This is a genomic window from Actinomadura graeca (genome assembly GCF_019175365.1).
GTDB lineage: Bacteria > Actinomycetota > Actinomycetes > Streptosporangiales > Streptosporangiaceae > Spirillospora > Spirillospora graeca.
In genome coordinates this window covers 8,886,584-8,942,440 of sequence record NZ_CP059572.1, presented here as the reverse complement: position 1 = coordinate 8,942,440, position 55,857 = coordinate 8,886,584, and the positions used below count along the sequence as shown (strand labels likewise).

Annotated in this window: 52 protein-coding genes (2 of these 52 only partly in view); 33 read left to right on the top strand and 19 right to left on the bottom strand. The window is 74.4% G+C overall.

The features are described 5' to 3' along the window. The 3 genes from AGRA3207_RS39475 to AGRA3207_RS39465 all read left to right on the top strand — a co-directional run. Nucleotides 1-336, top strand: the end of a protein-coding gene (locus AGRA3207_RS39475; protein ID WP_231332462.1) for an SDR family NAD(P)-dependent oxidoreductase. It extends 513 nt beyond the left edge of the window; 336 of the gene's 849 nt are visible here — the last part of the coding sequence; its start codon lies off the left edge, out of view; its stop codon occupies nt 334-336. A gap of 66 nt (nt 337-402) precedes the next feature. Then, nucleotides 403-1,164: an ATP-binding cassette domain-containing protein gene (locus AGRA3207_RS39470; RefSeq protein WP_231332461.1), complete on the top strand. Its 762-nt coding sequence runs from the start codon at nt 403-405 to the stop codon at nt 1,162-1,164. Nucleotides 1,165-1,324: 160 nt separating this feature from the next. Continuing rightward, nucleotides 1,325-1,912 carry a TetR/AcrR family transcriptional regulator gene (locus AGRA3207_RS39465; protein WP_231332460.1) on the top strand — a complete coding sequence of 196 codons (588 nt, stop codon included), beginning with the start codon at nt 1,325-1,327 and terminating at the stop codon, nt 1,910-1,912. Nucleotides 1,913-1,922: 10 nt separating this feature from the next. Here the strand turns inward: AGRA3207_RS39465 and AGRA3207_RS39460 are convergent, their stop codons facing one another. Continuing rightward, nucleotides 1,923-3,350, bottom strand: a complete 1,428-nt coding sequence (locus tag AGRA3207_RS39460) for an aldehyde dehydrogenase family protein (protein ID WP_231332459.1) — start codon at nt 3,348-3,350, stop codon at nt 1,923-1,925. A gap of 194 nt (nt 3,351-3,544) precedes the next feature. Here AGRA3207_RS39460 and AGRA3207_RS39455 point away from each other — a divergent pair, with 194 nt between their 5' ends. Then, a complete protein-coding gene (locus tag AGRA3207_RS39455; RefSeq protein WP_231332458.1) occupies nt 3,545-4,957 on the top strand; it encodes an MFS transporter in 1,413 nt (470 codons plus the stop codon). Here the strand turns inward: AGRA3207_RS39455 and AGRA3207_RS39450 are convergent. The 3 genes from AGRA3207_RS39450 to AGRA3207_RS39440 are packed head-to-tail and all read right to left on the bottom strand — an operon-like array spanning nt 4,890 to nt 7,394. Further along, complete coding sequence (locus tag AGRA3207_RS39450; protein WP_231332457.1) at nt 4,890-5,684, bottom strand: enoyl-CoA hydratase/isomerase family protein; 795 nt, start codon at nt 5,682-5,684, stop codon at nt 4,890-4,892. The two genes, AGRA3207_RS39455 and AGRA3207_RS39450, sit on opposite strands and share 68 nt — an antisense overlap. Further along, nucleotides 5,681-6,643: an alpha/beta hydrolase gene (locus AGRA3207_RS39445; RefSeq protein ID WP_231332456.1), complete on the bottom strand. Its 963-nt coding sequence runs from the start codon at nt 6,641-6,643 to the stop codon at nt 5,681-5,683. The genes AGRA3207_RS39450 and AGRA3207_RS39445 overlap by 4 nt, the downstream gene beginning before the upstream one ends. Nucleotide 6,644: 1 nt before the next feature. After that, nucleotides 6,645-7,394, bottom strand: a complete 750-nt coding sequence (locus AGRA3207_RS39440; protein WP_231332455.1) for a gamma-glutamyl-gamma-aminobutyrate hydrolase family protein — start codon at nt 7,392-7,394, stop codon at nt 6,645-6,647. 532 nt (nt 7,395-7,926) lie between these two features. Here AGRA3207_RS39440 and AGRA3207_RS39435 point away from each other — a divergent pair. Further along, nucleotides 7,927-9,183, top strand: a complete 1,257-nt coding sequence (locus tag AGRA3207_RS39435; RefSeq protein ID WP_231332454.1) for a globin domain-containing protein — start codon at nt 7,927-7,929, stop codon at nt 9,181-9,183. Here the strand turns inward: AGRA3207_RS39435 and AGRA3207_RS39430 are convergent. From AGRA3207_RS39430 to AGRA3207_RS39420, 3 genes are all read right to left on the bottom strand, one after another. Then, a complete protein-coding gene (locus AGRA3207_RS39430) occupies nt 9,156-9,950 on the bottom strand; it encodes an MmyB family transcriptional regulator (RefSeq protein ID WP_338028308.1) in 795 nt (264 codons plus the stop codon). The two genes, AGRA3207_RS39435 and AGRA3207_RS39430, sit on opposite strands and share 28 nt — an antisense overlap. A gap of 142 nt (nt 9,951-10,092) precedes the next feature. After that, a complete protein-coding gene (thyX, locus tag AGRA3207_RS39425; RefSeq protein WP_231332452.1) occupies nt 10,093-10,890 on the bottom strand; it encodes an FAD-dependent thymidylate synthase in 798 nt (265 codons plus the stop codon). Nucleotides 10,891-11,058: 168 nt separating this feature from the next. After that, nucleotides 11,059-11,523, bottom strand: coding sequence for a hypothetical protein (locus AGRA3207_RS39420; RefSeq protein WP_231332451.1), 465 nt, complete (start codon nt 11,521-11,523; stop codon nt 11,059-11,061). A gap of 123 nt (nt 11,524-11,646) precedes the next feature. On the opposite strand from AGRA3207_RS39420, the gene AGRA3207_RS39415 reads away from it, so the two are divergent. The 5 genes from AGRA3207_RS39415 to AGRA3207_RS39395 all read left to right on the top strand — a co-directional run bounded on the left by AGRA3207_RS39415 (nt 11,647) and on the right by AGRA3207_RS39395 (nt 16,766). After that, the gene (locus tag AGRA3207_RS39415; RefSeq protein ID WP_231332450.1) at nt 11,647-12,906 is read left to right on the top strand and encodes a vanadium-dependent haloperoxidase; all 1,260 of its coding nucleotides are present in this window, start codon (nt 11,647-11,649) and stop codon (nt 12,904-12,906) included. A gap of 50 nt (nt 12,907-12,956) precedes the next feature. After that, a complete protein-coding gene (locus AGRA3207_RS39410; RefSeq protein WP_231332449.1) occupies nt 12,957-13,550 on the top strand; it encodes an RNA polymerase sigma factor in 594 nt (197 codons plus the stop codon). A 10-nt stretch (nt 13,551-13,560) separates the two neighbouring features. Further along, entirely contained in the window at nt 13,561-14,208 is a 648-nt protein-coding gene (locus tag AGRA3207_RS39405) for a Rieske (2Fe-2S) protein (protein ID WP_231336529.1), read from the top strand. 178 nt (nt 14,209-14,386) lie between these two features. Continuing rightward, complete coding sequence (locus tag AGRA3207_RS39400; RefSeq protein WP_231332448.1) at nt 14,387-15,448, top strand: hypothetical protein; 1,062 nt, start codon at nt 14,387-14,389, stop codon at nt 15,446-15,448. 85 nt (nt 15,449-15,533) lie between these two features. Continuing rightward, nucleotides 15,534-16,766: a DUF1266 domain-containing protein gene (locus AGRA3207_RS39395; RefSeq protein ID WP_231332447.1), complete on the top strand. Its 1,233-nt coding sequence runs from the start codon at nt 15,534-15,536 to the stop codon at nt 16,764-16,766. Here the strand turns inward: AGRA3207_RS39395 and add are convergent. Next, on the bottom strand, nt 16,763-17,800 hold the full coding sequence (gene add, locus AGRA3207_RS39390; protein ID WP_231332446.1) for an adenosine deaminase: 1,038 nt from the start codon (nt 17,798-17,800) through the stop codon (nt 16,763-16,765). The two genes, AGRA3207_RS39395 and add, sit on opposite strands and share 4 nt — an antisense overlap. Nucleotides 17,801-17,910: 110 nt before the next feature. Between add and AGRA3207_RS39385 the strand changes: the two genes are divergently transcribed. The 3 genes from AGRA3207_RS39385 (at nt 17,911) to AGRA3207_RS39375 (ending at nt 21,158) form a co-directional block, all read left to right on the top strand. Then, complete coding sequence (locus AGRA3207_RS39385; protein ID WP_231332445.1) at nt 17,911-18,873, top strand: helix-turn-helix transcriptional regulator; 963 nt, start codon at nt 17,911-17,913, stop codon at nt 18,871-18,873. Nucleotides 18,874-19,081: 208 nt separating this feature from the next. Continuing rightward, nucleotides 19,082-19,936: a geranyl diphosphate 2-C-methyltransferase gene (locus AGRA3207_RS39380; RefSeq protein ID WP_231332444.1), complete on the top strand. Its 855-nt coding sequence runs from the start codon at nt 19,082-19,084 to the stop codon at nt 19,934-19,936. 52 nt (nt 19,937-19,988) lie between these two features. Then, a complete protein-coding gene (locus AGRA3207_RS39375) occupies nt 19,989-21,158 on the top strand; it encodes a family 2 encapsulin nanocompartment cargo protein terpene cyclase (protein ID WP_231332443.1) in 1,170 nt (389 codons plus the stop codon). A 30-nt stretch (nt 21,159-21,188) separates the two neighbouring features. Here the strand turns inward: AGRA3207_RS39375 and AGRA3207_RS39370 are convergent, their stop codons facing one another. The 3 genes from AGRA3207_RS39370 to AGRA3207_RS39360 form a co-directional block, all read right to left on the bottom strand. Further along, on the bottom strand, nt 21,189-22,106 hold the full coding sequence (locus AGRA3207_RS39370; RefSeq protein WP_231332442.1) for an SDR family oxidoreductase: 918 nt from the start codon (nt 22,104-22,106) through the stop codon (nt 21,189-21,191). A gap of 60 nt (nt 22,107-22,166) precedes the next feature. Further along, the gene (locus tag AGRA3207_RS39365) at nt 22,167-22,313 is read right to left on the bottom strand and encodes a GPGG-motif small membrane protein (protein WP_165978571.1); all 147 of its coding nucleotides are present in this window, start codon (nt 22,311-22,313) and stop codon (nt 22,167-22,169) included. Nucleotides 22,314-22,579: 266 nt separating this feature from the next. Then, nucleotides 22,580-24,736 carry an anthranilate synthase component I gene (locus tag AGRA3207_RS39360; protein ID WP_231332441.1) on the bottom strand — a complete coding sequence of 719 codons (2,157 nt, stop codon included), beginning with the start codon at nt 24,734-24,736 and terminating at the stop codon, nt 22,580-22,582. Between the two features lie 273 nt (nt 24,737-25,009). Here AGRA3207_RS39360 and AGRA3207_RS39355 point away from each other — a divergent pair, with 273 nt between their 5' ends. The 8 genes from AGRA3207_RS39355 to AGRA3207_RS39320 all read left to right on the top strand — a co-directional run bounded on the left by AGRA3207_RS39355 (nt 25,010) and on the right by AGRA3207_RS39320 (nt 34,186). Next, entirely contained in the window at nt 25,010-25,207 is a 198-nt protein-coding gene (locus tag AGRA3207_RS39355; protein ID WP_231332440.1) for a VOC family protein, read from the top strand. A 174-nt stretch (nt 25,208-25,381) separates the two neighbouring features. Continuing rightward, nucleotides 25,382-25,621 carry a DUF3311 domain-containing protein gene (locus AGRA3207_RS39350; protein WP_231332439.1) on the top strand — a complete coding sequence of 80 codons (240 nt, stop codon included), beginning with the start codon at nt 25,382-25,384 and terminating at the stop codon, nt 25,619-25,621. Nucleotides 25,622-25,625: 4 nt separating this feature from the next. Beyond that, complete coding sequence (gene mctP / locus AGRA3207_RS39345) at nt 25,626-27,236, top strand: monocarboxylate uptake permease MctP (RefSeq protein ID WP_231332438.1); 1,611 nt, start codon at nt 25,626-25,628, stop codon at nt 27,234-27,236. A gap of 179 nt (nt 27,237-27,415) precedes the next feature. Then, nucleotides 27,416-30,217: a family 20 glycosylhydrolase gene (locus AGRA3207_RS39340; RefSeq protein WP_231332437.1), complete on the top strand. Its 2,802-nt coding sequence runs from the start codon at nt 27,416-27,418 to the stop codon at nt 30,215-30,217. 153 nt (nt 30,218-30,370) lie between these two features. Then, nucleotides 30,371-31,090, top strand: a complete 720-nt coding sequence (locus AGRA3207_RS39335; protein ID WP_231332436.1) for a dolichyl-phosphate beta-glucosyltransferase — start codon at nt 30,371-30,373, stop codon at nt 31,088-31,090. Continuing rightward, on the top strand, nt 31,087-32,898 hold the full coding sequence (locus AGRA3207_RS39330; RefSeq protein WP_231332435.1) for a glycosyl transferase: 1,812 nt from the start codon (nt 31,087-31,089) through the stop codon (nt 32,896-32,898). Before AGRA3207_RS39335 ends, AGRA3207_RS39330 begins: the two co-directional genes overlap by 4 nt. A gap of 6 nt (nt 32,899-32,904) precedes the next feature. Further along, complete coding sequence (locus AGRA3207_RS39325; protein WP_231332434.1) at nt 32,905-33,540, top strand: SigE family RNA polymerase sigma factor; 636 nt, start codon at nt 32,905-32,907, stop codon at nt 33,538-33,540. A 4-nt stretch (nt 33,541-33,544) separates the two neighbouring features. After that, nucleotides 33,545-34,186, top strand: a complete 642-nt coding sequence (locus AGRA3207_RS39320) for a hypothetical protein (protein WP_231332433.1) — start codon at nt 33,545-33,547, stop codon at nt 34,184-34,186. 64 nt (nt 34,187-34,250) lie between these two features. On the opposite strand, the gene AGRA3207_RS39315 is transcribed toward AGRA3207_RS39320, so the two are convergent. The 3 genes from AGRA3207_RS39315 to AGRA3207_RS39305 form a co-directional block, all read right to left on the bottom strand. Next, a complete protein-coding gene (locus tag AGRA3207_RS39315; RefSeq protein WP_231332432.1) occupies nt 34,251-35,480 on the bottom strand; it encodes an acyl-CoA dehydrogenase family protein in 1,230 nt (409 codons plus the stop codon). Between the two features lie 67 nt (nt 35,481-35,547). Beyond that, entirely contained in the window at nt 35,548-36,531 is a 984-nt protein-coding gene (locus AGRA3207_RS39310) for a glucosyl-3-phosphoglycerate synthase (protein WP_231332431.1), read from the bottom strand. A gap of 151 nt (nt 36,532-36,682) precedes the next feature. Then, entirely contained in the window at nt 36,683-38,119 is a 1,437-nt protein-coding gene (locus AGRA3207_RS39305) for a helix-turn-helix domain-containing protein (protein WP_231332430.1), read from the bottom strand. Nucleotides 38,120-38,268: 149 nt separating this feature from the next. Here AGRA3207_RS39305 and aceA point away from each other — a divergent pair, with 149 nt between their 5' ends. The 5 genes from aceA (at nt 38,269) to AGRA3207_RS39280 (ending at nt 43,996) form a co-directional block, all read left to right on the top strand. Beyond that, entirely contained in the window at nt 38,269-39,552 is a 1,284-nt protein-coding gene (gene aceA, locus AGRA3207_RS39300) for an isocitrate lyase (protein WP_231332429.1), read from the top strand. 231 nt (nt 39,553-39,783) lie between these two features. Then, a complete protein-coding gene (locus AGRA3207_RS39295) occupies nt 39,784-41,289 on the top strand; it encodes a M1 family metallopeptidase (RefSeq protein ID WP_231332428.1) in 1,506 nt (501 codons plus the stop codon). Between the two features lie 92 nt (nt 41,290-41,381). Beyond that, complete coding sequence (locus AGRA3207_RS39290) at nt 41,382-42,170, top strand: ABC transporter permease (RefSeq protein WP_231332427.1); 789 nt, start codon at nt 41,382-41,384, stop codon at nt 42,168-42,170. After that, nucleotides 42,163-42,990 carry an ABC transporter permease gene (locus AGRA3207_RS39285; protein WP_231332426.1) on the top strand — a complete coding sequence of 276 codons (828 nt, stop codon included), beginning with the start codon at nt 42,163-42,165 and terminating at the stop codon, nt 42,988-42,990. Before AGRA3207_RS39290 ends, AGRA3207_RS39285 begins: the two co-directional genes overlap by 8 nt. Before the next feature lie 10 nt (nt 42,991-43,000). After that, entirely contained in the window at nt 43,001-43,996 is a 996-nt protein-coding gene (locus AGRA3207_RS39280; protein ID WP_231336528.1) for an ABC transporter ATP-binding protein, read from the top strand. A 25-nt stretch (nt 43,997-44,021) separates the two neighbouring features. Here the strand turns inward: AGRA3207_RS39280 and AGRA3207_RS39275 are convergent, their stop codons facing one another. After that, the gene (locus tag AGRA3207_RS39275) at nt 44,022-44,489 is read right to left on the bottom strand and encodes a hypothetical protein (protein ID WP_231332425.1); all 468 of its coding nucleotides are present in this window, start codon (nt 44,487-44,489) and stop codon (nt 44,022-44,024) included. A gap of 322 nt (nt 44,490-44,811) precedes the next feature. On the opposite strand from AGRA3207_RS39275, the gene AGRA3207_RS39270 reads away from it, so the two are divergent. The 3 genes from AGRA3207_RS39270 (at nt 44,812) to AGRA3207_RS39260 (ending at nt 48,157) form a co-directional block, all read left to right on the top strand. After that, the gene (locus tag AGRA3207_RS39270; protein ID WP_231332424.1) at nt 44,812-46,869 is read left to right on the top strand and encodes a DUF6077 domain-containing protein; all 2,058 of its coding nucleotides are present in this window, start codon (nt 44,812-44,814) and stop codon (nt 46,867-46,869) included. A gap of 67 nt (nt 46,870-46,936) precedes the next feature. Beyond that, nucleotides 46,937-47,521 carry a hypothetical protein gene (locus AGRA3207_RS39265; RefSeq protein WP_231332423.1) on the top strand — a complete coding sequence of 195 codons (585 nt, stop codon included), beginning with the start codon at nt 46,937-46,939 and terminating at the stop codon, nt 47,519-47,521. 3 nt (nt 47,522-47,524) lie between these two features. Then, nucleotides 47,525-48,157: a hypothetical protein gene (locus AGRA3207_RS39260; RefSeq protein WP_231336543.1), complete on the top strand. Its 633-nt coding sequence runs from the start codon at nt 47,525-47,527 to the stop codon at nt 48,155-48,157. Here the strand turns inward: AGRA3207_RS39260 and AGRA3207_RS39255 are convergent. Continuing rightward, nucleotides 48,147-49,577 carry an alpha/beta fold hydrolase gene (locus tag AGRA3207_RS39255; RefSeq protein ID WP_231332422.1) on the bottom strand — a complete coding sequence of 477 codons (1,431 nt, stop codon included), beginning with the start codon at nt 49,575-49,577 and terminating at the stop codon, nt 48,147-48,149. The genes AGRA3207_RS39260 and AGRA3207_RS39255 overlap by 11 nt on opposite strands. A 139-nt stretch (nt 49,578-49,716) precedes the next feature. On the opposite strand from AGRA3207_RS39255, the gene AGRA3207_RS39250 reads away from it, so the two are divergent. From AGRA3207_RS39250 to AGRA3207_RS39240, 3 genes are all read left to right on the top strand, one after another. Next, entirely contained in the window at nt 49,717-51,126 is a 1,410-nt protein-coding gene (locus tag AGRA3207_RS39250) for an aldehyde dehydrogenase family protein (RefSeq protein WP_231332421.1), read from the top strand. 203 nt (nt 51,127-51,329) lie between these two features. Next, the gene (locus AGRA3207_RS39245) at nt 51,330-52,079 is read left to right on the top strand and encodes a hypothetical protein (RefSeq protein WP_231332420.1); all 750 of its coding nucleotides are present in this window, start codon (nt 51,330-51,332) and stop codon (nt 52,077-52,079) included. 34 nt (nt 52,080-52,113) lie between these two features. Continuing rightward, entirely contained in the window at nt 52,114-52,974 is an 861-nt protein-coding gene (locus AGRA3207_RS39240; RefSeq protein WP_231332419.1) for a helix-turn-helix domain-containing protein, read from the top strand. Between the two features lie 40 nt (nt 52,975-53,014). On the opposite strand, the gene AGRA3207_RS39235 is transcribed toward AGRA3207_RS39240, so the two are convergent. From AGRA3207_RS39235 to AGRA3207_RS39225, 3 genes are all read right to left on the bottom strand, one after another. Next, entirely contained in the window at nt 53,015-53,344 is a 330-nt protein-coding gene (locus tag AGRA3207_RS39235) for a DMT family transporter (RefSeq protein ID WP_231332418.1), read from the bottom strand. Nucleotides 53,345-53,353: 9 nt separating this feature from the next. Next, a complete protein-coding gene (locus AGRA3207_RS39230; RefSeq protein ID WP_231332417.1) occupies nt 53,354-54,220 on the bottom strand; it encodes an LLM class flavin-dependent oxidoreductase in 867 nt (288 codons plus the stop codon). Between the two features lie 78 nt (nt 54,221-54,298). Continuing rightward, nucleotides 54,299-55,447: an RsbRD N-terminal domain-containing protein gene (locus AGRA3207_RS39225; protein WP_231332416.1), complete on the bottom strand. Its 1,149-nt coding sequence runs from the start codon at nt 55,445-55,447 to the stop codon at nt 54,299-54,301. A 142-nt stretch (nt 55,448-55,589) separates the two neighbouring features. On the opposite strand from AGRA3207_RS39225, the gene AGRA3207_RS39220 reads away from it, so the two are divergent. Continuing rightward, nucleotides 55,590-55,857 carry the 5' end (the start) of a class II aldolase/adducin family protein gene (locus AGRA3207_RS39220; RefSeq protein ID WP_231332415.1) on the top strand. It continues 527 nt past the right edge of the window, so the window shows 268 of its 795 coding nt (coding positions 1-268); it begins with the start codon at nt 55,590-55,592; the stop codon falls past the right edge of the window.

The window sequence follows — 55,857 nt, the reverse complement described above, 5'->3', positions numbered from 1 at the left end:
GACCTGGACGGGACGGGCGTGCGGGTCCACGTCGTGCAGCCCGCGCTGATCGACACCGGCCTGTTCTCGGTGCCGGGCGAGGAGCCGCCGCTCAGCGACCTCGCGGACGCCCTGCCGCCGGCGGAGGCCGCCGCGGCGGTGCTGGAGGTGATCGGCACGGGGCGGTTCGAGCGCTACGTCCCGGAGTGGTTCGCCGAGATGGCCTCGGGCAAGGCCGCCGACGTGGAGGCGTTCGTCGCGGGCGTCAAGGAATGGACCCGCGGGCGGCTGCGGGAGCGACCCGAGGACGGGGGCGGGGGCCCGGATTGCCCGGCCCGGGAACCGCGGATAGGGTGATGGCCCGGCAGTGACCCACGTCACACATGGTGGCGGCGCGCCGGCCGAGACCCGCCGGAGGTGCCCATGCCCGCTCCCGAGGGCCTGCGGGTGGCGGACGTGACGGTGCGCTTCGGCAGCGTGATGGCCGTGGACGGCGCCGGGCTCACCGCGCATCCCGGGACCGTCACCGGCCTGGTCGGGCGTGACGGCGCCGGCAAGACCACCCTGTGCGACGTGATCGCGGGCCTGCGCCGCCCGGCGGCGGGCACCGTCCACCTCGACGGCCGGGACCTCACGGGCAGCGCCGCTCGCGTCCGGGCCCGGCACGGCATCGTCCGGGCGTTCCAGCGGCCCGCCGCAAGGCCCGCGAGCCCGTTCGGCGCTCCGACGGTCCGGGAGAGCGTCCAGGCGGCCGTGCGGAGGAGCGACCCGGGACCCGCCCGGTGGGGACGCCGCCGCGGCACCGGCCGGGACTCCGCCCGCCGCGCCGAGGAACTCCTCGCCCGCGTCGGCATCGCCGAGTACGCCGACCGGTGCGCCCGGGACGCGCCGCCCGCCGTCGCCGTCCTGACGCAGCTGGCCCGGGCCCTCGCCGCCGATCCGGCCGTCCTGCTGCTGGACGAGGCGTGGACGGGCCTGCCGGTGCGGCGGTCGCGCGCCCTGGAGGTGCTGCTGCGCGACCTGGCCGCCGAGGGCGTCGCGGTGCTGGTGGCCTGCGGCGCGCTGGAGCCGGTGATGGGCGTCTGCGACGTCCTGCACGTCCTGGACGCCGGGAGGGTGATCGCGGCCGGCCCTCCGGCGGAGGTCCGCGCGGACCGGCGCGTCAGGGACGCCTGCCCCGCCTGACCGGCCCGGTCTCTTGTGGGGGGACGACCCCCCACACCCCCCGGAACAGACCCGTCTCTTGTGGGGGGACGACCCCCCACACCCCCCGGAACGGCCCGGTCAGGGGTGATAATGGCGTGAGGAGGTCCCGCCTCCTGATCAGCACCGGAGGAACGAACCCATGGGCACCGCAGGCCGCTCCGTCCGCGACTCCCTGCTCGACGCCGCCGCCGTCCTCCTCGTCGAGCGCGGCTACCGGGCCGTGCGCATGCGGGACGTCGCCGCCGCGGCGGGGGTGAGCCGGCAGACCGTCTACAACGAGTTCGGCGACAAGTGGGGCCTCGCGCAGGCCGTGGTCATCCGCGACAACGACCGTTACCTCGACGGCATCGACCGGGTGCTGTCCGAGCACGCCGACCTGTACTCGGCCGTCACCGCGGCGGTCCTGTTCACGCTGGAGACGTCGGCGGACGACCAGCTGAAGAAGGCCGTGCTGACCGGCGCGGGAGGCGACGAGCTGCTGCCGCTGCTGACCACCCAGGCCGAGCCCCTGCTGTTCACCGCCAGCGCCCGGATCGCCGAGCACGCGGCGCGGCACTGGCCCGAGATGGACCGCGCGGCGCTCACCGAGATCACCGACGCCGCGGTCCGGCTGACCTCCAGCCACATCATGCTGCCGTCCGCCCCGCCGGAGAAGATCGCCCATCTCATCGCCCGGATGGTGACCCGCTACCTCGCCGCCCAGCCGGCCATGGCCGACCCCGCCTGACCCGCCGCCGTCAGCCCGGGTCGGCCAGCAGGTGGACGACCTTGACCGCCGTCATCTCGTCCAGCAGCTCGGGGCCGAACCCGAAACCCGCGCCGCTGGCGCCTCGCGGCTCGGCGGCGCCGCCGGGAGCGCCTCCGAACACCGCGTTGACCTTCACGGTGCCGACCGGCAGGGCACGCCAGGCCCGGTGCGCGCGGGCGAGGTCACCGGTCAGGACGGTCGCGGCGAGGCCGTAGCGGGACCGGCGCGCCGCCTCCAGGGCCTCGTCGAAGGAGGCGACGGCGCGGACGGGAGCGACGGGCCCGAAGGTCTCCTCCGCCATGACGGCCATGTCGTCGGCGCATCCGGCCAGCACCGTCGCGGGATAGAAGCTGCCCGGTCCGCCGGGGATCGTGCCGCCGGCGAGGACGCGCGCGCCGTCCGCGACCGCCTTCTCGACCTGCTCGTGGACCCGTGCCCGGTGCCGCTCGTCCACGAGCGGCCCGAGCTCGGTGGACGGGTCCGAACCCGGGCCCATCCGCAGGCCGCGCGCCCGCGCGGCCAGCGCGTCGAGGAAGGGACCGGCCACGGCCTCATGCACGTAGACGCGCTCGACCGAAGTGCAGATCTGCCCCGCGTTGGCGAAGCAGCCCGTGGCCGCCTGCGCGGCGGCCCAGGAGGGGTCGACGCCCTCGTCCACGATCAGCGGGTCGGCGCCGCCGTTCTCCAGCAGCGCCTTCGCGCCGGTGCGGGCGGCCGACACCGCGACGCGGCGGCCCGCGCGGGTGGAGCCGACGTGGGCGACGACGTCCACGCCGGGGTGCCCGGCGAGCGCCTCACCGGTGGCGCCGTCGCCGCTGACCAGGTTGAGGACGCCGTCGGGCAGGGCGCCGGCGAGCAGCTCGGCGAGCAGGGCGCCGGTGTGCGGCGTCCGCTCGGACGGCTTGTGCACGACGGTGTTGCCGGTGACGGCGGCGGCGCCGACGAGGCCGCAGGCGATCGCGACGGGGTCGTTCCACGGCGTGATCACCACGACGACGCCGCGCGGCTCGCGGACCATGAAGTCGGCGGCGGCCCGTCCGCCCTGCAGGGTGCGGCCGCCGTGCAGCGGGCCCAGCTCGGCGTACTGGCGCAGCGTGCCGGCACCCGCCTCGACGCCGCCGCGCGCGTCGGCGGCGGGCTTGCCCATCTCGGCGGTCACCAGCGCGGCCAGCTCGTCCGCGCGCTCCTCGACGGCCCGCGCGGCGGCGTGCAGCGCCGCACCGCGGTCGGCGGCGGCGGTGGCGGCCCAGCCGGGCGCGGCCCGCGCGGCGGCGGCGACCGCCGCCTCCACGTCACCGGGGGCGCAGACCGGCACCTCGCCGACCGGGTCGCCGGTCGCCGGGTCGCGGACGGTGAACGTCGTGCCCCCCGTGCCGCCGCTCCACCGGCCGCCCGCCAGCATCCATCTGTCCCGCATGCCCGCCCCCTGTCGTGTCCGCTCGTCCGGTGTCGCCCCTCCGCCTACCCGGCGCGGCGCCGTTCAATGACCCGCCCGCCCCACGGGAAGGGCACGCCGTGTTAACGGCACGTTAGATATGCGGCGCCCCCCTGTACGCGGCCCGGCGGGCGGGCGAGGCTGCCCCTGCAGCCCACCCGCCGCAGGAGGTCCCCATGACGGCTCCCCCCGACCCCGTGCCCGCCGGCCGCGTCCCGTGGAGGGCGGTGATCGGCGGATCGGTCGGCAACCTGGTCGAGTGGTACGACTGGTTCGTCTACGCCAGCTTCGCCACCTACTTCGCCTCGGCGTTCTTCCCCGCAGGCGACGACACCGCCCAGCTGCTCAACACCGCCGGCATCTTCGCCGTCGGGTTCTTCATGCGGCCGGTCGGCGGCTGGCTGCTGGGCCGCTACGCCGACCGGCGGGGCCGCAAGGCGGCGCTCACGCTCACCGTCACGCTGATGTCCGGCAGCGCGCTGCTGATCGCGGCCGCGCCGACGTACGGGTCGGTGGGCTACTTCGGCGCGTTCGTCCTGCTGGCCGCGCGGATGCTCCAGGGCCTGTCGGTGGGGGGCGAGTACGCGGCCAGCGCCACCTACCTGACCGAGGCGACGCCGCCGGGCCGGAGGGGCTTCGCCTCCAGCTTCCAGTACGTGTCGATGACGGCGGGGCAGCTGATCGGGCTGGGCCTCCAGATCGTCCTGCAGCGGACGATGTCGGAGGAGGCGCTGAAGTCCTACGGGTGGCGCGTGCCGTTCATCGTCGGCGCGGCCGCCGCCGCCGTGGTGTTCTACCTGCGGCGCAGCCTCCTGGAGACCGAGGCGTACGACGGGCAGGACGACCAGGTGGCCGGGGCCGGGCGGGGGACGGTCCGCGAACTGCTCGCGCACCGGCGGGAGGCGGTGCTGGTCGTCGCGCTGACGATGGGCGGGACCCTCGCCTACTACACCTACACCACGTACCTGACGAAGTACCTGTCCAACACCGCCGGGCTGCCCAAGAGCACCGCGTCGCTGGTGGGCTTCTGCGCGCTGTTCGCGTTCATGTGCCTCCAGCCGCCCGCCGGGGCCCTGTCGGACCGGATCGGGCGGCGGCCGCTGCTGATCGCGTTCGGGATCGGCGGGACGCTCGGCACCGTCCCGCTGATGACCGCCCTGTCGGGCGCGCGGGGGTTCGGCGGCGCGCTGGCGCTGTCGCTGGCGGGGCTGGCCGTCGTCACCGGCTACACCTCGATCAACGCGGTGGTGAAGGCGGAGCTGTTCCCCACGCACGTCCGGGCGCTCGGCGTGGCGCTGCCGTACGCCATCGCGAACGCGCTGTTCGGCGGCACCGCCGAGTACGTGGCGCTGTGGTTCAAGAAGGCCGGCGCCGAGTCGGGCTTCTACTGGTACGTGGCGGGCTGCGCGGCGGTGTCGCTGGTGGTGTACGTGTGCATGCGCGAGACGCGGGACGCCGCGCTGACCCCCCGCGAGGGCACGCCGTCCGGGGACGTGCCGGTGCCCTCGCGCGGCACGGCCGTCAGCGGAAGCGGGGCGGCCGTTTCTCGCGGAGCGCCGCCACCCCCTCGCGCACGTCCGGGCCGGTGAACCCGAAGAACTCCATCGCCAGGGACGCGTCGAACGTCGGTCCCGCGAGCCGCAGCCAGTTGTTCAGCGCGTGCTTGGTGAACGACAGCGCCTCCGCGGGCCCGGCGGCGAGCCGCCCGGCGATCTCCAGCGCGCGCCCGTGCACCTCGGCGTCGTCCACGCACAGCGAGACCAGCCCGATCCGCTCCGCCTCCTCGCCGGTCAGGACGTCGTTGAGCAGCAGGTAGTACTTGGCCTTCGCCAGCCCGCACAGCAGCGGCCACACGATCGCGGCGTGGTCGCCCGCCGCCACGCCCAGCCGCGTGTGCCCATCGATGATCTTCGCGGTGCGGCCGGCGACGGAGATGTCGGCCAGCAGCGCCACCGCCAGCCCCGCGCCCACCGCGGGTCCCTGGACGGCGCTGACCACCGGCTTGGAGCAGTTCAGCACGTTCATGACGATGTCGCGGGCCTCGCGCAGGATCCGCCGCCGCGCGGCGTGGTCCTCCATCATCTCCTCGATCATGGCCAGGTCCCCGCCCGCGGAGAACGCGGTGCCCTCGCCGCGTACGACCACCGCGCGCACGCGGTCGTCGGCGTCGGCGTCCCGCCAGATCTCCGCGAGTTCCCGGTGCCCCACGGCGTCGACGGCGTTCAGCCTGCCGGGGGTGCTGATCGTCACCCTCAGCACCCCGTCCGCCGCCCAGTCGATGCCGAGCCGTTCGTATGCCTCGTACCCGCCGCTCATGGCGCCGTCCCCTCCCGATGGCGTCCGCCGAATGCCGCGCGCAATCGTCGCACAGCGAACGCCATGGCCTCGGCGCCCGCGTCGAAGACCTCCGGGAGGAGGAAGAAGGAGTGGACGACGCCGTCGTAGCGGCGCATTTCCACCGGCACGCCCGCCGCCTCCAGCCGCCGCGCGTACGCCTCGCCCTCGTCGCGCAGGATGTCGTACTCGGCGGTGATCACCGTGGCGGGCGCCGTGCCGCCGGGGACGGGCGCGCGGAGCGGGGCGAGGCGCGGGTCGGCGGGGTCGGCGCCGCCCCGGTAGAGCCGCAGGAAGCGGGCGAGGGTGGCGGCGTCCAGCCCGTACCCCCGGCCGTACTCCGCCCAGCTCGGGGTGTCCATCGCCGTGTCCGTCACCGGGTAGACGAGCAGCTGGTGCGCCAGGCGGACGCCGCGCTCGCCGGCCAGCAGCGCGACGACCGCGGCCAGGTTGCCGCCGGCGCTGTCCCCGGCCACCGCGACGGCGCCGGGCAGGACGCCGTGACGGCGCGGGTCGCGGGCCACCGAGGCGACGGCCGCCCACGCGTCGTCCACGGCCGCGGGGAAAGGGTGCTCCGGGGCCAGCCGGTAGCCGACGCTGAACACCGCGCAGCCCGCTCCCGCGGCCAGCTCGCGGCACGCCGCGTCCACCTCGTCGACCCCGCCCAGCACCCATCCGCCGCCGTGCAGGTACACCACCGCCGGAAGCGGGCCCGCGGCGGCGGGCAGGGGACGGTACACGCGCACCGGCACAGGGCCGCCGGGTCCGGGCACCGACACGTCCGCGACGTGCGGCAGCTCCCGGCGCCGGGCGGGGAACGCCGCGCCGATCCCGCGCCGCATGTCCTCGATCGGCGGCTCGCCGCCGGAGGCGGCCTCCTCCGCGGCCGTCCAGGAGGCCAGCAGGGCCAGGAAGTCCTCGGCCTGCGGGTGCAGGGGCATGTCAGCGCCCGGCGGCCTCGGCCACCAGCGCCTCGAACAGGCGCCTGTCGCCGCCCTCCTCGGGATGCCACTGGACGCCGAGCCCGAACCGGTGGCCCTGCAGCTCGACGGCCTCCACGACCTGGTCCTGCGCCCACGCGACGGCCGACAGCCCCTTGCCGAGCCGGCCCACCGCCTGCCGGTGGTAGGTGGGCACGTCCGAGGCGTCCCCGAGGATCTTGCCGACGGTGCTGGTCGCGCTGATCCGCACGCGGTGCGAGCCGACGATGCCGGTCTGCGGCGCGTGCCCCTCGTGCCCGACCGCCTCCGGCAGGTGCTGGACGAGGGCCCCGCCGCGCGCCACGTTCAGCACCTGCATGCCCCGGCAGATCGCCAGGAACGGCAGGTCGGCGTCCACCGCCGCGCGGATCAGCGCCAGCTCGAACCGGTCGCGCTGCGGCTGGGGCGGCCCGGTCTCGGCGTGCCGGACGGCGCCGTACAGCTCGGGATCGAGGTCGCCGCCGCCCGCGAGGACGAGCCCGTCCAGCCGGGAGACCAGGGCCTCCAGCCCGCGCAGGCTCGCGGTCGGCGGCAGCATGACCGGGACGCCGCCCGCGCGCTCGACCGAGCGGGGGTAGGTCGCCGGCAGGAGCGCGGCCTCGCGCACCCAGACCCCCCAGCGGGCCGGCTCCTGGTAGGCGGTGACGCCGATCAGCGGCGGGCCGCCGCGCGCGGAACCGGGGCCGGGGGCCCCGCGGATCGCCTCAGACATGCCTGGTTCCCCTCTGCAGTGCTCTGGCCGCGGCCCGGTCACGATATGTGGTGGTCACCCGGTTTTGCCAGGTCACTGTGGCCACCACGGCTCCCCTCGGCCCGTCCCGCCCCCCGGCCTCCCTGCCGGTCAGCTTGCACCAACCCCCCGGTCGGCGCAGTCCGTATCGTTCCACCGGAGAGGAGATCCGTCCTCCGCCCGGGGGGCCGGTTCCGGCCGATTCCGGGCATCCGCCGCCGCTCGGCAGAAGCACGGAGAACCCGGCGGCACGAGCAACTCCTCCATTCTCACCACCCCTTCAGACGATCTATCACACTCTTTCGATACTGATCAGTATTTATCCACTTTTGCCGGAATTGCTGCTGTCACAGTTAATTATGCGATGATTACTCTTCGTCACCAGACGTGGATATTGCGATGAACCGGTTGAGCACCTGCGGATTCTGGTGAGAGAATCTCACGGAGTCGGGCACCCGCCGCCGTCCCCGCGGCGGGCCCCGGCCCTCACGGCCCGAGGGGGCGAACCTGACAAATGTCACCGGAACCCCGAATACTCAAAGAGACATTCACGCGGCTGGAATCCGAGCCCGACAAGTCGGCGGACTATTTCTACGGCCGCCTTTTCGCCGAGAACCCGCGCCTCCGGCCCCTCTTCCCGCCCGCGATGGGCCCCCAGCGCGACCGCCTCTTCCACGCGCTCACCAGGATCGTCTGGAGCCAGGACAGCCCCGCCGAGCTGTCGGCCTACCTCGCCGGCCTCGGCCGGGGCCACCGCAGGTTCGGGGTGCGCCCCGAGCACTACCCCGCGGTCGGCGCGGCGCTCATCGCGACCCTGCGCCGGTTCGCGGCCGACGTCTGGACCCCGGAGGCCGAGGCCGCCTGGGCGGCCGCCTACGACGCCGCGTCCACCGCCATGATCGAGGCCGCCGCGCGGGACGCCGAGACCGCCCCGCCCTGGTGGGTCGCCGAGGTCGTCGCGCACGACCGGCGCGCCGCCGACCTCGCGGTCCTCACCCTGCGGCCCGGCCGACCGCTGCCCTACAGCCCCGGCCAGTACGTGACGGTCCAGACCTCCCGCTGGCCCCGCGTCTGGCGGCCCTACTCCGTCGCCAACGCCCCGCGCGCGGACGGGCTGCTGCGCCTGCACGTCCGTGCCCTGCCCGGCGGCTGGGTGAGCGGCGCCCTCGTGCGGCACACCCGGCCCGGCGACACCGTCCTCCTCGGTCCCGCCGCGGGCGCGATGACGCTCGACCCGGGCTCCGGGCGCGACCTCCTGCTGGTCGCCGGGGGCACCGGCCTCGCGCCGGCGAAGGCCATCGTCGAGCAGCTGGCGCTCTCGGGCGAAGCGCGCGGAGTCCGCCTGCTGGTCGGCGCGCGCACCCGAAGCGACCTCTACGACCTCGCCGACCTGCGCGCCCTGGAGGCCGCGCACCCGTGGCTGACGGTCACGGCCGTGCTGTCGGACGACCCGCGCCCGCCCTGTGACCCGCGCCCGCCCTGCGACCCGCTCCCACCGGACGCCCCGGGGCCCGGCGGCGTGCGCGGCCCCCTTCCCGACGTCCTGGACCGCCTCGGCGGCTGGGACGACCACGAGGTCTACGTCGCCGGGCCCGTCCCCATGATCCGCCGGACCGTGACCGCGCTCCAGCGGCTCGGGGTGCCGCTGACCCGCGTCCACCACGACCTGCTCCACACCGGGGACGGCCCGGACGGCGCCCTGGCGGGCACGCCCGGCCCTCCCGGGGCGCCCGGCGCGCCCGGTCAGCCGCCCGCGCGCTCGCGCAGGTAGGCGCCCGTCCGCTCGTCCGCCGGGTAGAACGACTCGATCGCCAGCTCCGCCACGGTGATGTCGACCGGGGTGCCGAACGTCGCGATCGTGCTGAAGAACGACAGGTCCAGCCCGTCCGCCCGCATCCGCAGCGGGAAGACGACCTCGCCGCCCGCCGGCGGCGCCGTCGCCTCCCCCACGTCACCCGGGAAGCTCCGCAGCTCCCGGTACAGCCGCTCCAGTGACGCGTCGGCCGTCAGCGCCACGTGCCGCCGCACCCGGTCGATCATGTGGGCCCGCCATTCGGCCAGGTTGAGGATGTTCTTCGCCATCCCGTCGGGGTGCATGCTGAGCCGCAGGACGTTCAGCGGCGGCTCCAGCAGCCACTCGGGCGCGCCCTCCATGAACAGCCCCGCCGCGTCGTTGGCGTCGACCAGGTTCCAGAAACGGTCCACGACCACCGCCGGGTACGGCTCGTGCCCGCGCAGCACCTGCCGGAGCGCCGCGCGGACCGCGTCCATCCTCGGCTCCTCGATCGGCGTCTCCGCGAACACCGGCGCGTACCCGGCCGCGACCAGCAGCAGGTTCCGGTCGCGCAGCGGCACGTCCAGGTGCTCGGCGAGCCGCAGCACCATCTCCCGGCTCGGCGCCGACCGTCCCGTCTCCACGAAGCTCAGATGCCGCGTCGACACCCCCGCCCCCGACGCCAGCTCCAGCTGGCTCAGCCGGCGGTGCCGCCGCCACGCCCGCAGCCGGTCCCCGACCGGCCGCGCGTCACCCAAGGTCATCGTCGTCACGGGCCCGACGCTATCGCCCGGAGGTCATCGCGCCGATGACCTCCGAGGTCATGGACCCGCAGGGTCGGCGAGCGCGCAACCGCTCGCCTTTACGTTGTAGATCATGTTCGGGGGCGCGGCCCGCCGGACGCCCTCAGACCTTGCGCCACCGCGGGACCCAGGAGCCGTCCTCGACCACGTAGTCACCGAACAGGTCGGGGGCCTCCGCGCGCATCACCTCGCCGATCTTGCCGAAGAGCAGGCGGATCTCCTCCTCCGCGCCGGGGGCGGTGCGGTTCTCCAGGGTGTGGCGCAGCGTGCGGACGTTGGCCGTCCAGACCAGGCCGGTGCCGACGCCCTCGGGGGCGAAGCGGCGCATGAACGAGGTCTTGTGCTTCTTCTCCTTGAACGGCACGCCCTCGTCGTCCAGCCCGAAGTGCCCGGCCATCCAGCCCTGGAACTCCTCCATCTGCTCCAGCATCGCCGTGGCGCGCTTCATGAGCTCGGGGTCCTCGCGGGCCCATTCGGGGAACCAGAACGGGATGTCCTGGAGGCGGACGAACCGCAGCGACTCCTGCGAGATGGCCACGCCCGGGCGGTGCCGGACCAGCTCGTGGGTCAGCACCCGGCTGACGTTGTGCAGGACGAAACTGAAGCTGACGTGCTCCAGGACGGACCCGTGCAGGCTCCGGAGGATGTTCTCCAGGTACTGCCCCTGGTCGGTGCGGACCTTGACCACGTTGGGGTTGAGGCCCGGCTCCCACGAGCGGTAGCACAGCCGCCCGGCGAACTCCGCGAGGTTCTGCGGGTCGTTGAGCTCCGCGTCGAGGTCCCCGCGGTCGAGCCGCTCCAGCCAGCCCTCCCCGCCCACATCCCGCAGGTACCGGGCCACCTCATCGTAGTCCAGTTCGGGCCGCGCTACGAGGAACACCTCTGGCTCGACGCTCTTCACTCTCGTCCCCCCACCGGGTCGTGTCCGTTCGCACCATAGGAAACCACCCCGGTACGACCGCCGCGACCTCGGCGTCCCGGCGCGCCGTCCCACCTCACCGCACGGCGGCGCACGGCGCGGGCGGCGCCCGGCCGGGTGGGGCCGGCCGGGCGCCGTCCGCCCGGGGGATCAGCCGCAGCGGGGCGGCGGCGCGGGCAGGTCGACGGCGCCGTCGATGACCTCGATCACATTGCCGCCGGCGTCGTGGCGCACCGCGTGCACGGCCATGTGGTTCGTGTTCCCCCTGCCGACCGGGTTCGGGTGGACCTCCCTGATCCCGGTCGCGGTCGAGACGTCGTCGTCGTTGCGGAAGAACTCCGTGCCGTTGTCGGTGAAGACGACCGACCAGTGCTGGCCGGCCACCCCGGTGTCGATCTCGAACTCCTCCCCGGCGACGAGCCGGTTCGGCGGCACGCCGTCGTCGTCGTACTGCGACTTGAGGGTCCAGGGGGTGCCCTGCGTCCCCACCCCGCTGGTCTCGACCGGGCGCCCGCACGGACGCTCCTTCGCTTGGGCGGCGCCGCCCGTGGCCACGGCGGTCGCCAGGGCCAGCGCCGCGGCGGCCAGCAGCCCTGCCATCGGTCGCGTTCGCATCCGGTCTCTCCTTTTCGGTCGGGTGTCACTCCTTCGGTTGATAGGCGAGGGGGTTACGCTCCCGCCGCGTGTAACCCGGCCGCCTATTCCTCGGCGACACGCCGGCGGAGAAGGGACGGGGAGATGGGGAGAGCGATGGCCGTCATGGCCGTGGGGGCCGCGTTGTCGGCGGGTGTGGCGCTCGGGTCGCGGATCGGGCCCGCGGGGGCCGGCACACCTCCGGCGACGCGGGACGCGGCGGGCCGGGACCTGGTGGCCGCCTGGAACCGGACCCTGCTCGGGATCGTCCGGACGCCCGGGGCGCAGCCGGCGGCCGTGCATCCCACGCGCAACTTCGCGATCATGCACACGGCCATCGCCGACGCCGTCGCCGACGCGGGGAAGGGCTCCGCGTACGCGGCGGCGGCACAGGCCGGGCACGACACCCTGGCGGCGCTGTACCCGGCGCGGGCGGCCGAGCTGGACCGGCAGCTCGCCGGCGAGCTCGCGGACGTGCCGGACGGGCCCTCCGAGGACGCGGGCGTCCGCGCCGGGCGCGCCGCCGCCGGGGCCGTGCTCGCCGACCGGGCGCACGACGGGTCGGAGGTCACCCCGCCGCCGTTCGTGCCGTCCGGCGGGCCGGGCGGCTACCGGCCCACGCCACCGGCGTTCGCCGCGCCCGTGTTCACCCACTGGGCCGCGGTGCGGCCGTTCGCGCTGGGGCGCGGTGACCGGTTCCGGCCGCCGCCGTACCCGCGGCTGGGCGGCAAGGAGTACGCCGGGGCGCTCGGCGAGGTACAGGCCCTGGGCCGCGACACCAGCACCGAGCGGACGGCGGACCAGACGACGCAGGCGCGGTTCTGGGCCGCGCCGATCTGGAACCACTGGAACGAGATCGCCCAGGACGCCGCCCGCCGGCACGGGACCGGCCTCGCCGCGACCGCCCGGATGTTCGCGGTGCTCGACCGGACGCTCGCCGACTCGGTGATCGCGCTCTATGACGGCAAGTACCACCACGCGATCTGGCGGCCCGTCACCGCGATCCGCGCCGCCGGCACCGACGGCAACCCCGCGACCCGCGCCGATCCGGACTGGCAGCCGCTCGCGGTGACGCCGCCCGACCCGTCCTACCCGGGCGCGCACAGCGTCGTGGGCGAGGCCGGGGCGACCGTGCTGGCCGCCTTCTTCGGTCCCGCGGACCGCTTCACCGTGGGCTCGGAGGCGCTGCCGGGCGTCACCCGCTCGTTCGAGCGCTACCAGGACGCGGCGGACGAGGCCGGGCTCAGCCGCATCTACGCGGGCGTCCACACCCGTCTCGATCACACCGCCGGGCAGGTCCTCGGGCGGCGGATCGCCCGGTACGAGCTCGGCCGGGCACTCCGCCCGTCCCGGACGGGCGGGTGAGCCTCCGGGCCCGGAGGGACGTGCTCCAGGAAACGGCGGAAAGGACCGTCATGCGCCGCTGGAACCCAGCCCGACGCAAACCCGCCGAACCGGCGGGACGGGAGTCGCGGCCTCGCGCGCCGCTGCACCTCGTCCAGGGCGACACGTATGCGAACTGGGAGGCCATCTACCTGCACAACGTCGACCGGATCTACCGGCTGATGTACGCCAGAGTCGGCAACCGGCCCGACGCCGAGGATCTGACCGCCGAGGTGTTCCTGACCGCGCTGCGGCCGCTGCGGGTGTCGGCGACGGTCGGCGAGGTCCGCGCCTACCTGCTCGCCACCGCCCGCACCGTGCTGGCCGCGCACTGGCGGCGCACGCTCGGACGCGAGATCACCGCCATCGACCTGGAACAGGTCGCCGCCGACGACGGCCCCCCGCCCCCCGGGTCCGCCGGCTCCACGGGGCGGGCCGAGCGGCTGCTGGCCGCGCTGCCCGAGCGCTACCGTCGGGTCCTGGAGCTGCGGTTCCTGCAGGCCTGCTCGATCCGGCAGACCGCGGCCGAGCTCGGGACCAGCGTCGGCAACGTCAAGGTCCTCCAGCATCGCGCGTTACGGCTCGCGGCCGAGCTGGCCCGTGACGACCCGCACCTCCAGGGATGAGCAGGTGACCATGAAGGGACTGTCCCGCTTCGTCGAAGCGCTGCTGTCGGGCAGGCGGCCCCGGCCGTTCCCGGCCGACGACGCCGACGCGGAAGCGCTGCGCGTGGCCATCGAGCTGCGTGCGGCCCGCCCCGGCTCGAACGCGCCCCGCGAGGAGTTCATCACCGGGCTGCAACGGCGCCTGGCCCGCGACCAGGGCGAGCCCCCGCGGGCGCCGGTGCGCCGGTTTCTGCTCGCCGGGGGCGCCGTGGGCGCGGCGGGAGCCGCCGCCGGAGTGATCGCCGAGCACGCGAGGATCGGCGCCCGGCCCGGCCCTGGCGGCGGCCCGCTCACCCCCGACCTCGGCGTCTGGCATCCGGTCGCGGCCGCCGCCGCCCTCCCCGAGGGCGCCGTCCACGGGTTCGCGGCCGGCGGCGTCGACGGCTTCGTGACCCGCTCCGGCGGCCGGCTGCGCGCCGTGTCCGGCGTGTGCACCCACCAGGGCTGCCGCCTGACCGTGCACGCCGGCACGCGGCTGCGCTGCCCCTGCCACGGCGCGCTGTTCGCCCTCGACGGCGCCGTGCTGCAGCACCGCCTCAAGGCGCCGATCCCCGCGCTGCCGCGCCTGGCCGTCCGCCAGGTCAACGGGATGGTCGAGGTCTATCTCCCACGGGGGTGAACCGGCACGGCGCACAACACCCTGGCCGAACCGCTTGTTTTTCCCTCCCGGGCGGCCGTCCCCGGCCCGGCGCGGCCATCATGGTGCGTGACGGTCCATGAACCCGCGGTGACGATCTCACCGCACCGGTGGCCGCCGCCGGTCCGCCGGAGCGGCGGCGGCGCGCGGAAGGAGCCCCGTGGTCAACTCGGTCGCCCTGGAGAAGTTCGACGGCGCCAATGACGACGAGCGGCTGACCGCCGCCCTGTCGTACGCCGCGGCCCAGACCTACAAGCCCGTCATCCTGCTCGCCCAGCACCGGCAGTACTCCTTCGGCAAGCGGCGGACGATGTTCAACGGGTTCGCCCTCGCCGGGCCGCAGGTCTCCGGCAGCGAGTTCCGCTACAACGGCAAGGTCAAGGTGAACGTGCCCGGCTCGGGCTGGCTGGACATGACCGGCGGCCAGCTCAAAGGCATCTCGATCAAGAATCTGTCGTTCGAGGGCAACGCCGAGACGAGCTTCTTCGTCGACAAGACCCACACCCAGACGGTGCTGTGGGCGTCCCATCTGGAGAACCTCGGGTTCTCGCTGTTCAAGCACGTCATCTGGGGGCCCCACACAGCCGTGACCCTGTCCGGGTACTGGGACGTCAACAACTGCTACGACACCGAGTTCAAGCTCTGGGGATCCGACAACAACTACTGGCCGGACGGGATGCTCCTGGACTCCCCCAACCACCCCAAGGGGCAGCGGTACCACATCTGGCTGCCGAACGTGAGCAAGAGCAATGTCGGGCCGGTGTTCGTCACCGGGCAGGAGAACGTCACCCCGATGCGGATCGACGGAGGGCGGGGCCTGATCGTGTCCGGGGCGCGGCTGGAGGCCCAGCAGGGCAACCCCACGTGGGGCAGCCAGCTGATCATCACCGGCGGCACGTTCCTGCGGATCCGGGACGTGTTCTTCTTCAACGGCATGGCCCGCCCCGGCGACACCGGCCACCCGGACCGCGAGCACCACCGGGGCATCGTCACCATGACCGGCGGCTCCGACGTCGTGTTCGACGGCTGCATGTTCTCCGACGGCGACGGGGGCCAGAGGACCTCCACCCCCAAGGGCACGCCGGACCTGTACGTGGCCAAGGGCTCGAACATCCGGGTGCGCGACCACCAGGCATCCGGCACCCCGCTGATCGTCCGCGCGCGCTCGGTGCCCGCGAAGGAGTTCTTCGTCGACTCCGACCTGACCGTGACGGCCGGCTGACCCGTCCGGCGGGAGGCCGGGGCGGCGCTCCGAAGGCCGAGCGGCAAGATCGCCTGGAACGGTACGGTTCCTCCCGGAGGGAACCATGACGTTGCAGGCCATGCTCGACCGGGCCAGGAAGTTCGAGCGGCAGGGGCGGCCCGGGCAGGCCGCCGCCGTCTACGCCGACGCCGCCGCGCGGATGGAGGCGCACGGCGACTGGCCGTCCGCGGTCGCGGTGCGCGCCCGGCACGCCCGCGCGCTCGCCGACGCCGGGGACACCGGCGCGGCGCAGCGCGTCCTCGACACCGCCGAGCGGGCCGCCGCGTCGATGCCCGGCGAGGTCCGCGCGGGGCTGGACGCCCAGGCCGCCCACGTGCTGGCCGCCGCGGGACGGACCGGTGAGGCGGCCCGCCGCGCCTGGGCCGCGATGACCGGGTACGGCTCGCTGCACGACCACCGGCGCGCCGAGACCGCGGGCGTCCACGCGGCCCGTCTCATCGTCGAGGACGCGGGGCCGCGCGGGGCGCTGCGGCCGCTGCGCGAGCTGCTGGCGCAGATGCCGCAGGGCGGCGACGGGTTCCGGCGGGTTTCGGAGATGCTCGCCGACGCCGAGCGGCGCCCCGACCGCGACCACGACATCCTCGTCACCGACCCCGGCGGCGCCCCGTGGGGGCGCCTCGCGGCGGCGCTCGCGGTCGGCGCGCACCTGGCCGTCGGGAACAGCGTCGCCTGGAACACCCTCGCCCACGACGGCGACGACCGGACCCTCCTCGAACGCGACTGGGGCATCACCGACCCCGCGAGCTGGCGCGAGGCGATGGACCGGCTGCTGGAGGCCCGCAACTGCGATCCCGCCATCCAGATGGTCCTCGACCGGCGCGGCCGCGGCACAGGTCCCCGCGTCTGGCGCGAGGCGATCGCCGGGTGGTGCCGCGAGCGCGACGTCTCCGAGGAGACCGTCCGCGAGGTCACCGCGCTGTCGGAGACCATCCTGCGGTACGAGTCGCGGTTCCGCGCCGACGGCCTGCTCCCCCCGGACGGCGTGGTCAAGAGCGTCTACGGCTACGACTTCGGGCGCGCGGTGAACATGGCCCGCTGGGGCCTGAACGCCGGCCACTGCGACGCGGAGGAGGCCGAGAAGTGCGTGCTGACGGCCGGTCACCGCGCCCACCAGGTCTATCCCTCGTGGGAGTCGTTCTCCGCCGGGTACGTCCTCGGCCGGATGCTCCGCTTCGACGACGGCGAGTTCGGCGAGTGGTACGAGCGCTCCCTCACCGGCCACCGGATCCTCGCCGGCGACCCGTCCAGCCCTTGGCGCCGCATGACCTGGGGCTAGGCGGCCGCGGCCGCCACGGCGTCGATCTCCTCGATGATCGCCCGACGGTCCGGGCCGTCCAGGGACGAGGCCGTCACCGCGTTGCGGGCGAGGGCGGCGAGCGCGGCGCGATCGAGTCCGAAGACCTCGGCGGCCACGCGGTACTCGCCGGTGAGCGTCGTGTCGAACATGGGCGGGTCGTCGCTGTTGAGGGTGACGAAGAGCCCCTCCTCCAGCATCCGCGGCAGCGGGTGCGCGGACAGCCCGGCGACCTGGCCGGTGCACACGTTGGACGTGGGGCACACCTCCAGCGGGATCTGGGTCTCGCGCAGGTGGGCGACGAGGCGCGGGTCGTCCAGGCAGCTGATGCCGTGCCCGATCCGCTCGGCGCCGAGCCCCTCGACGACCTCCCAGATCGTCTCGGGGCCGGTCATCTCGCCGCCGTGCGGGAGGCTGCGCAGCCCGGCGGCGCGCGCCGCGGCGAACGCGTCGCGGAACACGTCGCGGTGCGGCGGGCGGCACTGCTCGATGCCCGCGAGCCCGAACCCGACCAGCGCCTCCGGCGGATGCGCGAGGGCGTGGTCGAGGGTCCCGCGGGCGCCCTCGGCGCCGAACTCCGCCGGGATGTCGAAGATGTAGGCGACACGGACGCCGTGCCGCGCCCGCGCCTCCCGGACGGCCAGGTCGAGCGCCTCGGTGATCGCCGGCATCGGCATCCCGGCCCGCCGGTGGGTGTAGGGGGTGACGGTCAGCTCGACGTAGCGGACGTTCTGCGCGGCGAGGTCACGCGCGGTGCCCAGCACGAGGGTCGCCACGTCCTCGGGGGTCCGGACGAGCGCGGACACCGACTCGTAGACCTCGGCGAAGTGCGGGAAGTCACGGAACCCGTAGAAGGCGCGCAGCTCGCGCTCGTCCACGGGGACGGGGCCGCCGGGGTGGCGGCGGGCGAGCTCCAGGACGGTCGGGACGGACGCCGAGCCCACGAGGTGGACGTGCAGCTCGGCTTTCGGCAGGGCGTCGATGAACGCCTCGATGGAGGGGGTCTCGGTCGGCACGCCGCGAACGTAACAGCCCCCGTGACAGGACCGACAGGAGAAACCGGGGAACCTCACACGAAGCTGTCAGGAACGGCCTCGAACCCGGCCGCCAATGTGAAAATGGGACAGTGAGGGCTTCTCGGTTGATTTCATTGCTCCTGCTGCTGCAGTCCCGGGAGACGATGACGGCGGGCGAGCTGGCACGGGAACTGGAGGTCTCGCCGCGCACCGTCTACCGCGACGTGGAGGCGCTGTCGGCGGCCGGGGTGCCGGTGTACGCCGACCAGGGGCGCAACGGCGGTTACCGGCTGCTCGGCGGATACCGGACGCGGCTGACGGGGCTCACCCGCGAGGAGGCCGAGGCGCTGTTCCTGTCGGGGCTGCCGGGCCCGGCCGGGGACATGGGCCTCGCCGACGCGGTCGCCGCCGCCGAGCTGAAGGTGCTCGCGGCGCTGCCGACGTCGCTGCGGGACGCTCCCGCGCGGGCGGGCCAGCGGTTCCACCTGGACGCGCCGGGCTGGTTCGGCGACGCCGAGCCGCCTCCGCTGCTGCGCGAGCTGGCCAGGGCCGTCTGGGAGGACGAGGTCGTCGAGCTGCGCTACCGCAAGGACACGGAGGTGACCCGCACCGCCGAGCCGTACGGGCTCGTCCTGAAGAACGGGACCTGGTACCTGGTCGCGCGGGTGGACGGGACGCCGCGGACCTACCGGGTGGGGCGTGTGGTGTCGGTGCGGCCCGCCGGGACGGCGTTCGACCGGGACCAGGCGTTCGACCTCGCCGGGTACTGGCGGGAGCAGGCCGCGGCGTTCCTGCGCTCGATGCTGCGGGAGGAGGTCGTCGTCCGGCTCAGTCCCGCCGGGATGCGGGCGCTGCGCTGGGCCGTCGAGCCGTACGCGGCCGAGCGTGCGGCCGAGGCCGCCGCGCCGCCGGACGGGCGGGGATGGGCGGTGACCACCCTGCCCGTCGAATCGGAGAACGTCGCCTATTCGCAGCTGCTGCGGCTCGGCCCGGAGGCCGAGGTGCTGGAGCCGGCGGGCCTGCGCGACCGCATGAAGGACGCCGCCGTCCGCCTCGCCGGCCTCTATCAGTAAGCGGCGTCCCTCGCAGGCCGTTGGGGTCAGACTGTCCCCGCAGTCACATTGTGCTCAACCGTGCGTGCAGCTTCTGTGTTCGATGCTCCCCTTCACGCCACAGGAACCTGACCGCTAGTGTCCGCTTCGTGACGCAACGCAGCGAGACGTGGACGGGTGCCGCGATCCCGCCGCCGCGCGACCCCCTGTTATCCCGAAGGGACGAGCCATGACCATCGCCAGCGACTACCGGCACGCCAGCGACTACCAGCACGACGTCGCCAGCTACTGGAACGCCGAACGCAATCCGGTCAACCTGCGGTTGGGCGACGTGTCAGGGATCTACCACCACCACTACGGCATCGGCGAGGTCGACCGGTCCGCCATCGATGCCGCCGGCGAGGCGGGGCGCGAGGAGGCGGTCATCGCCGAGCTGCACCGGCTGGAGAACGCGCAGGCCCGGCTGCTGCTCGACAACCTCGGCGACCTCGGCGCCGGCGACCGGGTGCTGGACGCCGGGTCGGGACGGGGCGGGACGAGCTTCATGGCGAACACCGCCTTCGGCTGCCGTGTCGACGGGGTCTCCATCTCAAGGGCGCAGGTCGACTTCGCCAACGGCCAGGCCGCCGAGCGCGGCGTCGCCGGGGAGGTCCGCTTCCACCTCAAGAACATGCTCGACACCGGCTTCGAGGCGGGCGCCTTCCAGGCCGTCTGGAACAACGAGTCGACGATGTACGTCGTCCTGGACGACCTGTTCGCGGCGCACTCCCGGCTGCTCGCGCGCGGCGGGAGGTACGTCACCATCACCGGCTGCTACAACGACGTGTACGGGCTGCCCTCCAAGGCCGTCTCCAGCATCAACGCCCACTACGTGTGCGACATCCATCCGCGCAGCGGCTACTTCCGCGCCATGGCCGCCAACCGGCTGGTGCCCGTCTCCGTCATCGACCTCACCGCCGCCACGATCCCGTACTGGGAGCTGCGCCGGACGTCGTCGGTCGCCACCGGCATCGAGGACGCGTTCCTGGAGGCCTACCACGACGGCAGCTTCCAGTACCTGCTCATCGCCGCCGACCGCGTCTGAACCGGCATCACCCCGACGACGGCGACCGCGTACCCGAGGACAGGTGAAGACGATGCGCGCGAGACACCACCAGCCGTGCGGACCCGCGGACGGTCGCCGGGCGCCCTCCCCGCCCGCGGCCGCATGGCGGGGGCTGCCCTCCGGGCCGGGGACGGCGGCGGCGTGGCTGCCGGCGCTGCTGGCCTCCGCCCGCCCCAGCCGCGAGGCCGGACCGCACGCCGGGCTCCCGCCGGGGGGCCCGGCCTACATCGAGAGACCGTGGGGGGACGGCTCGCACTCGCCGCTGTACTGCCCGGTCCCCGAGCGGATCGACGACGCCCTCGCCGAGGAGGTGGAGGCGCGGCTGGCCGGCTGGGCACGGGACTGCGGGTCCAGCGAGGACGAGGTCGAGGCGCTGGGACAGGCCGCGTTCGGGCGGCTGGTCACCCTCGCCCACCCCGACACCGACGATCCCGACGCCCTCCTGGTCGCCGCGCAGATGAACACCGGATGGTGGGCGGCCGACGACTACTACGCCGACGACACCGCCCTCGGCGCCGTGCTCGCGCGGCTCCCCGAGCGCCTCTCACTGGCGATGGCGGCCATGGACCCGGTCCCCGCCACGGGGGACCTCACCCCTCCGCTGCGGGAGGCGCTGGGCGACGACCTGGTGCTCCGGATGCTGGACACGGCCGTCGCCCACCTGACCCGGCACGCCACCCCGGCCCAGGTCCAGCGGATCAACTACTCGACCTTCGCGATGTTCGTGAGCTGGACCGCCTACGCGGGGTGGCGCAGTTCCGGCCACTACCCGCCCGCCTGGAAGTACCTGGCGGCGCGCCAGCACGACAGCTTCTACACGTCCATGACCCTCATCGACGTCGTCGGCGGCTACGAGGTGCCGGCCAACCTCTACTACGAGCCGCGCGTGCGCCGCGCCGCGTTCCAGGCGGGCACCGCCAGCGTGATCGTCAACGACCTGCACTCGGTGACCAAGGACGCCGCCGACGAGAACCCGGTCTGCAACCTGGTCCTGCTGATCGCCGAGGACCGGGACTGCTCCGTCGAGGAGGCGGCGGAGATCACCGTCGGCCTGCACAACGACCTGGTGCGCGCCTTCGAGGAAGGACACAGGGAGCTCACCGGGATCCCGTCCCCCGAACTCCAGCGGTTCCTGCGCGGCCTGCGGGCGTGGATGGGCGGCGGCGTCGAATGGCACGCCACCAACCCCCGCTACGGGTAGCGGCCGACCGGCGGTCCCCGCCGGCGCCCCCTACCGGTAACCGGTGACGTCGGCGGGGAGACCCGCGCCCTCGACCTCGACGATGTAGCGCCAGGCGTCGGGACGGCTCCCGTCGGCGTCGGTGAAGCCGTACACCTGGGCCAGGCCGCCGCTGGACAGCGACGCCCCGTTCCAGCGCGCCCGGTCCGGGTCGGCGGCGAGGGCGGCGACCGCGCGCCCGACGAACACCGGCGACTCGGAGATCGCGAAATGCGGGGCCTTCCGCGTGGCGTCCCGCCAGTTCTCCTCGGTGACGCCGTAGTTGTCGAGCATCGCCTCCGAGCGCAGCCAGCCCGGGGTCAGCGCCAGGGCCGTCGCCCCGTAGGGCGCGATCTCCTCGGACTGGGCGAGCGCCATCCGGATGACGGCGCTCTTGCACAGGTCGTAGAAGAAGCCCACGTCCTTGCGGTACGCCGCGTTGTACTCGGCGGTACCGTCGGTCATCTCAACGACCAGGCCGCCCTGCTCGCGGATCAGCAGCGGCAGGGCGTAGTGGCTGGTGATGGCGTGGGTGTCGATGCCCAGCCTGAGCATGCGCAGGCCGTCCTCCAGCGACTGCTCCCACAGCGTCCTGCCGAACTCGAAGAGGCGGTCGCCGCCCCAGATGTCGTTGACCAGGACGTCCAGCCGCCCCTGTTCGTCGTCGACGCGCCGGACGAGCGCCTCGACCTGGAGGGGGTCGAGGTGGTCGGCCGGGACGGCGATCCCCTCGCCGCCCGCGGCCGACACCAGCTCCGCCGTCTCCTCGATGGTCTCGGGGCGGTCCATCTCCGATCGTCGCGACCGGGTGGACCGCCCCGTGCAGTACACGGTCGCGCCCTCGGCGCCCAGCGCCACGGCGATGCCGCGGCCCGCGCCCCGTGTGGCCCCCGCGACCAATGCGATCTTTCCTGTCAGTGCACGGCTCATGGACACGATGCTGGCACCGAAACCTGACAGGGCACGTCAGCGTTCCGGCGGTTTTCCGGTCTAGGTGAAGATGCTCACGCCGCCGGGGCCCACGAGGAGGCCGACGACGATGAGGACGATGCCCCAGATGAGGTCGCGCCGGGCGAGGATCACGTAGATACCGGCGATGACCAGGATCACCGCGATGAGCCAGAGGATTGTCATCATGGCAGGCGGGATCCCCACGACAATCCAGTCAAAACACCCAACGCTCTACGGATGTCCGAAAATAGGGTTTCGGATGCGGAGGGGGGACGCCTCCCCCCTCCGCCGGGATAACCGCGGCCGAACACGTGTCACGGAAACGTGGCATTCGTGCCGTCACCGAGTCTCCCGCCCCCGCGGCCTCCGCGACAGGGACCTCAGGACCATTTGGGAGCCTCCGCAATCATGCTCCAGGAGTAGACGGCCGCCCCCTCCGCGGGGCTCCGGCGTCACCGGCAGAGGCGCAGCACGTTCGCCACGATCCGGTGCCCGGCCTCGCCCGCCGCCGTCAGGATCGACTCGGGGTGGAACTGGACGGCCCACCGCCTGCGCCGCGGATCCTCGATCGCCATGACCACGTCGCCGGTGAGGGCCGTCACCTGGAAGCCCTCCACACGGTCGGGCGTGGCGTGCAGGGAGTGGTAGCGGGCCGCGGTGAACTCGTCCGGGAGCCCCTCGAACAGGCCGCCGCCGGTCACCTTGACCTGCCCGGGCTTGCCGTGCGAGGGCTCGGGCAGCAGCGCGAGCCCGCCGCCCGCGTGCTCCACCATCGCCTGCAGCCCGAGGCAGACCCCGAAGACCGGCAGGTCCCGCTCGTCCAGGGCGTCCAGCAGGGCGCCGGTGTCGAAGTCCTCGGGGCGGCCCGGGCCGGGCGACAGGACGACCAGGTCGGGGGCGTGCTCGTCCAGCATCCGGGTGGGGAACCCGTGCCGGAGCGTGACGACCTCGGCGCCCTGCTGCCGGAAGTAGTCGGCGAGGGTGTTGACGAAGGAGTCCTCGTGGTCGACCAGCACGACCTTCAGGCCGTCACCGGGTCCCGCGGGCCGCGCCGCCGTGCCCCCGTCCGCGGGGGCGGCCTGCTCCTGGGACGCGGCGAGCGCCTCCAGCAGGGCGCTGGCCTTCAGGTGCGTCTCGCGCTCCTCCTCCTCGGGGTCGGAGTCGTACAGCAGCGTCGCCCCGGCGCGGACGGTCGCGACGCCGTCGCGGATCTGGGCGGTGCGCAGCGTCAGCCCCGTGTTCATGGACCCGTCGAAGCCGACGAAGCCGACCGCGCCGCCGTACCAGCGCCGCGGGGAGTCCTCGTGGTCCTCGATGAACTGCATCGCCCACGTCTTCGGCGCGCCGGTGACGGTGACCGCCCACATGTGGGTGAGGAACGCGTCGAGCGCGTCGAAGCCCGGCCGCAGCCGCCCCTCGATGTGGTCGACGGTGTGGATCAGCCGCGAGTACAGCTCGATCTGCCGGCGGCCGAGGACCCGCACGCTGCCCGGCACGCAGATCCGCGACTTGTCGTTGCGGTCCACGTCGGTGCACATGGTCAGCTCCGACTCGTCCTTCGCGGACGAGAGGATCGTGCGGATCTGCTCGGCGTCCTCCAGGGCGTCCGCGCCGCGCCGGATGGTGCCCGCGATCGGGCACGTCTCGACCCGGTCGCCCGCCACCCGGACGAACATCTCCGGCGAGGCGCCCACGAGGTACTCGCCGTCTCCCAGGTTGAACATGAACTCGTACGGCGCCGGGTTGGTCTCGCGGAGCCGCTCGAAGAAGACCGCGGGCGCGTCGCACCGCCCGTACATGGCGTGCCCGGGCGTCACCTCGAACAGGTCGCCCCGGACGAACCTCTCCTTGGCGTCGCGCACCATCTGCGCGTACACGCCCGGGACGGGCTGCGCGGGCAGGTCGGCGGCCACGACGGCGGGGGTCGGCGCGGTCGCGCGCGGCAGCCCGGCGGTGCTCGCCCCGCCGACCTCGAACTCGTAGGACATGCGGTGCGAGGTCTCGCGCTTGCGGTCCACGACGATCATCTCGTCGGCGAGGTGCAGGACGAGGTCGCGCTGGTCGGCCGGGCGTTCCAGGCCGGTCCGCAGCGGCTCGAACTGGAGCGACAGGTCGTACCCGAACGCCCCGTACAGGCCGAGATGGGGGTCGTCGCAGCCGAGCACGCCCGCGACGGCGCGCAGGGCGGTGAAGACCGTCGGCTGGCGGCTGCGCTCCTCCTCGGGGAAGAACCCCCGCGCGGGCGGGACGAACACCTCGACGAGCCCGGGGGCGTCCGCGCGTACCTCGCCGGTCTCCCGCAGCGCGGGGGCGAGGGCGGGCAGCAGGACCTCGCCGCGCCCGTTGAGCGCGCGCACCGCGACCGTCCGGCCGCGGGCGACGATCTCCAGGCAGGGATCGACGTAGGCCATGTGCCAGCGGCTGTAGCGGCCGGGGTACTCCATGCCCGAGCTGAGCACCCCGCCGCGCCGCTCCGCCACGGCGGCCACGAGCGCGTTGAGCACGGCGGACTTGCGCTCGGGATCGACCGGCGTGGCGGTACGGGTCACCCGTACGCCCCCGGCCGTGACGAACCCGCTGGTCAGCGGCTGTTGTGAGACGATCTCCACCGCGGTGGCCCCTCGTCGCTCGGGCCCTGCACCAGGCGGACAGCACAAAAAGGACCGCCGGGTGAGGGCGGTCCCTGGATGGTCAACGTGCACGAACCGGGCGCCGCCTCAGCAGCGCCACCACCACTGGAAGGTCGCGGTTCGCATGCGCCGAGGCTACCATGAACCGGCGGGCAAGGGCTTGCTTACATCACCGGACGCACGCCCACGACCAGGGAGAACACCGAGTTCGAGCTGCGCGGCGTGCACCCTCTCGCGCTGGTGTGCCGCGACATGGGACGGACAATGGACTTCTACCGGGGCGTGCTCGGCATGCCGCTGATCAAGACCATCGAGCTGCCGATGGGCTGGGCGATCTACCTCCGGAACCCCGACGGCGTGCTGGTGGAGTTCGCGGCGTGGACCCGGAGGCCGGGCCTGCCGGAGGACGTCCGGCACGAGCCGAGGACCGCCGCCGACCGCACCGTCTGACGCCGCCGGAGGCGCCTCCGGGGGCTGGCACGCTCCAGCGAAGTCGTGCCGCGCCCGAGATCGGCCCGTGACCGGCGGAGGCGTATCCTCGCCCGGCTCGACGATGGCGCCGCCCCGTCCCGCGGGACCCGGACGGGCCGTGCGATCGAACACCTGTGACGAGGAGGACTCCCCTTGGCCTCGACAGAACCCGCCGCGGGCAACCCGCCGCCGCGTCCCGCCCGCTCCGACCGCAGCGCCTGGAACCTGCTGCTCGCCGTCCCCGTCGTGGTGCCGCTGCTGACGTTCCTGTTCAACCACGACGGCCCCCGGCTCGCGGGGCTCCCCGCCTTCTACTGGATGCAGTTCGCGTTCATCCCGCTCGGCGTGACCTGCACCGCCGTCGTCTACCGCATGACCCGGAAGCGGGGCTGATCGCGTGCGGAGCGACCACCTCACCGAGATCATCGTGTTCGGCGCGCTGTTCGCGCTCGTCAGCGGGATGGGCTTCGTGGCGGCGCGGTGGCGCCGGCCGGGCTCCATGGACAGCCTGGACGAGTGGGGCCTCGGCGGGCGCGGCTTCGGCGGCTGGGTCACCTGGTTCCTCATCGGCGGCGACCTGTACACCGCGTACACGTTCGTGGCCGTCCCGGCGCTGGTGTTCGGCGCGGGCGCGGCGGGCTTCTACGCCGTGCCGTACACGATCATCGTGTACCCGCTGGTCTTCCTCGTGCTGATCCGGCTCTGGTCGGTGTCGCACGTGCACGGGTTCGTCACCCCCGCCGACTTCGTCCGCGCCCGGTTCGGGTCGCCCACGCTGGCCCTCGCCGTCGCGGTGACCGGCATCGTCGCGACGATGCCCTACATCGCGCTCCAGCTCGTCGGGATCGAGGCCGTCCTGAAGACGATGGGCGTGCACGGGCACTGGCCGATCGTCATCGCGTTCGTGATCCTCGCCGCCTACACCTACCAGTCGGGCCTGCGGGCGCCCGCGCTGATCGCCTTCGTCAAGGACGTCCTGATCTACCTGGTGATCATCGTGGCGGTGCTGTACATCCCGACGCGGCTGGGCGGCTGGGGCGACGTCTTCTCGGCCGCGGAGGCGAAGTTCGCCAAGACGCCGGCCCCCGGTGACGGGATCCTGCTGGACGGCACGAACCAGCTCAACTACGCGATGCTCGCGCTCGGGTCGGCGCTGGCGCTGTTCCTGTACCCGCACAGCGTCACCGGCGTGCTGGCGAGCAAGAACCGCGACGTCATCAGGCGGAACATGTCGGCGCTGCCCGCCTACAGCCTGGTGCTGGGGCTGATCGCGCTGCTCGGCTTCATGGCCATCGCCGCGGGGATCGCGCCGGTCGTCACCGGCGGCAAGGCCGACACCAACACCGTCGTCCCGCTGCTGTTCGACGCGATGTTCCCGGACTGGTTCGCGGGCGTGGCGTTCGCCGCCATCGGCATCGGCGCGCTCGTCCCGGCCGCGATCATGTCGATCGCGGCGGCCAACCTGTTCACCCGCAACATCTACAAGGAGTACATCCGGCGCGACGCCACCGCGCGGCAGGAGGCCGCGGTCAGCAAGGTGGTCTCGCTCGTCGTCAAGGTCGGGGCGGTGGCCTGCATCCTGCTGCTGGATCCCGAGTTCTCGATCGACCTGCAGCTCATCGGCGGCGTGGTGATCCTGCAGACGCTCCCGGCGGTGGCGCTCGGCCTGGTGACCCGGTGGTTCCACCGCGGCGCGCTGCTCGCCGGCTGGGCCGCGGGCCTCGTGGCGGGCCTGTGGATGCTGTACGAGATCCCGAACGCCGCCAAGAGGAAGGAGCACTTCGGGGGCTCGGCGTTCAAGCTGAGCGACCTCGGCCTGGACACCGCGACGACGGTCTACGCGGGGGTCCTCGCCCTCGCGGTGAACCTGGCCGTCGCCGCGGCCGCGACCCTGGCCCTCAGGACGGCCGGGATCGCCGACGGCGCGGACGCCACGCGCCCGGACGACTACCTCGCCGACGAGGGCGACCCGAAGACCGGGCGCATGGAGCTCACCGGCTCCACCTGAGCGGGACCGCCCAGGTCCGGCCCATGGCGCGGCGCCCGTGGGCGCGCGTTACGGGCCGGGCCCCTTCCGGGGGTCTCGACTCGGAGCGAATTAATAGGATACTTTCCTAATAATTTCGTCGAGCCCGACGCCGCTCCCGGCCCCCGCCACGGCCCGTACCCCAGGAGAACGCGGTTCCCATGACGGTCCCGATCAGACCCGCGGCGGCCGTGTCGGCCGCCGCGCTCACGGCCGCGCTCGCCGCGGCCGTGCCGTCCGGCGCGGCGCAGGCCGCGTGCCATCCGGACGCCCGCGCGCTGCGGATCACCTACCAGCCGGTCGACCACACCGTCGCCGACGCGCGGTACCACCTGGCCCGCCTCACCCTCGACAACGGTGACCGCCGCTGCGCGCTCGGCGCCGACGGCTGGGCCCTGTACTTCAGCAGCCCCCGGCTGCCGGCCGCGCTGCTGCCCGGCGAGGCGGGCGAGACCGGCCGCAGGCAGCTCGCGGGCCAGGGCCTCGCGGTGGACCGCGCGGACGAGGCGCGCAGCGGCGACTTCTACACGCTGCGGCCCGCCGCCGGGTTCAGGCCGGTGGGCCCGGGCGAGCGCCGGACGATCGACATCAACATCCAGATTTGGGTGATCCACAAATCGGACGCCCCGGCGGGCTGGAGCATCCGGTTCGGCGGCGGCCCGGCGCGGTGGCTGCCGTCCCGGACGCTGATCGACCCCGCCGACCCCAAGCAGACCAGGGCGTACTCGGGCGACAACCGCCCGGTCGAGACGGCGGCGACCCGGTTCGCGGCGAACACCGCCCGGCCGGAGCGGCTCGCGCTGCGGGAGCGGCTCGTCCCGCGGCCGCTGACGGCCACCGCGTCCGGCGGGACGGTCGCGATCGGCGGCGGGTCGCGCGTGTCGGCGTCTGCCGGGCTGCGCGGGGAGGCGGGATACCTGCGCTCGGCCCTGCGGGACGTCGCGCCGGGCGAGGGCGAGCCGATCAGCCTCGCGGTGGACCCGGAGCTGGACGTGGACCGCGACGGCCGGCCCGACGCGGAGGGCTACACCCTGGACGCCACCTCCGAGGGGGTCCGGATCGTCGGGACGGACCGCGCCGGGGTGCTGCACGGTGTCCAGACGCTGCGGCAGCTCGTCCCGGCGGACGACTACCGGGCCGCCGCGGGCGGCCGGGCGCACGCCACGGCCGAGGTGCCGCGCGCCGCGGTCGCCGACGCCCCGCTGTTCGGCTACCGGGGCCTGCACATCGACGTCGGGCGGCACTTCGAGAGCAAGCGGACCGTCCAGAAGTTCCTGGACCTGATGAGCTTCACCAAGCTCAACCGGCTGCACCTCGGGCTGACGAACGACGAGGGCTGGCGGCTGGAGATCCCCGGGCTGCCCGAGCTGACGGGCTTCGGCTCCCGGCGCGCGTTCGACCTCGGGGAGACCGGCGCGCTGCACCAGGGCATGGGGTCGGTGAACGACCTCGGCGGCGGCGACGGGATCGAGGGCAAGCCGCGCGGCGCGGCCGAGGCGAACCTCGGGCCGGCGCCCGCCTACCAGGGCTACGAGCAGGCCATGCAGAACTTCGCCGGCAAGGGCGGCGGGTACTACAGCGTCGGCGACTTCCAGGACATCCTCCGGTACGCCGCCGAGCGGCACATCGAGGTCATCCCGGAGCTGAACTTCCCGGCGCACGCGCGCGCGGCGGTGCAGTCGATGGAGCGCCGCCACCGGAGCACCGGCGACGGCGCGTACCGGCTGCTGGACCCCGCGGACACGAGCCGGCACACGAGCGTCCAGGGCTACACCGACAACCTGGTGAACCCCTGCCTGGACAGCACCTACGCCTTCCTCGGCAAGGTCGTCTCCGAGGTCGGCGCGATGTACCGGGCCGCCGGGGTCCCGCTCGGCCGGATCAACATCGGCGGGGACGAGCCGCCCGGGCCGCCGGAGGGCTGGTGGTCGGGCTCGCCCGCGTGCGCGGCGGACCCGGAGACCGCCGGGAAGTCCGGCGAGGAGCTGAAGGAGCTGTTCTTCACCCGCTGGAACGCCATCGCGCACAAGGCCGCGCGCGCCACGACCGGCTGGGAGGACATCATCGACCCCGCCCGCCCCTTCCGCCTCAAGGGGTTCACCCCGCTGCCGTGGCAGAACGTCTGGGGCTGGGGACGCGAGGACTGGGCCTACCGGTTCGCGAACGGGGGGACGCCGGTGATCCTCGCCCACGCCACCAACCTCTACATGGACCTCGCCTACAACAAGGACCCCGACGAGCCCGGCTACTACTGGGCGGCCTACGTGGACGAGAAGAGCACGTTCACCTACCAGCCCTTCGACGTGTACGCCAACGCGGTCGAGGACCGCTGGGGCAACCCGGTCAAGCCGAACCCGTCCTGGACGAGGCTCACCCCCGAGGGGCGCAAGAACATCCTCGGGATCGAGGCCCAGCTGTGGGCGGAGAACGGCAAGACCCCGGAGATCCGCGAGTACCAGGCGTTCCCCAAGCTCCTCGGCGCGGCCGAGCGCGCCTGGAACCGCGAGACGCCGTCCCCCGCCGGGATGGACGCCGCGTTCGCCACCTTCTCCAACACCCTGGGGCAGGTCACGTTCCCGCTGCTGGCGTTCTACCGGCCGGTGGGGCTGCCCGGTGAGGGGGTGAACTACCGGATCCCGCCGCCCGGCGCGAAGGTCGCCGGCGGGATCCTGACCGCGAACGTCCGCAACCCGGGCATGGCCGTCGAGTACTCCACCGACGGGACGCGCTGGACGCGCTATACCGGGCCCGTGCAGGTCGGCGGATACGCGCTGACCCGCACCCTCGGCGCGGACGGGCGCGCCAGCCGCCTCTCCCCGGCCGGGGTGCCCGGCTGGCAGGCGGGGGCGGCGTACGAGCCGGGCGCGCTGGTGACCCATCAGGGCGAGCTGTACCGGGCGACGCGCGCCGGGACCGGCCGGTCCCCGGACCTCTCCCCCGGCTGGTGGGCCCCCGTGAGGTGACCCCGGTGAGGTGACCCCAGCGCGGTGACCCCGGCGGGTCACCGCCCGGGGACGCGCCGCCGGGCGTCAGGGCCGCCCGGCGGCGCCGGGCGGCGGCCCGTCCTGTGACCCATGTCATACAACCGCGGGCGGCCCCGGAGAGGTCCCCCTGGTGTGAACGCCTCGATCTCCGACCCCGTCGAGCTGACGGTCGTGATCCCCGCCTACAACGAGCGCGCGCGGCTGCCGCGGACGCTCGACGAGGTCCGGGCGCACCTGGACGGGGGCGCGGGCCGCTGGGAGCTGATCGTCGTCGACGACGGCTCGACCGACGGCACCGCGCGGCCGGTCCGGGCCGCCGCCCGGCGCGACCCCCGGGTCCGGCTGCTGCGCACGCCCGCCAACCGCGGCAAGGGCCACGCCGTGCGGACGGGCGTGCTGGCCTCCCGCGGGCGGCTGGTGCTGGTGACCGACGCCGACCTCGCCACCCCCGTGGAGGAGCTGGCCCGGCTGCGCGCAGGGCTCGCGCCGGGGTTCGCGGCGGCCGTCGGCTCCCGGCGGCGGGCCCGCCGCCACCCGCTGCGGCTGGCGCCCGCGTGCCTCGGCCGGCTGCTGATCCGGGCGCTGGCGGTGCGCGGGATCGACGACACCCAGTGCGGCTTCAAGCTGTTCGACGGCCGCCGGGCCCGCGCCGCGTTCGCGGTGGCCCGGGTGGACGGCTGGGGCTTCGACGTGGAGATCCTCTGCCTATTCGCGCGGCGCGGGTGGCCGGTCGCGGAGGTCCCGGTTCGCTGGACGCACCGCCCAGGGTCCAAGATCCGTCCCGTGGACTACGCGAAGGCGCTCGGCGAGGTCGTCCTCGTCCGGCTGCGGCACGGCCGGGCGGCGGCATGACGGCCGGGGCGCAGGCACCGCCCCGCGCGGACGGCGCGGACGGCGCGGACGGAGCGCCGCCCCGGTACCGGCGGCTGAGCGGGCGGGAGACCGATCTGGCGATCACCGCCGGCTACCTGCTGGCCGCGTTCGCCGTCCTCGGGCGGCTGTGGGCGGCGCCCGGCCGCCGCTACCTGGTCGACGGCGGCCAGGATCAGACGCAGTGGGAGTGGTTCTTCGCGGTCACGGCGCGCGCCGTCACCCGCCTGGACGACCCGTTCTTCACGACGCTGCAGAACTTCCCCGGTGGCGTGAACCTGATGGCCAACACCGTCATGCTCGGGGTGTCGGTGCCGCTGACGCCGGTGACGCTGGCGTTCGGCCCGCCGGTCACGTGGGCGCTGGTGCTGACGCTGGGGCTGGGCGGGAGCGCCGCGGCCTGGTACCGGCTGCTGCACCGGCACCTGGGGGCGTCACGGGCCGCGGCCGCGGTGGGCGGGGCCTTCTGCGGCTTCGCGCCGCCGCTGATCTCGCACGCCAACGCCCACCCCAACTTCGTGGTGCTGGCCGTGATCCCGTTCATCATCGGGCGGCTGGTCCGGCTGGCGCGCGGGCGGCGGACGGCCCGCGACGGCGCCGTCCTCGGCCTGCTCGCCGCGTACCAGATCTACCTGGGCGAGGAGGTGCTGCTGCTCACCGCGACCGGGCTCGCGGTGTTCGCGGCGGCGTACGCGGCGTTCCGCCCGGCGGCGGCGCGGGCGGCGGCGGGACGGCTCGCCGCGGGGCTCGGCGTCGCCGCCGCCGTCTTCCTGCCCCTCACGGCGTACGCGCTGGTCTGGCAGTTCTTCGGCGCGCAGAGCTACGACGGCCTCGTGCACCATCCGTCCGGCAACGACCTGACGGAGCTCACCGCGTTCGCGCGCCAGTCGCTGGCCGGGCACCAGGCCGTCCCCGGGCCGCTGGACGCGAGCCCCACCGAGCAGAACGCGTTCTTCGGCTGGCCGCTCGCGGTGCTGGCCGCCGCGCTGGTGGTGTGGCTGCGGCGGGACCCGCTCGTCCGGGCGCTGGGCGTGGTGATCGGCGCGGCCGTGCTGCTGTCGCTCGGGACCGAGGTGACGGTGGCCGGGCGCCCGACCGGCGTCCCCGGCCCGTGGCGGCTCGTGTCGGGGCTCCCGCTGTACGAGTCGGTGATCGAGTCGCGGTTCACGCTGGTGTGCGTGCCGGCGGCCGGGATGCTCCTGGCCCTCGGCGTCGACCGGTTCCTCGCCACGGCGCCCCCCGGGACCCCGCAGGCGGCCCGCGTCCGGCTGCTGTGCTGCGTCGTGCTGGCGCAGGCGCTGGTCCCGGTCGTGCCCAAGCCGCTCGCCGCCGAGGACCGCCCCCCGGTCCCGGCCTTCTTCACCGGCGGGACGTGGCGCCGGTACGTCCGCCCCGGCCGGACGCTGGTGCCCGCGCCGCTGCCCGACGTCCCGGACGCGACGCCGCTGCACTGGCAGGTCGAGGCGGGGCTCGGCTTCCCCGTGCCGGAGGGCTACTTCATCGGCCCGTTCGGGCCGCGGCGGGAGGGCGGTTACGGCGCGGCCCGGCGCCCCACGTCCGACCTGCTGGCCAAGGCGCGCGACGCCGGCACCCCGCCGGTGGTCACGGACGCCGACCGGGCCGCCGCCCGCGCCGACCTCGCGTACTGGAGGGCCGACGCGGTCGTGCTCGGCCCGAACGGCAGGGAGCAGGTGCTCCACGAGGTCCTGCGGGAGCTGCTGGGCGAGGGGCGCCGCGTCGGCGGCGTCTGGGTGTGGGACGTCCGGCGCCCGGCCGCCGGGGGCGGGTGACCGGTGATGGACGCCGAGAGCGCGATCCTGCGGCCCTCCGCGGCCGTCACACCGGACATGGCGAGGACGGCGAGGGGGACGGCGAGGGGGACGGCGGTGCCGGCGTCGGACGAGCGCGAGTACGTGGAGTACGTGACCGGCGCGCTGCCCGGCCTGCGGCGCATCGCGCACCTGCTGTGCCGCGACCCGCACCGCGCGGACGACGTCGTCCAGGCGGCGCTCACCCGGCTGTACGTGCACTGGCGGCGCGCCCGCGCCGCCGACGACGTCGACCGGTACGTCCGGGCGATCCTGGTGCGGTCGTTCCTCAGTGAGCGGCGGCTCGCCTGGGCGCGGGTCCGGCTGACCGGCGCCCCGGCCGACACGCCGGGCCTGGCGAGCGCGCCGGACCCCGACGTGGAGACGCGCGAGGAGGTGCGCGCCGCGCTGGCCCGCGTGCCGCGCCGCCAGCGCGCGGTGCTCGTCCTGAGGTTCCTGTGCGACCTGCCGGTCGCCGAGGTCGCGGAGATCCTCGGATGCTCGGAGGGCACCGTGAAGAGCCAGACCGCGCACGGTCTGGCGCGGCTGCGCGCGCTGATGGGCGGGCGGGCCGCGGCCGTCGCGGCGGAACCGCCCGGGCCCGGCCGGCGGGGAGAGGAGTAGCACGGTGGACGAGCTGGAACGCGACGCCGCGCGGCTCCTCGGCGCGCTGCGCGACTTCGAGGCCCCCGGTTCCGGGGCGGCCGGCCTGGAACGCGCCGTCCGGTCGGGCCGGCGCCGGGCGCGGGCCCGCCGCGTCGCGGCGACGGCGTCCACGGCGGTCGCCGTGGTCCTGATCGTCGTGGCGGCGGTGCTGGCGGGACGCCCGGGCCGGGCGCCGGAGCCCCGGCCCGCCGCGCCGGCGGGGCACTTCGACACGCGGCGGCACGCCTTCACCGTGGGGTCGGCGGGCGGGTTCGCGCCGGAGTCCTACCGGCCCGGACGCGACGTCCAGCGGATCACGCTGCGGGTGGAGCACCCCGGCGGGACCCTTCGCGCGGACGGGGTCGTGGAGATGTACCCGGCCGGGGGCCTGCCGCCCGGCAGCGGCGGCCGGTCCCCGGCGGGACGGCCCGCCCCGGACGTGCACGGGCACCGCGCGTACGTGCTCGCGACGCCGGTGCTGCGGCCCGGCGCCGTGGAGCTGGCGTGGGAGTGGAGCCCCGGGGCGTGGGGCTTCGTCTCCCTGCGGGGCGCGGGCGCCGACGAGACGCGGGCGCAGCGGGTGGCCCAGAGCGTGCTGCCGGTGGACGCCCAGGCAGGCCCGTAGAACAGGATCGGCCGGGGTCACGCCGCCGTCCCGCGCCGCCGCCCGGGCCGTCCGTCATCGCCGGCTACCGGACGGGCAGGCCCGTGACGGTGCGGCCGATGACCAGCCGCTGGATCTCGCTGGTCCCCTCGAAGATCGTGAAGATCCGCGCGTCGCGGTGCATCCGCTCCACCGGGTAGTCCCGGGTGTAGCCGTTGCCGCCGAGGATCTGGACGGCCTCCTCGGTGACGCGCACCGCCATCTCGCTGGCCATCAGCTTGGCCATCGACCCCTCGGCGCTGCCGAAGTCCCTGCCGGTGCGCGCCATCCACGCCGCCCGCCACACCATGAGCCGCGCCGCGTCCAGCCGGCACCTCATGTCGGCCAGCTTGAACGCCACGGCCTGGAAGTCGCCGATCTTCCTGCCGAACTGCTCGCGCTCCCGCGCGTACCCCAGGGCGTACTCGTAGGCGGCGCGGCCGACGCCCAGGGCCATCGCGCCGACGGCCGGGCGCGTGGCCTCGAACGTCTTCAGCGCGGCCTGGCCCTTGGAGCTCCTGCCCTCGCGGGCCCGCGCGACGCGCTCGTCGAACCTGTCCTTCCCGCCGACGATCAGGCGGGACGGGACCCGCACGTCCTCCAGGACCACCTCGGCGGTGTGCGAGGCGCGGATCCCGTGCTTCCTGAACTTCTGCCCCTGCCTCAGCCCGGGGGTGCCCGGCGGGACGATGAAGCCGGCCTGGCCGCGGCTGCCGAGGTCGGGGTGGACGGAGGCCACCACCACGTGCACGTCGGCGATGCCGCCGTTGGTCGCCCAGGTCTTGGTGCCGTTCAGCACCCACTCGTCCTTGGCCTCGTCGAAGACCGCGCGGGCCCGGATCGCGCCCACGTCGCTGCCCGCGTCGGGCTCGGAGGCGCAGAACGCGCCGAGCCTGACGTCGCCGGGGGACCCGAACATCTGCGGCACCCACTCGCCGACCTGCTCGGGCGTGCCGACCGAGGCCACAGACGCGGCGGCGAGGCCGGTGCCCACGATCGACAGGGCGATGCCGGCGTCGCCCCAGAACAGTTCCTCGAAGGCGACGGGGATGCCGAGGCCGGACGGCTCCAGCCACTGGGCGGCGAAGAAGTCGAGCGAGTAGAGCCCGATCTTGGACGCCTCCTGGATCAGCGGCCAGGGGGTCTCCTCGCGCTCGTCCCACTCCTGCGCCGCGGGGCGGACGACGTCCCGGGCGAACTCGTGGACCCACTCCCGGACCTGGCGGACGTCCTCGCTGGGCTCCAGCGAGAACGGCGCCGACTCCGCGCTCGTCATGACTTATTGACCCTCTTTCCAATACGGCTGTTGCCAACGGTAGCACCGCGCAGGACGCGGGCGGGGGTCAGCCGCGTCCGGGCGTGAACGACCGCGCGGCGGCGTACGCGGGCACCTCGATCATCGGCGGACGCTCCCCCACCCCGACGTCGCTGGTGCGCGTGTCGTGCCCGCCGGGCGCGCGGCGGAACTGGGTGAGCGCGGTGGAGGGGGCCCCGAGCGGGACCATCCGGCCGTGCCGCTCCAGCCTGGACCAGGCCGTCAGCATGATCTGGCCGGACATCTCCCCGAGCGCCTCGGTGGACTGGTGCGCGTGGACGCGGCGGCCGAGGTCGACCTGGGCGATCGCGTCGAGGCCGGAGTCCTGGAAGACGTCCAGGAGCAGGCCGAGCTCCACGCCGTAGCCGGTCACGAACGGCAGCCGCTCCAGCAGCGCGCGGCGCCCGGCGTACTCCCCGCCGAGCGGCTGCATCACGCCGGCGAGCAGCGGCCAGTGCAGGTTGATCAGGGGGCGGGCGACCAGCTCGGTGACCCGGCCGCCACCGCCCTCGACGGGCCGGCCGCCCTCGACGAGGGGCCGGTCGTAGCACCCCTTCACGTAGCCGACGGAGGGGTCGGCGAGCAGCGGCCCGAGCAGGCCCGTGACGTAGGAGGAGGTGAAGCCGCGCAGGTCGGCGTCCACGAACACCAGCAGGTCGCCGGACGTCGCGGCCAGCGACTTCCACAGCGCCTCGCCCTTGCCCGACATCCGCCCGTGCCCGGGCAGGACGGCGTCCTGGGCGACCACCCCGGCCCCCGCCGCCGCGGCCACGGCGGCGGTCCGGTCGGTGGAGCGGGAGTCGACCACGACGATCTCGTCCACCAGCGGGATCCGCTCGACCAGGTCGGCGCGGATGGCCGCCACGATGGCGCCCACCGTCGCCTCCTCGTCGCGCGCGGGGAGCACGACGCTGATCCTCGCGGCCCCCTTCGCGGCCAGCAGGGCGTGCGGCGGCCAGTCGCCCGCCGTGCTCGTACGGCGGCGCAACCACGAAGCGACCTCAGGCAGCACGCGCTCTCCTTTCCGTGCGGACCGTCCGGCGGGCGGGGCATCGGCCCCGGTGGCCCCTCTTGGGGGAACACCGGATCACCTCAGATCATTCACGCTCGGCGCGAGCGGGGATCGACCGTCCCGAAGAGTTAACAACGGCACAACGCGCCGGTCATTCGGCGGCATGCCTGTCCAGGAACTCGTAGACGTCGGCGTCGTCCACACCGGGGAACGCCCCGGGCGGCAGGACGGACAGCACGTGCGAGTGGGCGCGCGCGGACGGCCAGGCCATCCCCTCCCACCGGTCGGACAGCGCCTTGGGCGGGCGCTGGCAGCAGTCGCCGTCGGGGCAGGCCGATCTGACGCGCCGGGTCGTCTCCCGGCCGCGGAACCAGCGCGAGTCCTCGAACCGGACGCCGAGCGTGATCGCGAAGTCGCGCTCATGGCTGGGATCGACGTGCGAGAGGCACCAGTACGTGCCGTTGGGGGTGTCGGTGTACTGGTGGTAGACCGAGAAGCGGTCCTCGGCGGTGAACACGTGCCGCCCGGCCCACGCGCGGCACATCCGCTGCCCCTCGATCGCGCCGTCCTCGTCCTGCGGGAAGGCCAGCCCGTCGTTGGCGTACGCCTTGTAGATCGTGCCGTTCTCGTCGTTCTTGGTGAAGTGCAGCTGGAGGTCGAGGTGGTGGGTCGCGACGTTGGTGAAGCGATGCGCGGCCATCTCGTAGGAGACGGAGAAGACGTCGGCCAGGTCCTCCACCGACAGCTCCCGCGCGGCCTTGGCCTCCTGGAGGAACGGGACGACGCTGCGCTCGGGCATCAGGATCGCGGCGCCGAAGTAGTTCGCCTCCACGCGCTGGCGCAGGAAGTCGGCGAAGTCGCGGGGCTGGTCGTGGTCGAGCGCGATGTGGCCGAGGGTCTGCAGCAGGATCGTCCGGGGCGTGTGCATGCCGAGCTGCTCGCGCTCCAGGTAGATCCGCCGGTTGCGCAGGTCGGTGACGGACCGGACCGAGCGCGGCAGGTCCTGGACGTACTGGAGGCTGAAGCCGAAGTGGCCGACCAGGGTCATCAGCAGCCCCTGCGACACCGCGCCGCGCCGGTAGCCGACCGCGTCGAGCGTCTGCGCCGCGACCTGCTCGATTCCGGCGAAGTAGTTGCCGCGCTCGTGCATCTGGCGGCGCAGCTCGGCGTTGGCCTTGCGCGCCTCCTCCGGGCTCGCGGTGGGCTTGGTGCGGCTGCGCCTCAGCTCCCCGTACAGGGCGAGGATGTGCTCGATCACCTCGTTCGGCATCCGCTTGCCGACCTTGAGGTGCGACAGCCCGAGCGTGCGGTACAGCGGGTCGCGCTGCGCCTCCTCCAGCGCGATCTCCAGCTGCGCGCGGCGGCTCGGCGGCTGGCGGCGCAGCAGTTCCTCCACCGGGCACTCCAGCGCCGCGGCGAGCGCCTGGAGCAGCGACAGCTTGGGCTCGCGCCGCCCGTTCTCCAGCAGGGACAGCTGGGACGGGGCGCGGCCGACGCGCTCGCCGAGGTCCGCCAGCGTCATGCCGCGGCCGCGCCGCAGATGGCGAAGCCGCTGCCCGAAGGTGACGAGATCTACGTCACTCGTCAAGTTGAGGGGTTCTTCTGGCCGCAAGGTCGTCACCGCTTGATGATAGCGGAATTTTCGCGATTCTTCTGTGCCCGCTGGCTCTTTCCGGCAACCGGGACCGGGGCATAGTCGACGCAAGCACCCAGGGGACGACACGGAAGGGCAGGAAGATGAGCGACAGTCGCCTCAAGGGCGCAGCCGATGAGCTGCAGCGTCAGTGGGACACCGATGCCCGGTGGAAGGACGTCGAGCGGACCTTCACGGCCGAGGACGTCGTGCGGATCCGCGGCTCGGTCCAGGAGGAGCACACGCTCGCGCGCCTCGGCGCGGAGCGCCTGTGGACGCTGCTGCACGAGGAGGACTACGTCCACTCGCTCGGCGCGCTGACCGGGCTCCAGGCCGTCCAGCAGGTGAAGGCCGGGCTCAAGGCCATCTACCTGTCCGGCTGGCAGGTCGCGGCCGACGCCAACCTCGCGGGCCAGACCTACCCCGACCAGAGCATCTACCCGGCGAACTCGGTCCCGGCGGTGGTGCGGCGCATCAACAACGCGCTGCTGCGCGCCGACCAGGTCCAGTGGGCCGAGGGCGAGGGCGGCACGCACTTCCTCGCGCCCATCGTGGCCGACGCCGAGGCGGGCTTCGGCGGCGTGCTGAACGCCTTCGAGCTGATGAAGGGCATGATCGCCGCCGGTGCCGCGGGCGTGCACTGGGAGGACCAGCTCGCCTCGGAGAAGAAGTGCGGCCACCTCGGCGGCAAGGTGCTGATCCCGACCTCGCAGCACATCAAGACGCTGAACACCGCCCGCCTCGCCGCGGACGTCTCGGGCGTCCCGTCCCTGATCATCGCGCGGACCGACGCCGAGGCCGCGACACTGATCACGACGGACGTGGACGAGCGCGACCGCGAGTTCCTGACCGGCGAGCGCACCGCCGAGGGCTTCTTCCGCGTCCGCAACGGCATCGAGCCCTGCATCGCCCGCGCCAAGGCGTACGCGCCCTACTCCGACCTGATCTGGATGGAGACGGGCACCCCGGACCTGGAGCAGGCCCGCAGGTTCGCGGAGGCGGTCAAGGCCGAGTACCCCGACCAGATGCTCGCCTACAACTGCTCGCCGTCCTTCAACTGGAAGGCGCACCTGGACGACGCGACCATCGCCAAGTTCCAGCGTGAGCTCGGCCACATGGGCTTCAAGTTCCAGTTCATCACCCTGGCGGGCTTCCACGCGCTCAACTACGGCATGTTCGACCTGGCCCACGGCTACGCCCGCGAGGGCATGACCGCCTACGTCGAGCTGCAGGAGCGCGAGTTCGCGGCGGCCGAGAAGGGGTTCACCGCGGTCAAGCACCAGCGCGAGGCCGGTACCGGCTACTTCGACCTGGTGAGCACCGCGATCGCCCCCGACTCGTCCACGACGGCGCTGAGGGGCTCCACCGAGGAGGGCCAGTTCCACTGACCCGATCCTGATCAAGGCGCAGATCACGGCGCCGATCACACCGGCCGGTCCGGCCGCGGCCGTCCCGCGGCGACGACCCGCCCCCGAGTCGAAGGCCCCCGCGTCCCTACACCCGCGGGGGCCTTCTGCTTCGTTCCCACCTGCGGCCACTTTCGGCTTCCCCCTCGACATTTCACTACAACCCAGGCAAATTAGGCGCGCTAGTGATCATTCAAGGGAGAGGATCCTCCGATGGCGCTGCGCCACCCCCGGTTCTCAGGACCCCGGGCGACCCCCGGGCGAATGCTGCCGCTCGCCGTCGCCGCCGTGAGCGTCGTCGCGCTCGCGCCGGCCGCCACCGCCGACGTCCGCTACACCCCGGGTGCCCCGGGCGTCGGTGACGCCTACTTCCCGCTGGAGGGCAACGGCGGGTACGACGCCCGGCACTACTCGCTGGACCTGCGGTACGACCCCGACTACGACCAGCTCGACGGCACCGTGACCCTCACCGCGAAGGCCACGCAGAACCTGTCGAGCTTCGACCTCGACCTGTCCGGCATGGACGTCGAGCGCGTCAAGGTCGACGGCAAGGACGCCGCCTACAAGCGGCGCGGCCAGGAGCTGATCATCACGCCGCGCAAGGGGCTGCGGAAGGGCAGGACCTTCACGGCGGCCATCACCTACGGCGGCGTGCCGCAGACGATCGTCGGTTCGCCGATCGTGTTCGGCTCCCCGTACGGGTTCCTGCACACGCCCGACGGCGCGTTCGTCGGCGGGGAGCCCAACGGCGCCTCCACCTGGTTCCCGGTCAGCGACCACCCGGCCGACAAGGCCACCTACGACTACACCATCGCGGTGCCGAAGGGGCTGCGCGCGGTCGCGAACGGACTGCTGACCGACACGCAGAACACCCTCGCCTCCTTCAGCCGCCGCCGCGCGGCGACCAGCGCCAGCGTCTTCAAATGGCGTGAGGACAGCCCGATGGCGAGCTACCTCACCACGATCGACATCGGCAAGTGGGAGGTCAGGGAGGGCCGCACGCCCGGCGGGCTGCGCAACTACACCGCCGTCGACCCCGCGCTGGTCGCCGGCCAGCCGGACGCGGTGAACTTCTTCTACGGCACCACCAGCGAGGCCACGGACCTGTGGGCCAAGACCTTCGGCCCGTACCCGTTCAGCACCACCGGCGCCATCGCCGACGACGCGCGCTTCAACGGCGAGCCGCTCGGCTTCTCCCTGGAGACCCAGGGCAAGCCGGTGTACTCGGCCGTGCGCAACACCGGGACCATCGCGCACGAGCTGGCGCACCAGTGGTTCGGCGACAGCGTCTCCCCGCAGCGCTGGAAGGACATCTGGCTGAACGAGAGCTTCGCCACCTGGGCGGCGTGGTATTGGACCGAGACGCACGGCGGCACCACCGTCCACGACGCCGCCCGCGCCACCTACAACGCCCGTCCGTTCCCCGACCCGGCGGGACGGCCGTTCTGGTCGATCGTCACGGCCGACCCGCAGCGCGACACGATGTTCAACCAGCGTGTCTACAGCGGCGGCGGCATCGCCCTTCAGCTGCTCCGGGAGAAGATCGGTGACGAGAAGTTCTTCACGCTCCTGCGGACGTGGGTCGCCCAGCACCGCCACGGCAACGCCACCACCGAGCAGTTCACCGCGCTGGCCGAGAAGGTCTCCGGCCAGGACCTGACCACGTTCTTCAAGGAGTGGATCTACTCGCCGACCAAGCCCGCCCTTCCCCAGGGCTGACCGTCCCCGTTAGCACAGACCGCCGTCCGGGCACGGCGGTCTGTGCGAAATTACATGGTCCCCGCGTGCCGCTGGATCTAGGGTCTCGGCAAGTGGGGGTTCTTCCGTGGGTCTGGTATTACGGGTTCCGCCGGCACACCGCGTACCCGGTCGGCTCGCTCGCCGAGGCACTGACCAACACCGCCTTCGGGTTCATGCGGGCCTATGTCCTTTTGGCACTCTGGCACGAGCGTCCCTCGCTCGGGGGGTACGACGCGACCGACGCCGTCACCTACTGTTTCGTGACGCAGGCCCTGATCGGGCCGATCCAGATCTTCGGCGGGATGGACCTCGCGCAGCGGATCCGCACCGGTGACGTCGCGATCGACCTGCACCGCCCGGTCGGGTTGCAGGGCTGGTGGCTGGCCGACGACCTCGGGCGCACGACGGGGTCGCTGGTGCTGCGCGGCGGGCCGCCGCTGGTGGCGGGGGCGCTGGCGTTCCCGTTCCACTGGCCCGGCCCGTCCGGGCTCGGGGCGTTCGCGGCGGCGGTGCTGCTCGCCACCCTGGTGAGCTTCGGGATGCGCTACCTGGTGGCGCTCGGGATGTTCTGGCTGCACGACGACCGCGGCCTCAACGCCGTCATGCTGGTGATGTCGCTGTTCTTCTCCGGGATGATCCTGCCGCTGGTCGTCTTCCCCGGGCGGCTCGGGGAGGTGTCGCGGGCGCTGCCGTGGGCCGCGCAGCTCCAGGTGCCCGCGGACGTGTTCCTCGGCCGGTACGCGGGGGCGGACCTGGCCGGGGCGCTGGCGTTCCAGGCGGCGTGGGCGGCGGCGCTGCTCGCCGCGGGGCACCTGCTGACCCGCGCGGCGCGCCGGAGGCTGGTGATCCACGGTGGCTGAGGCGGCGGGGGCCGCCGCGGCGGGCGCACTGCGGTGCTACGGGCTGCTCACGTGGACGTGGATCCGCGCCGCCGCGCAGTATCCGGTGTCGATGGTCCTGCTCGCCCTCGCCACGGCCGTCGTCAGCGGCCTCGACGCGGCCGCGATCGGGCTGCTGTTCACGCGCGCCCCGCGCATCGCCGGGTTCGACGCGTACGAGGTGCTGTTCCTGTACGGCACGTCCGCGCTGTCGTTCGCCCTGTCCGACATCCTGCTCGGCACCACCGAGCGGCTCGGCCACCATGTGCGGGAGGGGACGCTGGACGCCATGCTGGTGCGGCCCGTGAGCCCGCTGATCCAGGTCGCCAGCGAGGAGTTCTCGCCGCGGCGCTTCGGCAAGGTCGTCCCCGCGGTCCTGGTCCTCGTCCTCGCGCTGGAGCGGATGGAGGTGCGGTGGACGCCGGGCCGGGTGGCGCTCGTCCCGCTGATGGTGCTGTCCGGGACGGCGATCTTCGCGGGGCTGTGGGTGCTCGGGGCGGCGGTGCAGTTCGTGCTCGTCGACAGCCACGGCGCGACGAAGTCGCTCACCTACGGGGGCGGGTTCCTGACCCAGTACCCGATGACCATGTTCGCCCGCGACTTCGTGCGGGGGGTGACGTTCGTCGTGCCGCTGGCGTTCGTCAACTGGCAGCCCGCGCTGTACGTCCTGGACCGGCCCGACCCGCTCGGGCTGCCGGAGGCGGCGCGCTTCGCCTCCCCCGCGGTCGCCGTGGCCGTGTGCGCGGTGGCGGCGGCCGCCTGGCGGGCCGGGCTGCGGCACTACCGATCGACAGGGAGCTGAGGCCGTGCCGATGATCGAGGTCGAGGACGTCGTCAAGTCGTTCACCGTCCGGACGCGGACCGGGGGCCTGCGGCGGCGGGCCCGGACGACGCTCCGCGCGGTGGACGGGGTGTCGTTCGCGGTGGAGCCCGGCGAGTTCGTCGGCTACCTCGGCCCGAACGGCGCGGGCAAGTCCACGACGATCAAGATGCTGACCGGCATCCTCACCGCGTCGTCGGGGACGCTGCGGGTGTGCGGGCTGGACCCGTCGCGGCGGCGCACCTCGCTCGCGCGCCGGCTCGGCGTCGTGTTCGGCCAGCGCACGACGCTCTGGTGGGACCTGCCGCTGCGCGACAGCCTGTCCCTCGTCCGGCGGCTCTACCGGGTGGAGGGGGCCCTGCACCGGACGCGGCTCGCCGAGCTCACCGCGCTGCTGGAGCTGGAGCCGTTCCTGGACACGCCGGTCCGGCAGCTCAGCCTGGGCCAGCGGATGCGCGGGGACCTGGCGGCGGCGCTGCTGCACGATCCGGAGCTGCTCGTCCTGGACGAGCCGACGATCGGGCTGGACGTGGTGAGCAAGGCCACCGTGCGCGATTTCCTGGAACGTATCAACGCCGAGCGCGGCACCACGATCCTGCTGACCACGCACGACCTCGGCGACATCGAGCGGCTCTGCCGCCGCGTCATGATCATCGATCACGGCCGGCTGGCCTACGACGGCGGGCTGGACCAGCTGCGCCGGACCGTGGACGCCGACCGGGTGCTGGTCGTCGAGCTCGCCCGGCCCGGCCCGGCGATCGTCCTGGACGCCTCCGGGTGCGGGCGGATCGAGGCCGAGCGGGTGGAGGGGCCGCGGCAGTGGCTGCGGCTGCCGCGCTCGTCGAACGCCGCGGAGGTCGTCGCGGCGGTGGCGCGGCGGCACGAGGTCCGCGACATCGCGCTGCGGGAGGCCGGGATCGAGGAGGTGCTCGCCGGGCTCTACCGGGGGGACCACGCGTACTCGTTCTCGGGGCCGGTGGCGCCCTAGGCGGGCGCGGGCCGCGGACGCGCCGTCAGCGTTCGACGGCGTGGTACTCCGCCGCGGCGGGGTCGCCCTCGCGTCCGGGACGCCAGCGGCCCGGCGCCCAGGCGGGCATGAGCAGGGCGAAGCCCATCATCGCGTAGACGCCGGAGCCGAGCAGCATGCGCAGGCCGGCGTCCAGGTCCCCCGCGGGCGGCACCCTCCCGGGCAGGTCCAGGACGCGGGCGGGGTCGGCGAGGAAGTACGCCGACGCGCCGATCAGCGCGAGGGCGGGGACGAGGGAGACCAGCGGCGACGCCCACCGCGCGACGATGACCACGCCCGTCACCAGGCCCACGGCGGCCAGCAGCGCGAAGGCCCCGTAGATCCGGGTGCGGTCGGTGATCTCCTGGCCGGTCCCGTCGAAGGACTGCCCGGCCTGGACGTAGCCCCAGGCCGCGCCGTAGACGAGCGCGGGTGTCAGCAGGACGCCGAGGACGAATCCGAACGCGTGGCGCACCGCGCATCACATCCCATCGGACGCGCCCGGCCGGGCGCGTGGTCGCGCCCCACCGGGCCGTCAGTACCGACCCCATCAGAACACGCGATCCGGAAACGCCGCAGTAAATCGTGAAGAGGTGGTATCGAAGAGTGATCTTGAGGGTAGGCCCGTCCTGGGAGCGCCGTCACTTCGCCGAGATCGTAAACTCCCGCGCCGCACCGGACGTCGAACCTTTCAAGATCAATGAACATCGGCGGCGCGCCTGTGTGACCATGCCCGGCCCTTTCGGCAGACATGAGGGGGACAGGGCCGGCGGCACGCACGCGCACACGGGGGACCAGTGATCGAGTTGATGGAACGGGCCATCGGCACATCCGGCGGCGGGCGGGCGAGGGCGGCGCCGACGGTGACGCGGGTCATGGACGGGATCACCGACGGCCTCGTCGTCCTGTTCGCGCTGTGGACGCTCATCTACCACCTCGCCCTCCCGCTGGACCCGCCCACCTCGGCCCTGCTGGTGCTCTGGCCCGTGACGGCCCTCGCGGTCGCGCTGGCCTACGCCCGGCGGCGTGGCTGGTGGGCCATGGGGCCGCTCTGGGACGAGCCCGCCGTGCGCGGCACCGGGGACCCGCCGCGCGCCCTGCCCGTCGTGGCGGTGGCAGCGGGCCTGGTGGCCGGGGCGTGCGCGGGGCTGCGCCCGTCCGGCGCCCCCTGGTGGTGCGTCTGGGCGGCGGGACTCGTCAGCGTGGCCGCGTCCGGTGCCTGGCTGCTGATCCGGCTGCGGCGCGAGCCCGCCCTGGAAGAGACGGCCGAGAGAGGCGGCGCCGGCGAAGGCGCCGGGGAGGGACCCGGAGTCCGCTGGGGCACGCCGCTGGCGCTCCTCACCGGCGCGGGGTTCGCGGTGGCCTCCCTGTTCATCGTCAACACCGACGGGGACGACGCCTACTTCGTGTCCCGGTCGGTGGCCACGGCGGCGTCCGGCCGCATCCCGCTCCGGGACGTGATCTTCACCGCCGGGGAGACCCGCCCGATCGCCGGCGAGCCGCCGGTGTCGTCGATCGAGGTGCTCGTCGGGGCCCTGGCCCGGGTACTGCACGTCCCCGCGCCCTCGCTCCTGTGGTACGCGGTGCTGCCCGCGGTGACCTTCGTCGCGGTCTGGTCACTGTGGCGGCTGGTGCGGGCGTGGGCGCCGCGCCGGGCGGCGGCCTGCTTCGCGGTCGCGGCCGTCTACCTGCTGTGGGCGGGCGAGGGGCGGGCGTCGCTCGGCTCGTTCCACCTCCTGCGGATGTGGCAGGGCAAGGCCGTCCTGGTGTCGGTGCTGATCCCGCTGCTGTACGTCTACCTGACCCGGTGGGCCGAGAGGCGCAGGCGCGGGGACCTCGCGCTCCTCGCCGTCTCGGGGATCGCCGCGGTCGGGCTGACGTCGTCGGCGGCGTTCGTCTTCCCGCTGGCCACGGCGGCCACGGTCGTGCCGCTGCTGGCCGCGGGCCGGTGGCGCACCGGCCTGGCGGCGTGCGCGGTGATGGCCTACCCGATCGCCTCCGGGACGGCGGTGATGCTGCTGCACTCCGACACCGCCGTGCGCGGCGCCGTCCACGACGGGCCGGTCACCTACCAGTGGGTCCTGCTCCAGTCGACGCTCGGCGTGCTGGCCGGCTGCGCCCTGTGGCTCTCGCCGTGGACGGCCCGCCGCGGGGTCCCCGCGCTCATCGGCGCGGGCGTCGCGGCGCTGGTGACGATCGTCCTGCTGCCCGGGGTGCTCACGGCCGCGGCGGACGTCTCGGGAGCCGGGCAGGTGCTCTGGCGGACGATGTGGGTCGTCCCCGCGCCCGCGCTGATCGGGCTTCTCGCCGCCGCACCGGTCCCCGCCGCCCCCCGGGCCGGACCGGTGCGCCTCGCCGCGGCCGCGGCGCCCGCCGCCGCCCTCGCCGCCGCGCTGGTCGCCGGCGGCATGCCGGTGTGGTCGGAAACGAGCGGCTCGTTCGTCGCGTCCCGCCCGTCGTGGAAGCTGCCCGCCGACCAGGTCGGGACGGCGCGCGAGGTGGTCCGGGCGGCCGGGCCGGGCGGCGTGGTGCTGATGCCGACGCCGTTCATGCGGGCGGTGCCGATGCTGTCGGCGGACGTGCACGCGGTGAACCCCAACCCGCACTACCTCGCGATGCTCCCGGCCCCGGCGCGGTTCATCGAGGACCGGCGGCTGCTGAGCTCCGCCGTGCGCTCGCCCTACGGGCCCAAGCCCGAGCCGCGCCGCGTGGCCGGGGCGCTGCGGCGGACCGGCGTCCAGGTGGCGTGCGCGCTGCCCCGCGACCGGCGCGCGCAAAGCCTGCTGTCGCGCGCCGGGTACCGCGACCCTCGCCGCCTTGGACAGCTCGTTTGCGCCTTCCCGCCACGAAACTGACCGTTTCGACCGCGTCTGTACGGGCATCGGCGTTGCATTCGATCCGACGCACGTTGGAGGACAGACAATGTCGACCGTCCTACTGGTCGTCATCGCCGTCGTCGTCATCGCCGCCCTCGTGGCCGCCGCGTTCCTGGCCAGGAACGCCGCGCGGACCCGGCGGCTCAGGCGGCGCTTCGGCCCCGAGTACGACCGGGCCCTGGAGGCCCACGGCGGCCGTGCCGCCGCCGAGCGGGAGCTGGAGTCCCGCGAGGAACGCCACCAGGACCTCGACCTGCACGAACTCGCCCCCCAGGAGCGTGAGCGGTACCGCGAGCAGTGGATCCGCGTCCAGGAACGGTTCGTCGACGCCCCCGAGGCCGCCGTCGAGCAGGCGGACGAACTGGTCACGATCGTGATGGGCGAGCGCGGCTACCCCACGCGGGGCTTCGAGGAGAAGGTCGCCCACCTGTCGGTGGAGCACGGCCGGACCCTGGAGCACTACCGGCTCGGGCGCGACATCAGCGTCCGCGCGAAGGCCAAGCAGGCGTCCACGGAGGAGCTGCGGCAGGCGATGGTGCACTACCGCGCCCTGTTCGAGGACCTTCTGTCGGTGCCCGAGCATGAGCGGGCGGCCACCCCCGCCACGGGCGAGCAGACCCGGAGGAGCTGACCCATGGCAAGCGAGAGGCCGGACACCGCGGCGCCCACCGCCGGACCCCCCACCGGACCCGCCGCCCGGCAGGCCGCCGGCCGGAGGGACGGCGGCCCGGTGCCCACCGCGGACGAGCGCGCCAAGGCCGCCGGGGCCCCCGGCCCCGCGGGCGGGGCCGCTGGTGACACCCATGTCGCCGGTTCCCCGCCGGAGGACGAGCCCGACACCTCCACGGACACCTCCCCCGACCCCCTGCCCGTGCCGGGCGCCCGCCGCGGCGGGACACCGGCACCCGGCGGGCCGGGGAACGGCGCGCGCCCGCGTTCGCCGGGCGGCGCGGAGGGCCCCGGTGAGGCGCACGGCGCCGGCGGAACCCCCGCGAGGCTGCTGGAGTCCGCCGAGGCCGACCGGTTCCGGGAACGCTGGCACGCGGTCCAGGCCGGCTTCGTCGACGACCCGGCGGCGTCCGTCCGCGCGGCGGACGAGCTCGCCGCCGAGGCCGCCGACGCCGTCGGCCGCGCCCTCGCCGCCAGGCGGCGGGCGCTGTCGGAGCCCGGGGCGGGCGGTGGCGGGACGGACCAGTCCGACACCGAGCGGTTGCGGCTGGCGCTGCGCGACTACCGGGCCCTGCTCGACCGCATCGTCAGCTGTTGAGGAACCTGTAGACGGCCTCGCGTCCCCGCGTGCCGCGCTCGCGGTTCTGGATGGAATGGGCGGCGCCCTCCACCACCACGAGCGTGCCGCGCGGGGCGCGGCGCAGTTCCTCGCGGGCCCATTCGAGCGGCGTGGACAGGTCCCGGTCGCCGTTCAGCAGGAGGACGGGCACGGGCGGCAGCCTCCATCCCCGTGGTTCGGCGGTGTGCCGTGACACGGGCCACGGAAGGCAGCTCTGGACGAACCCGCCGCCCACGGCGGTGTCGGCCGTGAAGGGCCAGGTGGCGCGGGCGGGCAGGTGCTCGCGCGTCCGCTCCAGGATCGCCTCCCGGCGGGCGGCGGGCGCCTCGGAGGTGCCCCAGGGGAAGTGCCCGTCGCCGCAGAGGGTGGCGACGTGCAGGCCCTGGCTGTAGTCGGCGGGGCGGCCGCCGCCGGAGTCCAGCATCCGCAGGAGGGCGTCGAGCCGCGCCGGGGCCCCGTGCCGTGCCTCGTGGAACGCCGCGACGACGTCGCCCGTCCCTGCGGGCAGGGCCCCGCCGGCGTCCGGGTCGCGGTAGGTGGGGTCGAGGAACTCGTAGGTGACGAGCATGTCCCAGATGCGGACGTGGTCCGCGCGATGGCGGGCCAGCCACGCCAGGTCCCGCGCCGGGTCGAACCCGCAGGCCGGAGCGGTGCTGCATGCGTCGCGCAGCACCCGCGCGGTCGCGCGCAGGCCGGTGAGGTAGAGCATGTCGTCCTTCTGCGGGTCCACGTGCGGGAGGACCGAGTCGAGGACGAGCCTGCTCACGTTGCGCGGGTGGAACGCGGCGTACGTCGCGGCGGTCATGGTGCCGTAGGAGACGCCGTCGAGCGTCATCGTGCGGACGCCGAGCGCGCGGCGCAGGAGGTCGAGGTCGCCGACGGTCTGCTCCGTCGTGTAGTAGTGGCGCCGGTCGCCGAGGATCCCGGCGCACTCCCGGACCGCCTCCCCGCTCGGTGCCTCGATGTCGGTGCCGCCGACCTCGGCCTGGAGCCGCGGGCAGTCGAGCGCGCCGGACTCGCCGGTGCCCCGCTGGTCGATCGTGACGAACCGATAGTTCTTGGTCAGCCCGGGCAGCCGCTGCTGGGAGATCTGGCTGATGAACGGCACGCCGGGCTGCCCGGGCCCGCCGGTCAGGAACAGCAGCACGCCCTTCGGCGCGGTGACGTTGCCGCCCGCCGCCACCTGGAGCCGCAGGGTGCCCCGGCCCGGATTCCGGTGGTCGAGGGGGACGGTCAGCGTCGAGCAGGTGAAGCCGGGCTGCCCTGCGCAGGGGCGGGGGTCCTCTAGGGCCGGCGCGGACGTGGCCGGGGGCGCGTGGGGTGTCGCGGCCGCCGCCGCCCCGCCGGATCCGGCGAGGGCGAGGGAGAGGGCGAGCACCGGGACGAGTCGTGATCGCATAGGAAGATCATCTCTCCCGCGGGACCGCGGCGGGCGTCCCTCGCCGGAAGCGGCCAGCCGCCGCGGCGCTCGTCACGGACGCCACCGGAGTGAATACTGAACCGTCGTCCGGTACGGCTTCCTGAGCGGAGGATCCACGGTGTCCGACACGTACACGATGACCATCGACGGCGCGGCCGTGCCCGCGCGGGACACGTTCGGCGTGATCGACCCGGCGACGGGCCAGGTGGCGGAGCGGGCGCCGGAGGCGTCGGCGGAACAGCTCGACGCGGCGATGCGGGCCGCCCAGGCGGCCTTCCCGGCGTGGCGGCGCGACGAGGCCGCGCGGCGCGCGGCGCTGCTCACGGCGTCCGAGGTCATGTTCGCGCGTGCGGAGGAGCTCGGCCGCATCATCACGCTGGAGCAGGGCAAGCCGCTCTCCGACGCCACGATGGAGGTCACCGGCGCCGGCGTCTGGCTGAAGTACCACGCCGGGCTGGAGATGCCCTCCGAGGTCATCCAGGACGACGAGACCGCGCTGGTCGAGGTCGTCCGCCGGCCGATGGGCGTCGTCGCGGCGATCACCCCGTGGAACTACCCGCTGCTGCTCGCGGTCTGGAAGATCGCCCCCGCGCTGCTGGCGGGCAACACGGTGGTGCTCAAGCCGTCCCCGTTCACGCCGCTGTCCACCCTGAGACTGGGCGAGCTGCTGCGCGACCTCCTGCCGCCGGGGGTGCTGAACGTGGTCAGCGGCGGGGACCGGCTCGGCGCCTGGATGACCGCGCACGAGGTCCCCCGCAAGATCAGCTTCACCGGCAGCGTCGCCACCGGCAAGCGGGTCGCCGCGGCGGCGGCGGCCGACCTGAAGCGGGTCACGCTGGAGCTCGGCGGCAACGACCCCGCGATCCTGCTCGACGACGTGGACCCGGGCGCGGTCGCGGCGCGGGTGTTCGGCGGGGCGTTCCAGAACAACGGGCAGGTCTGCTCGGCGATCAAGAGGGTGTACGTCCCGGCGGCCCTGTACGGCGACGTGGTCGACGCCCTCGCGGAGCAGGCGGTGGCCGCCAGGGTCGGCAACGGCATGGACGAGGGCGTCCAGTACGGCCCGGTCAACAACCGGCCCCAGTTCGAGCGGGTCGGCGAGCTGGTGGCGGACGCGCTGGCGGGCGGCGCCCGCGTGGCGGCGGGCGGAGCGCCGCTCGGACGCCCCGGCTACTTCTTCGCGCCGACGATCGTCGCCGACGTCGCCGACGGCGCGCGGATCGTGGACGAGGAGCAGTTCGGCCCCGCGCTGCCCGTCATCGGGTACACCGACCTGGACGAGGCCGTCGCGCGCGCCAACGCCACCCACTTCGGCTTGTCCGGCTCGGTGTGGGGCACCGACGCCGACCGCGCGGCCGACGTCGCCGCGCGCCTGGAATGCGGGACGGCCTGGGTCAACACCCACCTCGCGATCGGCCCGGGGCAGCCGTTCGGCGGGTTCAAGTGGAGCGGCCTCGGCGTCGAGAACGGGCCGTGGGGCCTGCACGGCTTCACGGAGATGCAGGTCGTCCACCGGGCCAGGCAATGAGGGCGCACGCGGGACAGAGGGGGCGGGCGGCGGGCCCGGCGCGGCGGGCCCCTACCCCGTTCGCGGGCGTTCCAGCGGGTACGGAGGGCCACGACTTCAAGGCCGGAAAGTGACATGTCCGCTACTGGCGGCCCGCCACCGGAATGGGACACTTTCGGAGCAGGAGCGCTTGATGACCGCTTCGTGACCCGTGGAGGGCCCGGATGCACACGTGGGACGTCATGCGGCAGGACGGCGCCGGCACCACGTCCCGCGTCACCGCGCACGACTCCCGCGTCTCGGCCCTGGCGCACGTCCTGGTCCTGGAGGGCGACGCGCCGCACGGGCGGCCCTACTGGGTGGAGGGCCCGGCGGGACCGGCCGTCCGGACCAACCGCGACCTGTACCTGCATTTCCTGCACCTGGGCCAGGAGGCCAGGGCGGCGTCCTGGTCGCTGTCGGCCTTCCTGCGCGCGCTGTGGAAGGTCAGCGCGCCGCTCAGCGGCCGCGCCGAGCTGGAGCCCGACGACGTCGCCGCGATGTTCACCGCCGCGTCCGCCACCCCGCCCGCCGCGTTCGACCCGGCGTGGAGGGCGAAGGACCTCTCGCTGCCCGGCGGCGGGCCGGAGGGATACGCCGACTGGGAGCGGGTCGTGCTGTCCCAGCTCGCCGACCTGGAGGACTTCCTCGCCGCTCCCCCGGGCCCGCAGGCGCGGTTCGGCGCCGACGCGCCGCGCCCGGACGGCGCGGGCCGCCGCGCCACGCCGCCCCGCTGGCTCAACTTCGACCCGGCGACGTACCTGGAGTGCGCCGTGGCGGGCAGCCTCGGCGGCTGGGACGCCGCCGACGGCGCCCGGGTGCCGCTCCCGGCCGGGCCCGGCGAGACGCCCGCCCGCTCCTACGTCCGCGCCATCACCACGATGACCTGGGGCGACCTCGCGCGCATCGCCGTGTGCGGGCAGATGTACGAGTAGCCGTCCCGTCGGCCCCGGATGGTAGTACTGGACCATGGACGACAGGCCGGTGGAGATCGCCGACCGGGGCGGCTGGTGGCTGGCGCGCGCCCGGCCGCACCCCGCGCTGCGCCCGTTCCTGCGCACCTACGACGGCTACTGGGAGGAGGAGGCCGTCCCCACCCGGATGCGCACCCTCCCGACCCGCTCCACCGTCGTGATCATCAACCTGGGCCCGCCGCTGCGCCTCGCGGTCCCCGATCCGGGCGTCCGCGACCGCGACTACGGGTCGTTCGCCGCCGGCATGCACGACGGGCACGGCTCCTACACCCACCCCGGCGGGCAGCGCGGCGTCCAGCTCGACCTCACCCCGCTCGGCGCCTACACACTGCTCGGCGTCCCCATGGCCCGGCTCACCAACGCCGCCGCCGAGCTGACGGACCTCCTCGGCCCGGACGTCCACCGGCTCGTCGAGCGGCTCGCCGCGACACCCGGGTGGGCCGGCAGGTTCGGCCTGCTCGACGCGTTCCTGCTGCGCCGCCTGGACCGCGGGCCCCGCCCCGATCCCGAGGTCCGCCGGGCCTGGGACCTGCTCACCGGCACCGGCGGGCGCGTCCCGGTCGCGCGGCTCGCCGACGAGGTCGGCTGGAGCCGCAAGCACCTCGCCCACCGGTTCCGCGAGCAGGCCGGGCTGCCGCCCAAGGTCATGGGCCGGGTGCTGCGGTTCGAGCGCGCCGTGGGGCTGCTGCGCGACGGCGGCGGCCTCGCCGGCACCGCCCTCGCCTGCGGCTACTACGACCAGGCCCACCTCAACAGGGAGGTCCGCGCGCTGTCCGGCTGCACCCCCACCGAACTGCTCGCCGGGCAGCTGGAGCAGCAGCGCGTCACCACCCTCGCCGAGGCGGCCGGCGGCTGACGGCCCGCGGCCGGGCCGGGACGGGCCGCGCGGCGGCCGGTCAGCCGTGGCTCACGCCCCCTCCGAGGTTCATCACCACGACGCCCACCACGATGATCACCGCGCCGGCGATCGTGAGCGGGCGCACCGGCTCGTCGAACAGCAGCACGCCGCCGGCGAACGCGCCGATCGTGCCGAGCGCCGACCAGATCGCGTAGACCGGCCCGACGTTCAGCGAGGTCAGCGCCTTCGCCATGAACACGAACGAGATCAGGTAGCCGGCCACCACCAGCACCGACGGGCCCAGCCTGGTGAACCCGTCCGAGCCGCGCATCGCGAGCGTCGCGGTGACCTCGAAGGCGATGGCGAAGGCGAGCAGGACGAAGGGCATCGGTGTCTCCTATCTCCGCCCGGCGTCGGCGGCGATCTTCTCGAAGACCGTCATGTCGGCCTCCCAGGGGGTGCCGGGACGGGGCCAGTGCAGCACGATCTCGGTGATGCCGAGGGCGGCGTAGCGGCCCGCGAGGTCGGCGAAGGACTCCACCGACTCCAGCCACGGCTCGCCCGAGAACCCGGTCAGCAGGACGCGTCCGGCGATCTCGCGGCCCTCGGCCTCGCACGCCGCGTCGAGCGCCGCGAGCCGGGACCGCACGACCTCCAGGGGCTCCCGGCCTTCTTGGTGGCCGCTGGTGACCCAGCCGGCACCGTGCCGCGCCGCCACCCGCATGCCGCGCGGGCCGTCGCCCGCGATCACGAACGGGACGCGGGGGCGCTGGACGCCGCCGGGCCCCGCGGCCACCTCCCGGGCCGAGTAGAACGTTCCCTCGTGGGTGGTCCCGGGCGCGCTCAGCAGCCGGCCGAGCAGGTCCGTCCACTCGGCGAAGCGGCCCGCGCGCTCGGCGGGCGCCCACTCCGGGCCGCCGAGGACGCCCGCGTCGGACGCCCGGCGGGTCCCGCCCGACCCGATCCCGACGGTGAGCCGCCCGCCGCTCACCTGGTCGATGGTCTTGATCGCGTGGGCGGCCGGCACCGGGTGCCGGAAGTTCGGCGAGGTCACCAGCGTCCCGATCCGCACCCGCGAGGTCACCGCCGCCGCGGCGGCCAGCGTCGCGTACGCGTCGTACCAGGGCGTCGTCCCGCGCCAGGCGATGTGGTCGTACACCCACGCGTGGTGGAAGCCCATCTCCTCGGCGCGCCGCCACGTGTCCGCGGCCTCCGGCCAGGGTTGCGTGGGCCACAGCACCGTGCTGATCCGGGGTGCGGTCACCTGTTCCTCCGTCCTCGTCCCCGGCGCCCCGCCGCGGGGCGCCCCTGGCATCCCATCATCCCGGCGGGCCCCCGCGGATCACTCCCGCGTCGCGGCCAGCCAGTGGCGCAGCGCCCACCACCAGTTCGCGGCGCGCGCCACCGCCGCCCCGTCCGCCGGGTCCGGGAGCCGGTGGCCCGTCAGCTCCTGCAGGCGCCGCACCCGGTGCTTGACGGTGTTCCCGTGGACGTGCAGCGCCGCGGCCGCCGGCCCGATCCGGCCGCCGTGGTCCAGGTAGGCCAGCGCGGTCTCGGCGACCTCCCGGTGGAAGGGGTCTCCGGGGTCCAGGCCGGCGAGCAGCCCACCGGCCAGCAGGCGGCCGAGCACGGGCTCCCCGCCGGTGGCGGTCAGCAGGGCGAGGTCGGCGAGGTGCCGCATCCCGCCCAGCCCGGCGGCGGTCCCGGCCCGCAGCGCCCGGCGGCCCAGCTCGTAGACCTGGGCGAGGTCACGCGGCGGCACGGGCGGCGCCGCCACGAGCAGCGGCCCGCCCGCGAGGGGGCCGCCGGGGCGCGGGTCAGGCAGCCGGGCGACGAGTGCGGCCAGCCGCCCGTCCACCAGCCCGCACAGCCCCGGCCCGGCCGCGGTCAGCGCGGTCTCCAGGCGAGCCGCGGCCGCGGGGTCGCTGACGTCCGACACGACGCAGTGGTAGGCGCCGGACGGGCCGGGCGGCGCCGGGACCGGGACCGCCTCCCCGTGCAGCAGCCGGCGGAGCGTCTGCACGCGGCCCTCGCGCGCCGTCCGGGCCATCTCCAGCTCCGCCACCCGGTGCGCGTGCACCATCCGGTGGACGAGCGCCGTGGTGATCTCGTCGATGCGGGTGACGCCGTCCAGCAGGAGGTTCTCCGGCACCCCCCGGCGCCGGCCCTCGGCGACGAGCGCCCGGACGAGGTGGGCGCGGCCCGCCTGGAAGCCGTCCAGGAACGCCGCGACCGGCACCCCCTGCCGGGCGCGGTCGGAGCCGAGGCGCCCGGCGGCGGCCAGGACCTCCTCGTCCGGTCCCCCGGTCTCCAGCGCGGCCAGCACGCCGCGCACGAGCGCCCGGGCGTGCCGCCGGGTCTCCTCCTCCGGCAGCGCCGCCACCGGCTCCGACCTTTCCCGCGCGGCGCGGACCGCCGCCTCCACCAGCGCGGGGTCGCCGCCGTGCCCGATCAGCGACCGCAGGACCCGGTCGCCCTCACTGGACTCCACCCACCCATTCTGCGGCCGTATTGTCCGTTCCGGACAACCGGGTGGGAGGTGCTTGGGCGGCGGCCCCCTTGTCCGTGCGGCATGGACGGGTATTCGGTGGTGGTGAAGGACGAGCGCAAGGAGTCCGCGCGGGAGGCCGGCGATGCCCGACGACGAGCAGTTCCTCGACAAGCTGCCCACCGACCTGATCCTCCGGCTGCCCCCGGCGTTCGACGACCCCGGGGACGAGCGGCGGCACCGCAAGGAGCGGCTGGCGGCGGCACTGCGGATCTTCGGCAGGCTCGGCTTCGAGGAGGGCGTCGCGGGGCACATCACGGCCCGCGACCCCGAGCGGGCCGACCACTTCTGGGTCAACCCGTTCGGGATGTCGTTCAAGCACGTCCGGGTCAGCGACCTCATCCTGGTCGACC

Excerpts from the sequence above, each read along its gene's own strand:
- AGRA3207_RS39315 (WP_231332432.1), bottom strand. The coding sequence starts at position 35,480 with ATGACGAGCGCGGAGTCGGCGCCGTTCTCGCTGGAGCCCAGCGAGGAC.
- AGRA3207_RS39265 (WP_231332423.1), top strand. The coding sequence starts at position 46,937 with ATGTCGACCGTCCTACTGGTCGTCATCGCCGTCGTCGTCATCGCCGCC.
- AGRA3207_RS39465 (WP_231332460.1), top strand. The coding sequence starts at position 1,325 with ATGGGCACCGCAGGCCGCTCCGTCCGCGACTCCCTGCTCGACGCCGCC.
- AGRA3207_RS39435 (WP_231332454.1), top strand. The coding sequence starts at position 7,927 with ATGTCACCGGAACCCCGAATACTCAAAGAGACATTCACGCGGCTGGAA.
- AGRA3207_RS39470 (WP_231332461.1), top strand. The coding sequence starts at position 403 with ATGCCCGCTCCCGAGGGCCTGCGGGTGGCGGACGTGACGGTGCGCTTC.
- AGRA3207_RS39460 (WP_231332459.1), bottom strand. The coding sequence starts at position 3,350 with ATGCGGGACAGATGGATGCTGGCGGGCGGCCGGTGGAGCGGCGGCACG.
- AGRA3207_RS39325 (WP_231332434.1), top strand. The coding sequence starts at position 32,905 with ATGGACGCCGAGAGCGCGATCCTGCGGCCCTCCGCGGCCGTCACACCG.
- AGRA3207_RS39380 (WP_231332444.1), top strand. The coding sequence starts at position 19,082 with ATGACCATCGCCAGCGACTACCGGCACGCCAGCGACTACCAGCACGAC.
- AGRA3207_RS39240 (WP_231332419.1), top strand. The coding sequence starts at position 52,114 with ATGGACGACAGGCCGGTGGAGATCGCCGACCGGGGCGGCTGGTGGCTG.
- AGRA3207_RS39245 (WP_231332420.1), top strand. The coding sequence starts at position 51,330 with ATGCACACGTGGGACGTCATGCGGCAGGACGGCGCCGGCACCACGTCC.
- AGRA3207_RS39340 (WP_231332437.1), top strand. The coding sequence starts at position 27,416 with ATGACGGTCCCGATCAGACCCGCGGCGGCCGTGTCGGCCGCCGCGCTC.
- AGRA3207_RS39375 (WP_231332443.1), top strand. The coding sequence starts at position 19,989 with ATGCGCGCGAGACACCACCAGCCGTGCGGACCCGCGGACGGTCGCCGG.
- AGRA3207_RS39450 (WP_231332457.1), bottom strand. The coding sequence starts at position 5,684 with ATGAGCGGCGGGTACGAGGCATACGAACGGCTCGGCATCGACTGGGCG.
- AGRA3207_RS39365 (WP_165978571.1), bottom strand. The coding sequence starts at position 22,313 with ATGATGACAATCCTCTGGCTCATCGCGGTGATCCTGGTCATCGCCGGT.
- AGRA3207_RS39420 (WP_231332451.1), bottom strand. The coding sequence starts at position 11,523 with ATGCGAACGCGACCGATGGCAGGGCTGCTGGCCGCCGCGGCGCTGGCC.
- AGRA3207_RS39295 (WP_231332428.1), top strand. The coding sequence starts at position 39,784 with ATGGCGCTGCGCCACCCCCGGTTCTCAGGACCCCGGGCGACCCCCGGG.
- AGRA3207_RS39405 (WP_231336529.1), top strand. The coding sequence starts at position 13,561 with ATGAAGGGACTGTCCCGCTTCGTCGAAGCGCTGCTGTCGGGCAGGCGG.
- AGRA3207_RS39260 (WP_231336543.1), top strand. The coding sequence starts at position 47,525 with ATGGCAAGCGAGAGGCCGGACACCGCGGCGCCCACCGCCGGACCCCCC.
- AGRA3207_RS39255 (WP_231332422.1), bottom strand. The coding sequence starts at position 49,577 with ATGCGATCACGACTCGTCCCGGTGCTCGCCCTCTCCCTCGCCCTCGCC.
- AGRA3207_RS39410 (WP_231332449.1), top strand. The coding sequence starts at position 12,957 with ATGCGCCGCTGGAACCCAGCCCGACGCAAACCCGCCGAACCGGCGGGA.
- AGRA3207_RS39430 (WP_338028308.1), bottom strand. The coding sequence starts at position 9,950 with ATGACCTTGGGTGACGCGCGGCCGGTCGGGGACCGGCTGCGGGCGTGG.
- AGRA3207_RS39280 (WP_231336528.1), top strand. The coding sequence starts at position 43,001 with ATGATCGAGGTCGAGGACGTCGTCAAGTCGTTCACCGTCCGGACGCGG.
- AGRA3207_RS39440 (WP_231332455.1), bottom strand. The coding sequence starts at position 7,394 with ATGTCTGAGGCGATCCGCGGGGCCCCCGGCCCCGGTTCCGCGCGCGGC.
- AGRA3207_RS39370 (WP_231332442.1), bottom strand. The coding sequence starts at position 22,106 with ATGAGCCGTGCACTGACAGGAAAGATCGCATTGGTCGCGGGGGCCACA.
- aceA (WP_231332429.1), top strand. The coding sequence starts at position 38,269 with ATGAGCGACAGTCGCCTCAAGGGCGCAGCCGATGAGCTGCAGCGTCAG.
- AGRA3207_RS39415 (WP_231332450.1), top strand. The coding sequence starts at position 11,647 with ATGGGGAGAGCGATGGCCGTCATGGCCGTGGGGGCCGCGTTGTCGGCG.
- AGRA3207_RS39395 (WP_231332447.1), top strand. The coding sequence starts at position 15,534 with ATGACGTTGCAGGCCATGCTCGACCGGGCCAGGAAGTTCGAGCGGCAG.
- AGRA3207_RS39455 (WP_231332458.1), top strand. The coding sequence starts at position 3,545 with ATGACGGCTCCCCCCGACCCCGTGCCCGCCGGCCGCGTCCCGTGGAGG.
- AGRA3207_RS39355 (WP_231332440.1), top strand. The coding sequence starts at position 25,010 with ATGGGACGGACAATGGACTTCTACCGGGGCGTGCTCGGCATGCCGCTG.
- AGRA3207_RS39235 (WP_231332418.1), bottom strand. The coding sequence starts at position 53,344 with ATGCCCTTCGTCCTGCTCGCCTTCGCCATCGCCTTCGAGGTCACCGCG.
- AGRA3207_RS39445 (WP_231332456.1), bottom strand. The coding sequence starts at position 6,643 with ATGCCCCTGCACCCGCAGGCCGAGGACTTCCTGGCCCTGCTGGCCTCC.
- AGRA3207_RS39330 (WP_231332435.1), top strand. The coding sequence starts at position 31,087 with ATGACGGCCGGGGCGCAGGCACCGCCCCGCGCGGACGGCGCGGACGGC.